Origin of the sequence: Muricoccus harenae, from assembly GCF_009848505.1 — a bacterium.
GTDB classification, from domain to species: Bacteria; Pseudomonadota; Alphaproteobacteria; order Acetobacterales; family Acetobacteraceae; genus Roseomonas; species Roseomonas harenae.
In genome coordinates, this window is record NZ_WWDL01000020.1 from 54,742 (window position 1) to 105,144 (window position 50,403).

The 50,403-nt window shown below is 68.5% G+C and carries 43 protein-coding genes (1 of these 43 only partly in view); 19 read left to right on the forward strand and 24 right to left on the reverse strand.

The window, feature by feature from the left end; all coding sequences use genetic code 11:
- Nucleotides 1-693, forward strand: the 3' portion of a protein-coding gene (locus GSE44_RS15150; RefSeq protein WP_159349672.1) for a Bug family tripartite tricarboxylate transporter substrate binding protein. 276 nt of this gene lie to the left of the window's left edge; only the last 693 of its 969 coding nucleotides appear in the window; its start codon lies off the left edge, out of view; the stop codon is at nucleotides 691-693.
- A 133-nt stretch (nucleotides 694-826) separates the two neighbouring features.
- On the opposite strand, the gene GSE44_RS15155 is transcribed toward GSE44_RS15150, so the two are convergent.
- From GSE44_RS15155 to GSE44_RS15170, 4 genes are all read right to left on the reverse strand, one after another.
- Nucleotides 827-1,225, reverse strand: a complete 399-nt coding sequence (locus tag GSE44_RS15155) for a RidA family protein (protein WP_159349673.1) — start codon at nucleotides 1,223-1,225, stop codon at nucleotides 827-829.
- A 506-nt stretch (nucleotides 1,226-1,731) separates the two neighbouring features.
- Nucleotides 1,732-2,898, reverse strand: coding sequence for an SDR family oxidoreductase (locus tag GSE44_RS15160; RefSeq protein WP_201306083.1), 1,167 nt, complete (start codon nucleotides 2,896-2,898; stop codon nucleotides 1,732-1,734).
- Nucleotides 2,899-3,135: 237 nt separating this feature from the next.
- On the reverse strand, nucleotides 3,136-4,641 hold the full coding sequence (locus GSE44_RS15165) for a GH3 family domain-containing protein (protein WP_159349674.1): 1,506 nt from the start codon (nucleotides 4,639-4,641) through the stop codon (nucleotides 3,136-3,138).
- Nucleotides 4,642-4,656: 15 nt separating this feature from the next.
- Complete coding sequence (locus GSE44_RS15170) at nucleotides 4,657-6,822, reverse strand: penicillin acylase family protein (protein WP_159349675.1); 2,166 nt, start codon at nucleotides 6,820-6,822, stop codon at nucleotides 4,657-4,659.
- A 624-nt stretch (nucleotides 6,823-7,446) separates the two neighbouring features.
- Between GSE44_RS15170 and GSE44_RS15175 the strand changes: the two genes are divergently transcribed.
- The 7 genes from GSE44_RS15175 (at nucleotide 7,447) to GSE44_RS15205 (ending at nucleotide 16,076) form a co-directional block, all read left to right on the forward strand.
- Nucleotides 7,447-9,057 (forward strand): mannitol dehydrogenase family protein, encoded by a 1,611-nt coding sequence (locus GSE44_RS15175; protein WP_159349676.1) that lies wholly within the window; start codon nucleotides 7,447-7,449, stop codon nucleotides 9,055-9,057.
- A gap of 162 nt (nucleotides 9,058-9,219) precedes the next feature.
- Nucleotides 9,220-10,110, forward strand: coding sequence for a hypothetical protein (locus tag GSE44_RS15180; RefSeq protein ID WP_159349677.1), 891 nt, complete (start codon nucleotides 9,220-9,222; stop codon nucleotides 10,108-10,110).
- A gap of 125 nt (nucleotides 10,111-10,235) precedes the next feature.
- Complete coding sequence (locus GSE44_RS15185; protein WP_159349678.1) at nucleotides 10,236-11,411, forward strand: MFS transporter; 1,176 nt, start codon at nucleotides 10,236-10,238, stop codon at nucleotides 11,409-11,411.
- A 142-nt stretch (nucleotides 11,412-11,553) separates the two neighbouring features.
- Entirely contained in the window at nucleotides 11,554-12,285 is a 732-nt protein-coding gene (locus GSE44_RS15190; RefSeq protein ID WP_159349679.1) for an NADPH-dependent F420 reductase, read from the forward strand.
- A 119-nt stretch (nucleotides 12,286-12,404) separates the two neighbouring features.
- Nucleotides 12,405-13,094 carry a winged helix-turn-helix domain-containing protein gene (locus tag GSE44_RS15195; RefSeq protein ID WP_159349680.1) on the forward strand — a complete coding sequence of 230 codons (690 nt, stop codon included), beginning with the start codon at nucleotides 12,405-12,407 and terminating at the stop codon, nucleotides 13,092-13,094.
- A 9-nt stretch (nucleotides 13,095-13,103) separates the two neighbouring features.
- Nucleotides 13,104-14,441 carry a sensor histidine kinase gene (locus tag GSE44_RS26260; RefSeq protein ID WP_159349681.1) on the forward strand — a complete coding sequence of 446 codons (1,338 nt, stop codon included), beginning with the start codon at nucleotides 13,104-13,106 and terminating at the stop codon, nucleotides 14,439-14,441.
- A 102-nt stretch (nucleotides 14,442-14,543) separates the two neighbouring features.
- Entirely contained in the window at nucleotides 14,544-16,076 is a 1,533-nt protein-coding gene (locus GSE44_RS15205) for a Do family serine endopeptidase (RefSeq protein ID WP_159349682.1), read from the forward strand.
- Here the strand turns inward: GSE44_RS15205 and GSE44_RS26785 are convergent.
- The 6 genes from GSE44_RS26785 to GSE44_RS15230 form a co-directional block, all read right to left on the reverse strand.
- Nucleotides 16,073-16,390, reverse strand: a complete 318-nt coding sequence (locus GSE44_RS26785) for an ATP-binding cassette domain-containing protein (RefSeq protein ID WP_328799084.1) — start codon at nucleotides 16,388-16,390, stop codon at nucleotides 16,073-16,075. The two genes, GSE44_RS15205 and GSE44_RS26785, sit on opposite strands and share 4 nt — an antisense overlap.
- The gene (locus GSE44_RS15210; protein WP_328799085.1) at nucleotides 16,369-16,950 is read right to left on the reverse strand and encodes an ABC transporter ATP-binding protein; all 582 of its coding nucleotides are present in this window, start codon (nucleotides 16,948-16,950) and stop codon (nucleotides 16,369-16,371) included. The genes GSE44_RS26785 and GSE44_RS15210 overlap by 22 nt, the downstream gene beginning before the upstream one ends.
- A 13-nt stretch (nucleotides 16,951-16,963) precedes the next feature.
- Complete coding sequence (locus tag GSE44_RS15215; RefSeq protein ID WP_201306084.1) at nucleotides 16,964-17,785, reverse strand: metallophosphoesterase family protein; 822 nt, start codon at nucleotides 17,783-17,785, stop codon at nucleotides 16,964-16,966.
- A gap of 166 nt (nucleotides 17,786-17,951) precedes the next feature.
- Nucleotides 17,952-20,291 carry a xanthine dehydrogenase family protein molybdopterin-binding subunit gene (locus GSE44_RS15220; protein WP_159349684.1) on the reverse strand — a complete coding sequence of 780 codons (2,340 nt, stop codon included), beginning with the start codon at nucleotides 20,289-20,291 and terminating at the stop codon, nucleotides 17,952-17,954.
- Between the two features lie 32 nt (nucleotides 20,292-20,323).
- Nucleotides 20,324-21,298 carry a tripartite tricarboxylate transporter substrate binding protein gene (locus GSE44_RS15225; protein WP_159349685.1) on the reverse strand — a complete coding sequence of 325 codons (975 nt, stop codon included), beginning with the start codon at nucleotides 21,296-21,298 and terminating at the stop codon, nucleotides 20,324-20,326.
- A 97-nt stretch (nucleotides 21,299-21,395) separates the two neighbouring features.
- Entirely contained in the window at nucleotides 21,396-21,809 is a 414-nt protein-coding gene (locus GSE44_RS15230; RefSeq protein ID WP_159349686.1) for a carboxymuconolactone decarboxylase family protein, read from the reverse strand.
- Between the two features lie 166 nt (nucleotides 21,810-21,975).
- Here GSE44_RS15230 and GSE44_RS15235 point away from each other — a divergent pair, with 166 nt between their 5' ends.
- Together GSE44_RS15235 and GSE44_RS15240 are read left to right on the forward strand one after the other, a co-directional pair.
- A complete protein-coding gene (locus GSE44_RS15235; protein WP_235924846.1) occupies nucleotides 21,976-22,704 on the forward strand; it encodes a GntR family transcriptional regulator in 729 nt (242 codons plus the stop codon).
- A 566-nt stretch (nucleotides 22,705-23,270) separates the two neighbouring features.
- Nucleotides 23,271-24,503: a PrpF domain-containing protein gene (locus GSE44_RS15240; RefSeq protein WP_201306085.1), complete on the forward strand. Its 1,233-nt coding sequence runs from the start codon at nucleotides 23,271-23,273 to the stop codon at nucleotides 24,501-24,503.
- A 117-nt stretch (nucleotides 24,504-24,620) separates the two neighbouring features.
- Here the strand turns inward: GSE44_RS15240 and mnhG are convergent, their stop codons facing one another.
- The 9 genes from mnhG to GSE44_RS15285 all read right to left on the reverse strand — a co-directional run bounded on the left by mnhG (nucleotide 24,621) and on the right by GSE44_RS15285 (nucleotide 32,852).
- Nucleotides 24,621-25,031, reverse strand: a complete 411-nt coding sequence (gene mnhG / locus GSE44_RS15245; RefSeq protein WP_159349687.1) for a monovalent cation/H(+) antiporter subunit G — start codon at nucleotides 25,029-25,031, stop codon at nucleotides 24,621-24,623.
- Nucleotides 25,028-25,306, reverse strand: a complete 279-nt coding sequence (locus GSE44_RS15250) for a K+/H+ antiporter subunit F (RefSeq protein ID WP_159349688.1) — start codon at nucleotides 25,304-25,306, stop codon at nucleotides 25,028-25,030. Before GSE44_RS15250 ends, mnhG begins: the two co-directional genes overlap by 4 nt.
- Nucleotides 25,303-25,791: a Na+/H+ antiporter subunit E gene (locus GSE44_RS15255; protein WP_159349689.1), complete on the reverse strand. Its 489-nt coding sequence runs from the start codon at nucleotides 25,789-25,791 to the stop codon at nucleotides 25,303-25,305. The genes GSE44_RS15250 and GSE44_RS15255 overlap by 4 nt, the downstream gene beginning before the upstream one ends.
- The gene (locus GSE44_RS15260) at nucleotides 25,788-27,422 is read right to left on the reverse strand and encodes a monovalent cation/H+ antiporter subunit D (RefSeq protein ID WP_235924847.1); all 1,635 of its coding nucleotides are present in this window, start codon (nucleotides 27,420-27,422) and stop codon (nucleotides 25,788-25,790) included. The genes GSE44_RS15255 and GSE44_RS15260 overlap by 4 nt, the downstream gene beginning before the upstream one ends.
- Nucleotides 27,419-27,763 carry a Na+/H+ antiporter subunit C gene (locus GSE44_RS15265; RefSeq protein WP_159349690.1) on the reverse strand — a complete coding sequence of 115 codons (345 nt, stop codon included), beginning with the start codon at nucleotides 27,761-27,763 and terminating at the stop codon, nucleotides 27,419-27,421. Before GSE44_RS15265 ends, GSE44_RS15260 begins: the two co-directional genes overlap by 4 nt.
- The gene (locus GSE44_RS15270; protein WP_159349691.1) at nucleotides 27,763-30,699 is read right to left on the reverse strand and encodes a monovalent cation/H+ antiporter subunit A; all 2,937 of its coding nucleotides are present in this window, start codon (nucleotides 30,697-30,699) and stop codon (nucleotides 27,763-27,765) included. The genes GSE44_RS15265 and GSE44_RS15270 overlap by 1 nt, the downstream gene beginning before the upstream one ends.
- A 199-nt stretch (nucleotides 30,700-30,898) precedes the next feature.
- Complete coding sequence (locus GSE44_RS15275) at nucleotides 30,899-31,378, reverse strand: PTS sugar transporter subunit IIA (protein ID WP_159349692.1); 480 nt, start codon at nucleotides 31,376-31,378, stop codon at nucleotides 30,899-30,901.
- Between the two features lie 198 nt (nucleotides 31,379-31,576).
- A complete protein-coding gene (locus GSE44_RS15280) occupies nucleotides 31,577-32,236 on the reverse strand; it encodes a GntR family transcriptional regulator (RefSeq protein ID WP_159349693.1) in 660 nt (219 codons plus the stop codon).
- A 28-nt stretch (nucleotides 32,237-32,264) separates the two neighbouring features.
- Complete coding sequence (locus tag GSE44_RS15285; RefSeq protein ID WP_159349694.1) at nucleotides 32,265-32,852, reverse strand: HD domain-containing protein; 588 nt, start codon at nucleotides 32,850-32,852, stop codon at nucleotides 32,265-32,267.
- Nucleotides 32,853-32,917: 65 nt separating this feature from the next.
- Here GSE44_RS15285 and GSE44_RS15290 point away from each other — a divergent pair, with 65 nt between their 5' ends.
- The 4 genes from GSE44_RS15290 (at nucleotide 32,918) to GSE44_RS15305 (ending at nucleotide 37,182) form a co-directional block, all read left to right on the forward strand.
- The gene (locus GSE44_RS15290; RefSeq protein WP_201306086.1) at nucleotides 32,918-33,829 is read left to right on the forward strand and encodes an HpcH/HpaI aldolase/citrate lyase family protein; all 912 of its coding nucleotides are present in this window, start codon (nucleotides 32,918-32,920) and stop codon (nucleotides 33,827-33,829) included.
- Between the two features lie 36 nt (nucleotides 33,830-33,865).
- Nucleotides 33,866-34,855, forward strand: coding sequence for a Bug family tripartite tricarboxylate transporter substrate binding protein (locus GSE44_RS15295; RefSeq protein WP_159349695.1), 990 nt, complete (start codon nucleotides 33,866-33,868; stop codon nucleotides 34,853-34,855).
- A gap of 222 nt (nucleotides 34,856-35,077) precedes the next feature.
- The gene (locus GSE44_RS15300) at nucleotides 35,078-36,313 is read left to right on the forward strand and encodes a CaiB/BaiF CoA transferase family protein (protein WP_159349696.1); all 1,236 of its coding nucleotides are present in this window, start codon (nucleotides 35,078-35,080) and stop codon (nucleotides 36,311-36,313) included.
- A gap of 191 nt (nucleotides 36,314-36,504) precedes the next feature.
- The gene (locus GSE44_RS15305; RefSeq protein WP_159349697.1) at nucleotides 36,505-37,182 is read left to right on the forward strand and encodes a Crp/Fnr family transcriptional regulator; all 678 of its coding nucleotides are present in this window, start codon (nucleotides 36,505-36,507) and stop codon (nucleotides 37,180-37,182) included.
- Nucleotides 37,183-37,608: 426 nt separating this feature from the next.
- Here the strand turns inward: GSE44_RS15305 and GSE44_RS15310 are convergent, their stop codons facing one another.
- Together GSE44_RS15310 and GSE44_RS15315 are read right to left on the reverse strand one after the other, a co-directional pair.
- Nucleotides 37,609-38,940 carry a tetratricopeptide repeat protein gene (locus GSE44_RS15310; RefSeq protein ID WP_159349698.1) on the reverse strand — a complete coding sequence of 444 codons (1,332 nt, stop codon included), beginning with the start codon at nucleotides 38,938-38,940 and terminating at the stop codon, nucleotides 37,609-37,611.
- A 56-nt stretch (nucleotides 38,941-38,996) separates the two neighbouring features.
- Nucleotides 38,997-39,227 carry a DUF1127 domain-containing protein gene (locus GSE44_RS15315; protein WP_159349699.1) on the reverse strand — a complete coding sequence of 77 codons (231 nt, stop codon included), beginning with the start codon at nucleotides 39,225-39,227 and terminating at the stop codon, nucleotides 38,997-38,999.
- Nucleotides 39,228-39,682: 455 nt separating this feature from the next.
- Here GSE44_RS15315 and GSE44_RS15320 point away from each other — a divergent pair, with 455 nt between their 5' ends.
- From GSE44_RS15320 to GSE44_RS15330, 3 genes are all read left to right on the forward strand, one after another.
- Nucleotides 39,683-40,900, forward strand: a complete 1,218-nt coding sequence (locus GSE44_RS15320; protein WP_159349700.1) for an OmpA family protein — start codon at nucleotides 39,683-39,685, stop codon at nucleotides 40,898-40,900.
- Nucleotides 40,894-42,600, forward strand: coding sequence for a caspase family protein (locus GSE44_RS15325; RefSeq protein WP_201306087.1), 1,707 nt, complete (start codon nucleotides 40,894-40,896; stop codon nucleotides 42,598-42,600). The genes GSE44_RS15320 and GSE44_RS15325 overlap by 7 nt, the downstream gene beginning before the upstream one ends.
- Nucleotides 42,601-42,854: 254 nt before the next feature.
- Complete coding sequence (locus tag GSE44_RS15330; RefSeq protein ID WP_159349701.1) at nucleotides 42,855-44,441, forward strand: coiled-coil domain-containing protein; 1,587 nt, start codon at nucleotides 42,855-42,857, stop codon at nucleotides 44,439-44,441.
- A 93-nt stretch (nucleotides 44,442-44,534) separates the two neighbouring features.
- Here the strand turns inward: GSE44_RS15330 and GSE44_RS15335 are convergent, their stop codons facing one another.
- Nucleotides 44,535-46,580 carry a BTAD domain-containing putative transcriptional regulator gene (locus GSE44_RS15335; protein ID WP_159349702.1) on the reverse strand — a complete coding sequence of 682 codons (2,046 nt, stop codon included), beginning with the start codon at nucleotides 46,578-46,580 and terminating at the stop codon, nucleotides 44,535-44,537.
- Nucleotides 46,581-46,791: 211 nt separating this feature from the next.
- On the opposite strand from GSE44_RS15335, the gene GSE44_RS15340 reads away from it, so the two are divergent.
- Nucleotides 46,792-47,031 (forward strand): hypothetical protein, encoded by a 240-nt coding sequence (locus tag GSE44_RS15340; RefSeq protein WP_159349703.1) that lies wholly within the window; start codon nucleotides 46,792-46,794, stop codon nucleotides 47,029-47,031.
- A 17-nt stretch (nucleotides 47,032-47,048) separates the two neighbouring features.
- Here the strand turns inward: GSE44_RS15340 and GSE44_RS15345 are convergent, their stop codons facing one another.
- Together GSE44_RS15345 and GSE44_RS15350 are read right to left on the reverse strand one after the other, a co-directional pair.
- A complete protein-coding gene (locus tag GSE44_RS15345) occupies nucleotides 47,049-47,993 on the reverse strand; it encodes a hypothetical protein (RefSeq protein WP_159349704.1) in 945 nt (314 codons plus the stop codon).
- 161 nt (nucleotides 47,994-48,154) lie between these two features.
- Nucleotides 48,155-48,373: a hypothetical protein gene (locus GSE44_RS15350; RefSeq protein ID WP_159349705.1), complete on the reverse strand. Its 219-nt coding sequence runs from the start codon at nucleotides 48,371-48,373 to the stop codon at nucleotides 48,155-48,157.
- A 901-nt stretch (nucleotides 48,374-49,274) separates the two neighbouring features.
- Between GSE44_RS15350 and GSE44_RS15355 the strand changes: the two genes are divergently transcribed.
- Nucleotides 49,275-49,481, forward strand: a complete 207-nt coding sequence (locus GSE44_RS15355; protein WP_159349706.1) for a cold-shock protein — start codon at nucleotides 49,275-49,277, stop codon at nucleotides 49,479-49,481.
- Nucleotides 49,482-50,403: the final 922 nt, after the last annotated feature.

Consider the following 50,403-nt stretch of genomic DNA (forward strand, 5'->3'; position numbering starts at 1 on the left):
GTCGGCTCGCATGTGATGAACCGCTACGTGCTGGGAAGTCTTCCCTATGATGCGGTCGAGGACTTCACGCCGATCATCCGGCTGTCCCGGACGACACATATCCTCGTCGCATCGCCGAAGTCACCCTTTAGCACCGCAGCGGAACTCGCGCGCCTGGCGCGGGAGAAGCCTGGAACGGTCACCATCGCCGGCTCCGAACCACTCTCGCTCTATGGCGGCCACCTCTTCGCCCGCATCACCGGGAGCGAGATTATCTCCGTGCCCTATCGCGGCAGCGCCGCCATGTCATCCGACGTGATCGCCGGCAATGTGATGGCGTCCTTCATGACCTCCGTCTCGGCCATGCCGCATATCGAGGCCGGGCGGTTGCGCGCCCTCGGCGTCACATCGCGGGAGCGTTCGCGCCTGATGCCGAACATCCCCTCCCTTCATGAGGCGGGGATCGATGGCTTCGTCTATGGCGGCTGGTTCAGCCTGATGGGGCCCGCCAATATTCCGGAGCCGGTCGTCACCCGCATTGCCGATGCTGCCCGCACGACCGTTCTGTCACCATCCCTCCGCCCACGGCTGGAAGGCCTGGGTGCTGAGATCGATATTCTCGAATCCAAGGACTTTGCGGCCCTGATCAAGAGTGACGATGCCACCTGGGCCGCTGCGGCGCGTGACGGCCTCCTGCGCGCGCAAGGCAGCTGAGGCAGATCCGGTCGCGAATGCCGCGACATGGCAGCGGAAGATCGTGACCCCGCATCATGCTGGGCACCGCGCCGGCCGCCAGGCCCCGCTGTCCCCAGCGCGCATTGTGGAAAGCGCCTCCTCACCCATCCGCTTAGCTCTGGATGACGGCGATGGCACTCATCTCGATCAAGGCGTCGGGGGACGTCATCTTCGGCGTCTCGACCATGGTGGAGGCCGGCGGCGCTCCGGTGAAATACTGGCGGCGGACCTTATGGATCGTGTCGAAGTGCTCCATGTTCCGCACGAACACATCGACACGGCAGATGTCGTCCAGCGTGCCGCCGGCTGCCTCAACCGCGGCCTTCACGTTCTCGCAGACCTGAATGGTCTGCTGCTCGATATCCCCGACACCCATGATCTTTCCGTCCGGCCCCTTAGCGAGCATGCCGGAGATGAAGACGATCCGGCCGCTGGCCTCGACCACCGTCGCATGCGCGAAATGCCCGCTGGGCTTGCCGATCCTGTCCGAAACGATCTGCGTCTTGGGCATGCATGCGGCCTTTCCGGATCTTGCTTACGATGTTTTCCCGCCGGTCGGCTCGTCCCCGGCCCGTGCGGGCGGGTCGCGCCGAACGTTAAGAAACCGGAAAAATTATTCACCGATGCCGCGGTCCGCACAAGCAGGGAGCCGCAAACCATGCAGCGGGTCCTCGCCACTGCGCCGTTGGCAGAATGAGGTCGGCTCCATTTTCACCGATCATGGTGACCGCAGCATTCATGTTGCTCGATGGAATGCGCGACAGGATGGCCGTATTGGCAGCGCGCAGCGCCCGCATCCGATCCCATACGGAAGGTTCCGCAGGAGCGCGCGTCGTCCAGCCGGGATTCATCCGTCTCTACCGCCGGGCCTCGAAGCACCTCCTCTGTGGCTGCTTCTGGATGCCCGGATTGGCAAAGGCGTGGCCCGCAGCTTGGGTGCTGACCTATTGGCGCAGCAGCAGTCACCGCAACGCCAAAGGCGCCGATGGCCTGCCCTGCACAAGCTGTCCCTGCGAGTTACTTTGAACTGGGCCCCGGCGGACCGGACGGGATGAAGGCCTCCAGGAAGCGGCAGGCCGAGGTCAGGCCGATATCCGCCATCCTGAAAGGCAGCGCCGCCAAATCAAGTGGCAGCGCCGCCATGGAGGTCATAGCAGCAAGAGGCGCACCGCCGCTCTCGGGGTTGGTGCGCCAGCCCCCGCTCACGCCCCTGCCGTCCCGCACGGGATCGAAGAGCGCGCCGGTCGTGTCCTCGCTCGAACCGGACGAAAGGAAGCCCGTATGCAGGCTCCGGCCGGTGAACCATGTGGTGAAGGTCGGCGCCATCCGCTTCTGCGCGGCGGCAATCTTTCCGAAGCCGCCGACGATCACCTCCGCCTGCGGTTGCTCCGTCAGCCCCACGACCGTCCCTGCCACCTCCTCCGCCGTATAGACCGGTGGCGCGGCACGCACGCTCCGGCCGCTGAAATTGGCGGCATGCTGGAAGAAGGGTGTGTCAACCACCGAAGGCATCACGGTGCAGATATGGATATCGGGCTGGTCGAGCACTTCCTGCCGCAGCGCCTCGGAGAAACCGCGGATCGCGAACTTGCTGGTGGCATAGGGCGTGCCGTCCGGCTTGGCCGTCTCGCCGACAATGGAGGCGTTCTGTACCAGCGTGCCGCGCCCCTGGGCACGGAACTGGCGCATCGCGACCTTCGCGCCATGCACATAGCCGAAAAGATTGATCTCGATGACGCGCCGCCAGGCATCCATGGGGATGGATTCCAGCCGGCCGAAGGCACCGACGCCCGCATTGTTGAACCAGACATCAATGCGGCCGAAGCGCTCGATGGCGCGGCGGCCCAGCACCTCCACCTCCTCCTCGCGGGTCACGTCCGTCGGCACCGCCAGCGCCGTGCCGCCGAGGGCCTCGCATTCCCGCGCCGCCTCCTCCAGCATCTCGGCTCGCCGCGCCGCCAGCACCAGGGAAGCGCCGCGCCGGGCGAAAGCCAGGGCGGTAGCGCGCCCGATACCACTGGATGCACCGGTGATGACGACCACGGGTCGGCCTCCCTTGAGGGACAAGCCCTTCCCGCCGGTTGCCACGGCATCAGCCGTGGCCTGCGGCAGGGATGCTGGCGGCGTCATGCCACTCTCCGGCACAATCTTGCCGCCATTGCTGTCGGACGAATGCTCGCTCATGGGAATTCCGTTCTTCTGATGGCCGCTCAAGCATGCGGGTAAGCCGATAAGCTCACCATTGTTGCGGCGCAGGAGGGCCACTCAGATGGCCCTGACAGCCCCGCAATGCCCTAATCTATGCGAAGCCCAGGACTGATGATCCGCTCACCTCCGCGCGACTGCTGGAGGCAAATGTGACGATCATGCTTCCGTCCCCGCCATCATCTCATGGCGTGCGGCCTGCATCATCGCTGCCACCTAGAAAGAATCCTGGAGCAACTCGTCGAACGGCCGCTCGTCCTGCACCACGCGTGGAACCTTGTGCTGGCCGCCCAGCTTGCCGCGGCCCCTCATCCAGTCCGCGAAACGTCCAGGAGGAACGAGGGTGACGAGCGGAGGTGCAAGCCGGCCATATTGCCGGTCATCCCCGAAATTCGCGTTGCTCCGCCGCAGGGCCTGGTCCAGCAGTTCGCTGAACCGGTCGCGGTCGGCCGCAGCCGCGCATTCGACAGCCAACTGGTGAGAGGGTTGGCGGCCCTCCCGGGGAAAGCGGGGGCCGAACATGAACTCCCCGATTTCCACGCCCATTGCGCTGGCAGCCCCGAGCACGGCCTCCTCGATCTGCTCGCCCGTGAGGTGCTCGCCGAAGGCGTTCAGGAAATAGGAGATCCGGCCAGACACGAGGATGCGCGGCGGCGTGCGGTCCACAAGCCGCACCGTGTCACCCAGGATGTAGGACCAGAGCCCGGCATTCGTCGAGAGGATGAGCGCATAGTCCTGCCCCATCTCGGCATTGCCGAGCCAGTGGCGCGTGGGCCGCGCAGCGTCGATTTCGGCGACGGGGACAAATTCGAAGAAGATGCCATTGTCGAGAAGAAGCCGCAGGCCTTCGCCAGGCCTGCGGTCGGCGATGGCAACGAAGCCCTCGCTTGCCGGGTAGACCTCACGAAGCTCGGCCCGGCTGCCCGCGAGTAGCCGCTCGAACTGCGCACGGAACGGATCGAAGCGCACGCCGCCATGCACCAGCAGTTCAAGCTCGGGGAACAAGGCGCCGAGATGCCGGTCCGCGGTGCCGGCCTTCTCGAACAGCCGCTCGAAGAGCACCAGGAGCCAGGTCGGCGTGCCTCCGATCACGCGGAGGTCTTCCCCGAGCGCAGCCTCCGCGATCCGCTCGGCCTTGCGGTCCCAATCCGGGATCAGGGCGATGTCCGCCGGGGGGAAGAGCCGCGCCCTGGCCCACCACGGCACCTCGCGCTGAGCAATGCCTGACAGGTCCCCCGCCTCCACGCCGGGCGCAAGCGGGGTGAGGTCGGTGCTGCCCCCCAGCATCAGGCTCTTGCCACGCAGCACCCGGCTTTGCGGGCAATGCTGGAGATGATGCGCCAGCAGGTCCAGCGTGGCCCGGCGGTTCGCCCGCGCCATCGCCCGGGTCACCGGGATATGCTTGGTCCGCGCGCCGCTCGTCCCGGAACTGAGTGCGTAATAGGGGATGGTGCCCGGCCAGATCCGGTTGCGGACCACGGGGAAGCTCGGCGCGATCCAGTCGCGCCAGATGTCGTCGTATCGCCGGAGCGGCACGGCGGTCTGGTAATCCGCCACCGTCCGGATGCGCCTGAAGTCATGCGCGCGACCGAAATCGGTTCCTGCTGCCATGCGGATGAGGTGGCGCAATGTCCGCAGCTGCGCCTGCACGGGATCCAGGCGTCTTAGCCTGGTCATCCTTGCAGCGGCGTAGAAGCGGAGGAGCGCCGTCGCGTCAATCATAGAGCATGCCAGGCATCAGGGCAGCAGCGGCGTCTTGTGGTGGAAGCTGCGGGCCACCGCCTCTGGCGAAAGCGGCACCTGCACCGCCTCATGGCGGCGCCAGGGATCGAGCTGATCAAGCATCGTATCGCTTCCCCACCACCCATCCTGCCCACCGAGCAGCGTCAACTGGTTGGCGTCGATGTCGGCCATGTCGAAGGCGTAGCGCGCCATCGAGCCGTAAGCCGCGGCATGACGCCGGGTTGCAGCACCATGTGCCGTCTTCATCACGCTATCCGTGGTGCCTGCCGCCGGGAGATCGGCCAGGCGGAAGCGGCGGCCGAGGACGGGCAGCGCGGCGAAGGGATGCTGCAGTCGCAGCCGGTGCATCCGGCCCCACCGCCCGTATATCCGGAAGCGCCCCGCCGCACGGCGAAGCGCGCGGCGCAGCGCAGCCGCGAAGGTAGCCATCGGCCGACTGCTGAAATCCTGCACCAGCAACTGCCTCTGGCTCCAGACGGCGCCAAAGGCGGCCCGCTGGGACCGCGAATGCAGCAGCAAGCTCAGTTGGCCGAGGAGAAGTTCAAAGGCGAGCGCCCCTTGTGACGCCTCGTCATAATGTCCATCCCATCTGCGCAGGGCATCAGCCAGCATCGTCTCGCCACCCGGCCGCGGGGGCAGCGCATCGATGCGCTCGATCAGGAGATCACGAAGCGGAAGTGCGCCAGGCACATCTACATCCGTCTGGAGCGCCGCTGCATCCGCGAGGCGGAAGCCGGTGCAGCCACGCAGAAGATGATCCAGCCGCTCGGCCCGGTCCGGCGAGGAGAAGAACATCCCGATCGGCACGACGGCATCGCGCGGACGGTCATTGGCCGAAACGACGAAGCCCCGCTCCGGATCGACTTCGCGGGGCAGGTCGGCGCCGGTGACCAACCTCGTCCACGCTTCGAGCCCACCGGCTGGCGCCACCAGGTCCGGAAGCGGGCCCGGCGCTCGCCGGGGCAGATGGGCCGCCGTCACCTTGGCGATCCGTCCGGCCTTATCCGCCAGCACGAAATTCTGCCCGGGTATCGCCATACCGGCGGTCGCATCCATGGCTTCCGACAGGCTACGGGCCGCGTTCAGCCGAAGCAGGGCGGTGACCTCGTCACTCGCGGTATGGCCAACCCAGCGGAACGCATGCGGCCGCCCTCCCAGCGGCATGGCATCCGTCAGCACGGGCCCGTAGTGCGTCTCTCGGAAGGACACAGCCACATCCGCGGCCCCGCGCACGCGGATGATCTCCCGCCGTGCCGGGACGCCCTGCATCTCCTCCGGCTCCAGCGCGAACAGATCGCTGCTCGCCGCGTGCAGGTTGGTGCCGCCCCAGGCGATGTCGGGCGAACGGCCAATGGCCGCCACCGGCAGCCCGGGGAGCATCAGCCCGCAAAGGTGCAAGCGCGGCGAGCGGCAGGCGACGGTGATCCAGGCATTCGGCACGGTGATCGGCAGATGCGGATCCCCGCCGAGAACCGGTGACGCATTGAGGGACTTGCCCGGCCCCACCACCCAGGCATTGCTTCCCGAACGGGCTGTCGCGACGACCCGCACCAGCGCTTCATCCGGCTCCGCGGCAACCGACGCCCCCGTGCCGTGCTGCAGGAGTTGATGCCAGATGGCGGACCAGTCCGGTGCCTCGTGCAAGCCGAGAAGCCGGAAGTAGAGAGCCCAGTTCACATCGGCGGACAACAGCCGCCCCAGCCGGAGCACATCGGCCATGCTCCAGGGCTCGGGCTCCAGCGCAAGCGCACGGCATTCGAACGGGCGCGTGCGGGCATGCGCGAGCACATGGTTCACGCCGGCGACAAAGCCGTCGAGCCAGTCCTGGGTCTCCCGGGGCAGGAGCCGCTCGATGGCGGGCACCGCACGGCCGATATCGAGCCCCCGCAATGCCCGGTCGATGACCACGCCCGCCGGGCCGATCATCTCGGCCACGCGTCCCTGGGATACGCGGCGCAGGATTTCCATCTGGGCGAGGCGCAGATGTGCATGCACCACGCCGAGCCCGACGGCGAGGCCACGGTCGCTGCGGGCTTCGACGAACGGGATCTGCCTGTCGCTCCAGCCAAGTTCGATCCGTTCCCCAGCCGGCACGCCCGTGGTGGGGATCATGGCCAGGCGCTCGCGCAGGCTCAGCGGTCGCGGCTTGCTGCTCCGCAAGATGGCGCCTGCCAGGAGCAGGCCTGAGCGCAGGATGGAAGATGAGATCATCGGCGTAGCGGATGGAACGCCAGCAGCCCTCCACGGGCTTCCCCGGCAGTGCCAATTCCCTTGGGCGATCGCGCGCCCGGTGCGATGTCGCGCGGAAATGGCGCGTGGCTGACACAGGTTAACGCGCGGCTCGGCAAGCTCCCTCAATACCGCCCGCCGGATCGGCAGACTGCTCCGCATGTGGCGGCGCGCTGCTTCACGACATGCTCATTCGAGACACACCCTGCGCCGGCAACCATCCAGATACCCAGCGCAGCCAAACAAGGCTGAAGAGCTGGTGACGGAGCAGCCCGGGTTGGCAGAGCTGGAACATCATGGTCACGCCCGCGCTGATCGGCGGTTGACCCGGCACGGCAGTGCGGGCATCCGGGATGAGTTCAGCCGAAGCAGAAAATCCACATCGGCCTCACTCCGGGATTAACATGCATTATGTTATCATAGGTAAGTAAACTGCGTTGTATTTCCTATGTTACCAAAAATGGCTACATAATATCCAGAAACCGATCCACAGAAAGTGGCGTTCTTATGTTCTAGCTCGGGCGCTGATTCTATCGCCCGAGAGGTGGAACAGACATGGCGAATCTCTCCTCTTCGCGGGCCGCTTCATTCAGCTTCCTCGGTGGCGGCAACATCCAACTCACCGCTGTTCCGCGACTATCCCTGTCAACCCTCAGCCGCCTGCCGCGCTCCATCCGCCGCCCGCGCTTCGACGTGACAGCGGTCCGGCCCGGAATCCTGCATCTCGGATGCGGCGCATTCCACCGCGCGCATCAGGCCGTGTTCACGCAGCGGGCCATGGAAGCGGTTGCGCAATCCGAGGCGCCGTCATGGGGCATCGTCGCGGCGAGCCTGGTGAAGCCCACCACGCGGGACAGGCTGCGCCCGCAGGATGGGCTCTACACCGTCCTTGAACGTGGAACGGACCGCATCCAGGCGGAAGTGGTCGGCGCGTTGCGCGAGGTGGTCTTCGCGGGGGAGGAGCGCGCAGCGCTGCTAGCCCATTTCTCCAATCCGTCCATCCGCGTCGTGACGCTGACGGTGACGGCTTCGGGCTACTGCCTCGATCCAGCCACGGCCCGCCTCTGCACGAGCCATCCCGACATTCAGAGGGACCTGCGCGCAGCCATGCCGAGCAGCGCTCTCGGTATGTTGGTGAGGGGCCTCGCGGAAGCGCGCCGGACGGGACGGCGGCCGCCTGTCGTGATGTCCTGCGACAACCTACCCGCCAATGGCCGCATGCTGCGCCAGGCGGCCATGGACTACGCCGCGCTGTATGATGATTCCCTGGCGAATTGGATCGGCCGCTCCGTGCAGTTCCCATGCTCGATGGTCGACCGGATTGTGCCGGCCACGACGGAGACGGACGCGGCCGACGCTGCGGCCCTGCTCGGCTTGGCCGATACGGCCCCCGTCTCGGCAGAGCCTTTCCGCCAATGGGTGATTGAGGATTTCGAGGGCCCCCGCCCCCGTTGGGAGGCGGTCGGCGCGGAGTTCGTGCCGGATGTGGGGCCCTGGGAAGCCTCGAAGCTGCGGCTCCTGAACGGCACGCATATGGCGATCGCATATCTTGGCGCCCTGGCCGGGCTGGAGACTGTCTCTGACTTCATGGAGGAGCCGGACTTCGCCGCCTATGCGCTGCGCTTCATGCTGCAGGAGCAGATGCCGACCATGCCGCCGAGCGGGCATGACATCCAGGCCTATGCGCATCAGCTGCTGGAGCGTTGGCGCAACCCCGGCATCGCGCATCAGCTCGACCGGGTCGGCAGGAATGGCTCGGAGAAGTTTCAGGCGCGCCTGCTTGCCTCGGTCCACGAGAACCTGCGAGCGGGGCGCCCGGCGCCGTGCACGGTGCTCGCCGTTGCCGCATGGATCTGCTGTGCGTCCGGGCGTGTCGGAATGGGCGCGCCGGTGCAGGTGCAGGATCCGCTTGCCGACCGCATGCGCGCATTGGGCATGGCGGCAGGGGACGATCCCTCGCGCCTCGCCAATCTTGCGCTCGGGCTGGACGACGTCTTCGGCAAGGATCTGCCTCGTCTCGCCCGGTTCAGGGCCGAATTGGCGCATGCCATCGCCGAGCTGCAGCGCAGAGGGCCGCATGGTGCGATCGCGTCGCTGATGACACCGGATCTCTACCGCGATGAAGCCGCAGGCACGCTCCGCGACCACGCCGCGCTGTACGCGTGACGAACACCAGGAAGGCGATGGAGCATTGGGCAGGATCGCCGGAACCCGGGGAGATGAACGGGTGAATTTCGAACCCGCCAGCAACACCGGCTCAGCCTATTCCCAGGATGGCCGGTGGCGAAGGGCGCAACCGGCACCGAAGTTCAGCCGGAGGAGAATCTGATGGGTAGGGACCTGGTGCTGGCCCGCGTCGGGCGGAATTCGCTGCATCGTTCCTGGGTCGATCGGGGCAATCCGCGGAACTGGGACCTGTACCTGTGCCCGTTCCAGGAAATCCCCAGCCAGTCGGATCTGGACTGTATTGAAGGCAAGGTCATTCCCGGGCCCAAATGGACTGGCCTGCGGCAGCTCCTCAACGAGTGGAGCGGCTGGCGCGAGTATGGCCACATCTGGCTGCCGGACGACGACATCCTCGCCAGTCAGGAGACCATCAGCGCCATGTTCGATGCGGCGCGCGCGCTGCGGTTCGACCTCTTCGCGCCCGCCCTCGATGAGAGCTCCCACTACGCGCATTATATCGGCATGCGGAACGAGCGCTTCTTCGCGCGGCGGGTTGGCTTCGTGGAGATTATGGTTCCCGGCTTCAGCAGGTCTGCCCTCGAGCATCTGCTCCCCACCCTGGACCTTTCCACCACGGGTTGGGGCTGGGGCCTCGACTCCCTCTGGCCCAAGCTTCTCGACTACCGGAACCTCGGCATCATCGATGGCACACCCGTCCTCCACACCAGAGCCGTCGGCCAGTTCAGGGATCCCGAACTCGGGCGCCGTGTGAACGAGGAGTCGGACGCCATCCTGAATGGCCATGGATGCCGGCAGCAGATGGTCACCTTCGCTGGCATCGGCCCTGATCTGCGGGACATGCAGCTCAGCCCGGACGAGTTGCTCCTGGAACTGGTCCAGGGTTGGCAGTACCTGTCCGAGCAGAACCCGAAGGTCCTGCGCTGGATCATGGCGCATCAGGAGCCCTTCTTCCGGTGGCCCGAATACTTGGCGGCCGGATGCCCGACGAGCCCTCGCCCAAGGCAGCTGCAGGAGATGAGCCAGTTCCGTTAACGCCGCGGAACGTCCCTCACAAAAACTTGATATTCACGGGAATGTGAGTATTTTTCAGCGGCCGGTACGGCTGCTGAAATCCCTCGCCAGCGCCGATAGCGGTTCTCCCATAAGGATCCGCTATCGTGTCTGGCACCAGCCAATTCCGGCTGCTCACGCTGCATTATGGTTTCTACCAACTGTCCGTCGCGCTCGCGGGCGGCTTTGTCGGCGCCTATCTGATGAAGCTGGGCTTCAGCCTCCCGGCGGCGCTGATCGCCTATGCGGGACTGCTCACCGCCCGCTTCGGGCTTCGCTTCATTGCGCTCGGTGTCGTCCGCCGCCTCGGCTACCGCAGCACCATGGCCATTGGTGCGGCACTCGGCGCCCTGCAGTTCCTGCCCCTGATGCGGGCGGATGAGCCGATCTGGCTCATGGCCTGGCTACTGGTGGTCTCGCTGGCGGAATCCCTCTACTGGCCTGTCTACCACTCGGCCGCCGCCGTCACTGGCGGCGGGGCGTCGCGCGGGCGCGAGCTGGGAGTCAGGACCGCCGTGGGCGCCCTGGTCGGCGTGGTGGGACCGCTGGCGGGCGGCATTCTTCTGGAGCGCTTCGGCCCGGCGCTGGACTTCAGCATCGCCGCCGCCCTCTCCCTCCTGTCGGTCGTGCCGCTGATGCTGATGCGCGGCGTCGATGCGGGCCCGGTTCCGAGCATGCGGGAGTCAATGCGGGGGATCGACCGCTCTGGCATCGCCACCTTCGCCGCCGATGGCTGGATGGCCTCCGGCTTGGCGCTGGCCTGGCCGATGGTGCTCTTCACCTCGCTCGGCTCGCATTACGAGGCCTTCGGCCTCGCCAATGCCGCGGCTGGCCTGGTCGGCGCGGTTGCCGGCCTCACCTGCGGGCGTGCCATCGATCGTGGGCGCCGCGACGGCTATCTCGTCCTCGTCTGCGCGGCGCTGGCGCTGGGCTTCGCCCTGCGCGCCTGCGCGAGCTGGTCGCCGGTGGCCGCCACCATCGCCAATGCAAGCGGCGCCGCGGTCATGGGCCTCTATGTTCCCGTGCTGATGAGCGTGATCTACGACAGGGCCAAGCAGTCCGGGGCTGCCTACCAGTTCCACTTCTCGGCCGAAGCGGGCTGGGACGCCGGGGCTGCCTCCGGCTGCATCGCGGCCGCCCTCGTAGCCTGGGCAACCATGGTGCCCTCGCTGGCCGTCCTGCCGGCAGCCCTCGGGATCTGGGCTATCTACCGCTGCGTCCATGGCCAGTCGGTGCCTGCCATGCCTGGCTTTGGCGTGACGCACCCCGCCCCGGCAAACTGAGCTGTCCTGCTGAGACCCTGGCCGGTGTCCTCCGGGCCCGGCCAGGGCCGGGCCCAGGGGCACTCAGGGTGGAGAATGCTTCATCCCCGGCCTGGCCTGGCCTAACCTGCCTCATCTCGGATGAACCGAGTGGGAGGCTTCCATGCTCCTCCGTACCGCCCAACCCGGGCGCCGCGCCCTACTTCTCGCCGCCGGAACAGCCTTCTTCCTGCCCGGCTGGCGAGCGGCGGCACAGCCGGCGGCGAAATCACCCATCGGCATCATCGGCTCCGGCCGTCTCGGCGGCACGGCGGGAACGCTCTGGGCCCGTGCCGGGCACCCGGTCCTGTTCTCATCGCGCCATCCGGAGAGGCTGAAGGAACTCGTCGAGGCTGCCGGGCCGAATGCCCGGGCCGGCCTGCCCGCCGAGGCAGCGGCTTTCGGGGAAGCTGTGCTCGTCGCCGTGCCCTATGGCGCGCGGCCGGAGGTCGGGCGGGAGCTGAGCGGCGCCCTCCGTGGCAAAGTCGTGCTGGATGCCTGCAATGCGGTCGTGGCGCGGGACGGAGCGGTGGGCCAGGCGGCCATCGAACGCGGAATCGGCCTCGCCTCGGCGGAGCACCTGCCAGGCACGCGCCTCGTCCGGGCCTTCAACACGCTGGGCTCCCGCGTTCTCGCCGAGCAGGCCAATCGCGCGGGCGCGCGGGTCGCGATCCCGATCGCCGGCGACGACCCGGCGGCGCTGGAGGTTGCCTCAGCCCTCGTCCGGGATGCCGGCTTCGATCCGGTCGTGGTCGGGCCCCTGGCGCGCTCCACCGACTTCGCCATGGGGGCGCGCGGCTATGGCCAGGTAGTGCCGGCGCCGGAGCTGCGCCGGATCCTCGGCCTCGCCTCGTAAAGGCAAGCTTCCGACAGGTTCGCGCGTAGCGCCGCCCGACCCGGGCGGCCGGTGGGATCGCCGGGCCGGGCGACTGGGAGTAAAGCCTTCCGGACGATCGACGATGAAGGCCAGGCCGCATGCGCATCCTGCTGATCGAGGATGATGTCGCAACCGCCGATTACGTCGCCAAGGGACTGGCCGAGGAAGGGCAGGTTGTCGATGTGGCGCGCAACGGCAAGGACGGGCTGTTCCTGGCCCTCAACGAGCCCTTCGACGTGATCGTCACCGACCGCATGCTGCCCGGCCCGGATGGCCTGACCATCCTTCGGGCCCTCCGCGCCTCCGGCATTTCCACGCCGGTCCTCGTTCTCACGGCGCTTGGCGAGGTGGATCGCAAGGTCGAGGGGCTCGAAGCCGGGGCGGACGACTACCTGGCCAAGCCCTTCGCCTATGCGGAGCTGCGGGCGCGGATCCGTGCCCTCGCGCGCCGCCCGGCCCCGCAGGCGGAGCTTCGGGAGCTTTCGGTGGGCGATCTGCACATGGACCTGCTCCGGCGAACCGTCAGGCGCGGGGCGCGCAACATCGAGCTCCTGCCGACGGAATTCCGCCTTCTGGAATACATGATGCGCCATCCCGGCGAGGTGCTGACCCGCACGATGGTGTTGGAGAAGGTCTGGGATTTCTCCTTCGATCCCACGACGAATGTCGTCGATGTCCATGTGAGCCGCCTGCGCCGCAAGCTGGAGGCCGGCGGCGACCCGCCCATGATCCGGACGGTGCGCGGTGCTGGCTATGTCCTGTCTTCCCCGACGCCTGACCAGGGCTGAGGCCTGCCAGTGATCCGCCTCCGCAGCTTCGCGCCAAGGGTGGCGCTGACCATCGCCGTCGTTGTGCTGGTCACCTCCTTCCTGGGCGCCGGCTGGGGATGGCTGAGGGCGCAGGATGCCCTCCGGCAACAACTCGACCTCGTTCTGGCCGCCGAGGCGGAAGGGCTGGTGCGCGACTACGAGACCTATGGCCTGCGCGGCCTCTCCGAGGTCGCCGAAATCTACTCGCGCCGCCAGGGACCGCTCTTTGTCCTCCTGCAAACCTCCGACGGCCGGCCGATCTCAGGGCGGCTGCCATCCGCGCCAGCCGCCCTGCGCGGCTTCGCCACCCTTCGGCAGAGCGGCGACAGCGCACCGCTCCGCGCGCTCGGGGCGATGCTGCCGGGTGGCGCGAACCTGATCGTGGCCAGCGACCTGTCCTCCGTGGATCGCGCGGCCTACGCGCTGGCCTGGACACCACCCCTGGCCGGGGCGCTGGCCGCGCTGGTTGCACTGGGCCTCGGCTTCCTGCTGGCCAACGGCCTTGAGCGGCGCCTGGCCGGCGTCAGCGACGCCGCGCGGGCGGTCATGGCCGGAGATCTGACCCGCCGCCTGCCTGAAAGCGGGCGGGGCGACGAGTTCGACCGCCTGTCCGCCACCATCAACGCCATGCTCGCGCGGATCGAGACGCTCGTGGCCGAGGTGCGCCAGGTGACGGACGATGTGGCCCATGACCTGCGCTCCCCCCTGTCGCGGCTCCGGCAGCGCCTGGAGGCGGCGCTGGCCAGGGCGCGTGACCCGGCGGCGGATGGCGAAACGCTGGAGGGCGCTCTCGCCGAGCTCGACCAAATCCTCTCGACCTTCGCCGCACTGCTGCGCATCGCCAGGACCGAAGCGGGTGCGGGGCGGGAGGGCTTTGCCAGCCTGGATCTCTCCGCACTGGCGGCCGAGGTGGTGGATATCTACGTCCCGGTGGCCGAGGACTCGGGACGGCGGATTGAACCCTCCATCGCGCCGGGGCAGAGGGTTTCGGGGAGCGCGCCGTTGTTGCGCCAGGCCCTGGCGAACCTGCTGGACAACGCGCTGAACCATGGGGCGGGCACCATCCAGGTCAGCCTGCGCCCCGGAGCCGTGTTGGAGGTGTCGGACCAAGGCCCGGGCATCCCGCCGGAGGAGCGGGAAAAGGTGATGCGGCGCTTCTACCGGCTGGATCGCAGCCGGGCGACGCCCGGGACCGGCCTCGGCCTCTCCCTCGTGGCGGCGGTCGCCCGGCTGCATGGGGGGGCGCTGACCCTGCGCGAGGCGGTCTCGGGCCGCGGCCTCTCGGCGGTGCTGGAGCTTCCGCAGGCCGGGCCGGCTGAATTCTGAAAACTCCTTCATCTTGGCGTCGGCGAACCTCCACCGGCACCGCCCGACATTCCTGACATGGCGCGGGGTTCTCCCCGCCTTGGAAAGCAGGACAGACGCAGCATGAGCAATTCCTCCAACCGCCGTCGCGGCGCAGCCCTCGGCGCCATCCTCCTGGCCGGAACCGCCTTGTCGGGCGCCGCCGGCTGGCTACCGGTGCCGGCCTTCGCGCAGGGCCAATCCCAGCAGCAGGCCGCCGCCCCCGCCGTTGCCGCGCCGCAGGTATCGCTGCCGGGCTTCGGTGACCTCGTCGCCCGGGTGCGCCCGGCGGTCGTCACCATCACGGCCACCGAGCACGCGCAGACCGGGCAGGCCGGCTCTCCCTTCCCGCAGGGTTCGCAGCAGGACCAGATGTTCCGCCGGTACTTCGGGGGGCAGGAGCGCAGCCAGGGCGCGGCGCGCCCGGTGCAGGCCCTCGGCTCCGGCTTCATCGTCGATGCGGAAGGCCACATCGTCACCAACAACCACGTGGTCGACGGCGCGACCCAGGTGAAGGTGACGCTGGACGACGGGCGCGAGCTCCCGGCCAGCATCGTCGGGCGCGATCCGCGCACCGACCTGGCCCTGCTGAAGGTGAAGGCCGACGCGCCCCTGCCCTTCCTGAACCTCGGCAATTCCGACATGGCGCGGCCCGGCGACTGGGTGGTGGCCGTGGGCAATCCCTATGGGCTTGGCGGCACCGTGACGGCGGGCATCGTCTCGGCGCGCGGCCGCGACATCCACAGCGGCCCCTATGACGACTTCCTGCAGATCGACGCGCCGATCAACCGCGGCAATTCCGGCGGTCCGCTCTTCGGGCTGGATGGCTCGGTGATCGGCGTGAACACCGCGATCTTCAGCCCCTCCGGCGGTTCCATCGGCATCGGCTTCGCCATCCCGTCCAACCTCGTGAGCAGCGTGGTGACGCAGCTGAAGCAGAACGGCCATGTGGAGCGTGGCTTCATCGGCGCCAGCACACAGCCGGTCGACGCGACGATGGCGCGGGCGCTGCACCTGCCGAAGGCCGAGGGTGCGCTGGTCGCCCAGGTGCAGCAGAACAGCCCCGCCGCCCGCGCCGGGCTGAAGCCGGGCGATGTGGTGGTTGCCCTCGGCGACACCCCGGTGCGGAGCCCACGTGACCTGGCCCGCGCCGTCGGCAACCTGCGCACCGGCGCGGAGACGACCCTGACCACCCGCCGCGAAGGCCAGGAGGTGCGGCTGCAGGTGAAGGTCGCGGCCCTGACGGACCAGCAGGACGCCTCGAAGGCGGAGCAGGGCGAGGATGGGCAACGCGGCCGGTTGGGCATCGCCCTGACGACGCTCCAGGATGCGGCGCGCGCCGGGCTTGAGGTGCCGCGCGGCGCCGAGGGCGCCGTCATCGCCGATGTCCAGCCCAACAGCCCGGCGGCGGCCGCGGGGCTGCAGCCGGCCGATGTGATCACCGCGGTCGGCGGCAAGGCGGTGCGCGGGCCGGAGCAGGCCATCTCCGCCATCCGGGATGCGGTCCGGTCCAATGACGGCGCCGTGGCCCTGCAGGTCATCCGGGACGGGCAGCCGGCCTTCGTGGCGGTGCAGGCCCCGAGCCAGGGTCACAGCGGCGGCACGCAACAGGGCTAGCCAAGCCGGACTGCGGGCGAGGCCCTCCTCGCCCGCCCCTGATGATCGGAAGGACCCCGGCCGCCCATGCGGTGGCCGGGGTCATGCCGTGCCGGGAGGAGGTTGATCGCAGGGCTGCCGATGAACTGCGCGACCTTCACATTCGCCGGCCGGGCATAGAGCTCCGCCGGGGTGCCCAGCTGAAGGATGCGGCCGGCATCCATCATCGCCACGCGGTCGGACATCGTCATCGCCTCGACCTGGTCATGGGTCACGTAGATGAAGGTGCTCTTGAGCCGGCGGTGAAGCTCGGTCAGCTCGGAGCGCATCTGCACCCGCAGCTTCGCGTCGAGGTTCGAAAGCGGCTCATCCACAGGAAGACGCTGGGATGCCGCACCATGGCCCGCCCGAGCGCAACGCGCTGCCGCTGCCCGCCCGAAAGCTGTGCCGGGCGGCGGCCGAGCAGCGGCTCGATCTGAAGCTGCGCCGCGACGGACTGCACGTCCTCGCGGATCTTCGGCATGGTCCTGCGGCGGTGTGCCGAGAGCAGCCGCAGCAGCGGGACGCGCTCCCAAAGGGACAGGCGCTGCAAGGTGAGCGGGAGTGCCATGTTTGCGAAGACCGACATGTGCGGATACAGCGCATAGCTCTGGAGCACCATCGCGACGCGCCGCTCATGTGCGCGCAAGTGATCCACGGAGGCACCGTCGATTCGGATGGAACCGCTCGTCTGCGGCTCCAGCCCCGCGATGATGCGGATCAGCGTGGACTTTCCGCAGCCGGAGGGCCCCACCAGGGTCAGGAACTCGCCATCGGCGATGTCGAGGTCGATACCCGACAGCACCGCGGTATCGCCGAAGGACTTGTCGATCGAAGCAAGTTCAACCCGTGCCATCGGCGGCCGCCCGCTATGTCACGGCCGTCGGGTGGGGTGGGTAGACTTCGTGCACGACGTCGTCGATCCAGTAGGTGGCCAACCCTGGCACCTCGGCCCGTTCCACCGTCACCTCCCGGCCCTCGAAGCGATAGATCACCGCGCCGAGCAGGGCTTCGCCCGGCATCGGTGGGGCAAGTGCCGTTCCGACCAGGAAGCCCGAGGAGCCACCCCAAATGTAGCGGCGGCCGCCGGTGACCGTGTCGTGGGAGCGGTGGAGATGGCCGGTCGCGACGAGGGCGACGTCATGGCGGTCGAAGAGGTCGAGCAAGGCCCGGCGGGGGTCCGGCTTCACCGACCAGTAGCCGGTGTCCGGCTCATCCGCATGCTCGATCATGAAGGGGCGGTGGGTGAAGATGGCGAGCCTGCGGCCATCGGCCTCGGCGGCCTCGCGCTGCAGCCAGAGCTGCTGCTCCGCCTCTTCCTCAATGCCGGAACCGAACAGCATCGAATCCAGGCCGATCAGGCGCCAGTCCTCGATATCCTGGCTCCACCAGTCGCGGCCGAAATGGCGGCGCCAGCGTTCGATGCGCGCGCGATTCACCGGCTGATGCGGATGCCCTGGCTCGCCGACATCGTGGTTGCCGGGAACAGCCAGGACCGGGGCGGGAAGCTCGGCGAGGCGTGCGGCACAGAACCGCATGTCCTCCTCCACATCGGCGCCATCGACGGTCACGTCACCCGTATGGATGATCAGATCGGGCTGCTGCGCCTCGACCCAACTTGCGAGGGGTCGCCAGTTCGCCGCAAAATGCGCCTTGGACGGGCTGAGATGCGTGTCCGATATCTGGAGCAAGCGCTTCATCGCGTCACCCGGTCAAGGCCAGCCCAGACTACTACCAGGTGCCGCACACGCGCCTCCCTCCCGGGTCTTCTTCCCGGTTGACGCTACGTTAACATAAGCATTTTTGCTATGACAATTGTATTATGTACGGGAGAGCGACGAACGGACTGGGCTTGCTCTAACTCCCCACGCGTGCCGCCTGGATCGTCCGCCAGATCCGGTCGGGCGTCGCTGGCATGTCGACATGCTCGATCCCTAGCGGCGCCAGCGCATCGCTGATGGCGTTGATCACGGCGGCCAGCGCGCCAACCGTGCCGGCCTCCCCGGCTCCCTTCGCGCCGATCGGGTTGGTCGGCGTGGGGACTTCGTTGCTCTTGCAGATCAGGCTCGGCAGATCGGAGGCACGCGGCATGGCGTAGTCCATGAAGGAGCCCGACATCAGCTGCCCGGCCTCATCGTAACGGATGTCCTCCAGCAGGATCTGGCCGATGCCCTGCGCGACGCCGCCATGGATCTGGCCCTTCACGAGCCGCGGATTGATGACGCGGCCGACATCATCCACCACGCAATAGCCGGTAATGTCGCAACGGCCGGTCTCGGGATCGATCTCGACCTCGCAGACATGGCAGCCATTGGGGAAGGTGGGAGCGGAGGGCGCGACAATGCGCTTCTCCGCCAGGCCCAGCCGCCCACCGATCCGGTCTGGCTCAAGCTGGTAGGAGAGCCGCGCCACCTCCCGCGTGGAAAGCCTGCGATCCGTGCCGGCGACGCCGAAATGCTGCCCGTCGAACTCGATATCGGCCTCGTCCGCTTCCAACTGCGCCGCGGCGATCACCCGGCCGCGCTCGATGATCGCCTGGGCCACGCGGGTGAGCGCGGTGCCGCCGGCGACGACCGAACGGGAGCCGAAGCTGCCCGTGCCGTGCTCGATCTGGTCGGTGTCGCCATAGCGCACCTTCACCTCTTCCACCCGCAGCCCGAGCAGCTCCGCGGCGATCTGGGCAAAGGTGATCTCATGGCCCTGGCCCTGGGAGTGGACGCCCAGGAGAACGGTCGCGCTGCCGGTCGCGTCGAAGCGGATCTCGGCGCTTTCCGTGAAGGGGCCGGTGATCGGCCCGTTGGCGATTTCGATGGCATTGGCCAGGCCGATCCCGGCCAGCCGTCCGCGCGCCCTGGCGGCTTCGCGCCGGGCGGGAAAACCGTCCCAGTCCATCAGCCGGAGCGCATCGTCCATGTTGCGCTCGAACTCGCCGGAATCGTAGGTGAACACGAAGCCGGTCTTATACGGCATCTGGTTGGGCGCGATCATGTTGCGGCGGCGCAGCTCCACGCGGTCGAAGCCGAAGCGGCGCGCGGCGAGGTCGATGGCACGCTCGATGGCGTAGGTCGCCTCCGGCCTTCCTGCGCCACGATAAGGCGAGGTGGGTGGCGTGTTGGTGAAGACGCCGCGGATGCGCGCATGGATCAGCGGCGTGCGGTACAGGCCGGACAGGCCTCCAAGATTGTTGGTCGCGGTATGCACGCCGTTGAAGGACAGGTAGGCGCCGAGATTGGACAGGGATTCGATACGGAGCGCCAGGAAATTACCGTCATGGTCGAGGCCGAGCGTGACCGTGGAATAATGGTCCCGCGCGTGATGGTCGGCGATGAAGCTTTCGGTCCGCTCGCAGACCCAGAGAACGGGGCGCCCGATCCGCCGCGCGCCGACAAGGGCAAGGACATGCTCCGGGAAGGGCGATTCCTTCAGCCCGAAGGCCCCGCCGGTATCGGGCGCGACCACGCGCAGCCGGTTGCCGTCGATGCCCAGCACCTTGCCGGCCAGTTCCTCGCGGATGAAATGCGGATTCTGGAGCCCCGCCCAAAGCGTGTAGCTTTCGGCCGAAGGATCGTAGGTGGCGAGCGCGGTGCGCGTCTCCATCGGAGCCGCGAGGACGCGGTTCACCGGATAGGAGAAGGTGACGACATGCGGCGCTGCGGCGAGCGCCGCCTCCACCTCCGCGGGCTTCCCCGCGTCATAGAGGAAGGAGACGTTGTCGGGCACCTCGTCCCAGACGCGGGGCATGCCGGGATCAGCGGCCCGCCGGGTTTCCGTGATCGCCGGCAGGGGGGACCATTCGATCTGCAGTGCGTCGGCCGCGTCCTTTGCCTGGTCCATCGTGTCGGCGAAGATGGCCGCGACCACATCGCCCACGAAGCGAGCCCTGCCCACGGACAGGGCGCGGTAGTCGGGGACGAAGTTCGGCCGCCCATCCGGTGCCGTGCGCCGCACGCGGGAGGTGAAGCTGCCGAAGCCGGCGATCTCCGCATCATCGGGGCCGATCACCAGCCGCACGCCAGGGCAGGCAGCGGCGGCGGCGATGTCCATGCTCCCGATGAGGGCTGAGGCATGCGGCGAGCGGACGACGTACATCCGGCAGGCATCGGCCGGGGCGAGGTCGGCGGTGTAGCGGCCGCGCCCGCGCAGCAGACGTGCGTCCTCAGTGCGGGGCAGAGACTTTCCGATGAAGCGTGTCGACATCGCTTCCAACTTGGCAGGCTTCGGCACGATGCTCACTCGACGCGCCCGATCCGCTGCACGGCGGCTTCGATGCGGACCGCATCCTGATCCAGGAAGGCACCAAATTCAGGACCATCGCGGTAATCAAGCGGCAGGCCGATGGACTGCATCTGCGCGAGGAACTGCGGGTTGCGCGCGACCTCCCCGATGCCGCGCCGCAGCACCTGCAACGTCTCGGGCGGTGTTCCACGGGGAGCGAAGGAGCCGACCCAGAGGTAGAACTCAACTGCGCGATGGCCGAGCTCCATGGCGGTGGGAACTTCCGGCATCAGCGCCACGCGCCGGGCGCCAGTGCAGGCCAGGGCCTTCAGCGAGCCGTTCTGGACCTGCGGCGCAACCACCGCGGGAGAGCCCACCGTGATGTCGACATGGCCGCCGAGCACGGCGGTGATGGCAGGGCCGCCACCAGCGAAGGGAATGTGCTGGAGCTGCACGCCGCCGGCCTGCGCCAGCATCTCGATCGGCAGGTGCAGCGGACCATAGGCACCGGAGGAGGCGTAGGTGATGCCGCCCGGCTTCGCCTTGGCCGCCGCGAACAGGTCTTCCAGGCTGTTCCAGCGGGCGTCACCCTTGGCGACAAGGATCAGCGGATCGGCGGCGAGCAGCGCCAATGGCTTGAACATCGCGCGTTCCACGGTGACGGGCCGGCCGAACAGGCGATCCGCCGCGGGAATGCTGGAGATGCTCGGATGGCCGAGCATGACCGTATAGCCATCCGGCTTGGAATTCGCCGTGGCGAGCATGCCGATGCCGCCACCGGCGCCGCCGCGGTTCTGGATGACGACGGGCTGCTTCCACAGCTGCTGCAGCGCGGCAGCAAGCGGCCGCCCGACCTGATCCGTGGCGCCGCCGGGCGGGAAGGGAACGATCATCGTGACCGCACGATCCGGAAAGCTGGTGGCCTGGGCCTGGGCCGCTCCGGCCGCGATCAGCCCGGCCGCGCCGGCAAGTACGGTTCTTCTCCGCATCATCGTTTCCTCTTCTTCTTCCTTCAGTCCGGCTTAGGCGGGCCAGGGCGGACAGGCGCGCCGTGCCCGCCCGCCCGCCGTGGCGTGGTGGCCGCGGCTAGTCTCCCGAGGGAGTTGCGGGCTCCCCGGTCAGCGCACCTTCCTTCACCAGCACCTCATGCGCGGCCTTGAAGGCGTCGAGCCCGGCCGGGATTCCGCAATAGACGGTGGCGTGAAGCAGAATCTCCTTGATCTCATCCACGGTCAGGCCGTTGGCGAGGGCGCCCTTCACATGGAGCTTGATCTCGGGTGTCTTGCCCAGCGCGGTGAGCATGGCGAGGTTCAGCATGCTGCGCGTGCGATGATCGAGGCCCGGTCGGGTCCAGGCATAGCCCCAGCACCATTCGGTGGTGATGCGCTGGAAGGCCATCATGAAGTCGTCGGCCTTGGCGATGCCGCCATCGACATATTCGGCGCCGAGCACCTTACGACGCACCTCGAGTCCCTTCTGGAACATCTCGCTCTCGGCCATGACCGTTCTCCTCCGTTGGCCTGAGGATCATCGAGAGTGGCATATTGTCTGTCAATCTGGCATTTTCGCTGGAGAGCGGCTTCCGTGCTAGGCTCGGGCCAAACAACTCCCGCCAAGCGTTCAGCATGGCGGGTGCTCTGGCTCAGTGCCTGATCGGGAGGGGCTGATGGATGGCATGGACAAGGACGAAGGCCTGCGGGTCCTGCCGCGGCCGGTGCGCCGCCAAGTCGAGGATGGCCTGCGCGCCGCGATTATGCGCGGGCGCTTCCTGCCCGGCGAACATCTTCCGGACCGCCTTCTGACCGAACTCTTCGGTGCGAGCCGCAGCGTCGTGCGCGAGGCGGTGCGGTTGCTGGAGGCCGAAGGTCTGGTCGTGGTCGTGCCGAACCGGGGGCCCTTCGTCGCCTTCCTCTCTCCGGAGGAGGCCGCGCAGGTCTATGAGGTGCGCGGTGTCCTGGAAGCGCTGGCGGGTGCCGGCTTTGCCGAGCGCGCCACGCCGGAGGAGCGGGGCATGCTTCGCCGCATCTATGAGGAGCTGGCGGCCGCCGGCCCGGATACGGACCGGGAGGCGCTGCTGGCCCTGAAGCGCCGCTTCTACGACGTGCTGCTGGCGGGCTGCCGCAACGCCTATGTCGCGCGCATGCTTGACCAGCTCCTCAACCGCAATGCCCAGCTCCGCGCGACATCCCTCTCCGATCCCGAGCGCCTGCCGCAGACGGTGACCGAGATTCGGCTTGTGGTGGAGGCCATCGAGCGGCGCGATCCGGATGCCGCCTGGAAGGCCTGCCGCGACCATGTGGAGAGCGCCGCTGCGGTGGCGCTACGCGTCCTGCGCCGCCGCAGCCTTGGGCATGGCGCTGCGGAGGCCGGGGGAGAGGCGAAAGCTTCCCCCTGATCCCTGGCTGGTGGAAAGGCAGCGCCGGCATCACGGCGCCGGTGAACCTCGCCGCCTGGGAAACCCCGCCGGCGCTTTTCGAGACGGCATTCGAAATGGCCGCGAATGAGCAGATGTTGCTGATGCTGGCGCGTTACGATGCCCGCAACCTGGATGCGCTGCGCCGGGTGGTCGCCGGCGGCAGCCAGCTCCGCATCTTCCCCGCCCGGTGCTGGAGGCGGACCACAGGCCTCCTTCGAAACCTCCGAGGAGATCGCCGCGCGCCGAGGATTTCCGGACGCTCTACGATCCCTGGAAGCGCTTTCTGGAAAGCTCCAATCCCTGGTTCCGCGTGGCCGAGTTCAGTCTTGACGGCTTCCGCCTGGGCCGGGACGTGCCCGCCGCACCTTGAGCGGGATAGCCTGCCTCGCTGTCAGGGCAGGCCGCGCACGATGCCTGCTGGCCGCCCTGGCGTCCGGCGCTGCGGCGTCACGGCCCCCTTGCCTTGAGCGGTGGCGCTCAGTGCCTCGCGGAGCCTGCCGGGCTGCCGTATGAATCGGGGACCGCGTCGGCAGCAAGGAACCCCGATGACAGCCCCGATGCTTCCCGAGTTCCCCGAGTTCCGGCCCCGCCTGCGCACTGGCTACCTGGAATTCCCGGTGCACCACATGCGCGGCGGCACATCCACCGGGCTCGTCCTGTGGGAGCGCTTCCTCCCCGATGACGTGACGCTCCGCGAGGAGCTGTTGCGCCACCTGATGGGTGTCCCGCTCACCGGGCGCGGGCCAGGAAACCGGCAGATCACGGGCCTGGGCCGCGGCCCGGCCACCAGCAACAAGGTGTTCCTGGCCGATATGGAAGGCTCCGGGGATACCGCACGCCTCGTCAGCACATTGGCCCAGCTGGCCGGCGAGCATGGCGAGGTGGATTGGAGTGTCAACTGCGGCAACATGTCGGCCGCGCTTCCCCTCTGGGCGCTCGACACCGGCCTTGTGCAGCCGCCGCAAGCGGGGAATTGCGACATCGGCATCCGCAACACCAATACCGGCGTCGTCACCACAGCGCGGATGATCTGTGAGCCTGGGGGCGGCTTTGCCATGGCCGAGATTCCGGGGGTGGACGGCGCATTCCCGAGCGCGGACCTCTTCCTGCACGATCCCGTCGGCGCCAAGACCGGACAGTTGCTGCCAACGGGCGCGGCCGAGGACCAGGTGGCCGGGTACCGTGTCTCCTGCGTGGATGTCGCCGTGCCGATGGTCATCGCCGAGGCCGCGGCCTTCGGGAAAACAGCACATGAGCCGGTGCGCGAATTGGAAGCGGACCGAAGCTTCATGGATGCGCTGCGCCAGGTCTGGGTCGCGGCAGGCCTGCGAATGGGGCTGAAACGCCGGGACGGGCAGCCGATGACGGTGGCGGAGCTGGAGCGGAGCGAGACCATTCCCAAGGTCTGCATCGTCGGCCCGCCGCAAGCGGGCGGCAACATCGGCGTCCGCTACTTCACGCCGCAGACCGGACACGCCTCCATGGCCGTATCCGGAGGATGCTGCCTGGCGGCGGCGGCGCTGATCCCGGGCACGGTCGCGCATCGCGTGGCGCAGGGGCTCGCCAGCCCTGGCTCATCCTTCGCCGAGATCGAGGTCGGCATCGAGAACCCGGCCGGCATCCTGGACGCCACCGTCGTTGTCCGGGACGAGGGCGGCCAACTCGCCATCCGTAGCGCGGCCTATCGACGCAGCACGCAGATCCTGCTCCGCGGCCATGTTCCGCTGTATCGCGCCTCGCGTCCCTTGCTTGACGCCCTGGGGCGGGTGGCCGGCTGAGCCGCACCGGCCGCGGTCAGGGAAACTCGATCACCGTCTCGACGCCAAGCGCGGCGAGCCGGCTGCGCCAGGCCCGAACGAAATGCGGTTGAAGCCGCGGCGCCTCTCGCGGCCCGATCAGCGCTCTTCCACGGCCTCCGCACCGTCTGGCGCAGCCATTTCGGCTTCAGGGCTGCCCGATGGCGTGGAAAGCAGCGGTACCTGGTCACTTTCCTCGGTGCGGTCCCGGTATAGCGCCGCACGCGCCAGCAACATCAGGGTGACCGGGGTGGTGACGATCATGAAGAAGGCGATCAGGAGCTCGTGGAGCACCAAGCGCGTCTGCAAGACCGAAAAGACGATCATCGAGGCCAGCAGAACGCAGGCCATACCCATGCTCGTCGCCAGTGTCGGCGCATGGACACGCTCGTAGAAGCTGCGCAGCCGCAACAGCCCCACGGAGCCGATCAACGCCATGGCTGCGCCCACCACCACGAGCAACGCGGCCGGCAGCGCCGCCCAGATCGGCAGTTGCTCCAGCGGCGTCATTCGATCACCTCGCCGCGCATCAGGAACTTCGCCAGCGCTGTCGTGCTGACGAAGCCGAGCAGGCCGATGACCAGCGCCGCCTCGAAGTAATGCGTGCTGCCGAAGCGCATGCCGAAGGTCAGCATCAGCAGCATGCCATTGACATAGAGTGTGTCGAGCCCGAGCACCCGGTCCTGCGCGCGCGGCCCGCGGAGCACGCGGAAGGTTGCGCAGGCCATGGCCAGCCCCAGCATCAGCTGCGCCACGAGGATGGCGGCGGGCAGGAGCGCAGTCATTGGAAGATCTCCATGAGCGGCCGCTCGTAGCGGTTCTTGACGATGCCGATCCAGCTTTCCTTATCCACCAGGTCGAGGATGTGGAGCAGCAGGGTTCCCTCCGCCGAATCGAAGTCTACCCAGGCCGTTCCCGGCGCGGCGGTCAGGATGCAGGCCAGCACCGCCAGCCCGTTCGGGTCGCGAAGCTCCAGCGAGATGCTCACGAAGCCCGCTCTCCGGCCGTGCTGCTGCGGGCTGAGGATGATGCGGGCCACGGCGATGTTGGAGCGGAAGATATCGGCCAGTACCATGCCGAGAAGCCGCATGGCGACCGCCGGCTGCCGCAGCCGGGATGCCGGCGGCCGGAGCAACGCCAAGCCCCAGCAGGCAAACAGCGCCACTAGCGCACCCAGGAGAAGGCTGCCCGGCGACAGGCTCTCGTTCAGCAGCACCCACAGGAGCAGCAGGCAAGCCCAGATCACCGGATAGGGCAGCAGCCGCCTCATGAGCCGCCTCCCCCGCCCGCCCGCAGCCCCGGCAGGACGCCGCGGACATAGCCCGCCGGCTGGTGCAGCCCCTGGGCCGTGGCTTCCATGTAGCGCATCGCGGGGCCCGCCAGCACCGTCAGTCCCAGGCACAGGGTCAGCAGCAGCGCGACGGGCGCGAACTCAATCACGCGCACCCGCGGCGGCCTTCCTTCGGGCACCACCCAGAAGATGTTGATGCCTGTCCGCGTCATCGCGACCAGAGTCGCCAGGCCGGACAGGATGAGGACGACGGTGAGCACCCAGGCAAGGGTCGGCACCGCCTTTCCTACCTCGGACACGCCGAGCATCGGCGAAAGGATGGCGAACTTCGCCAGGAAGCCGGAGAGCGGGGGCAGCCCGGCCAGCAGTAGCGCGCAGGCCATGAAGCTGATGCCGAGGATAGCCAGGGTGCCGGGGATGGCGATGCCGATCTCCTCGCCCTCCGTCGGCTCCTCCTCGTCCCCCTCGCCAAAGGCTTCCAGCGAGACGGCCAGCACATCGGCGCCGACTTCCCGGTTCCGTTCGGCAAGGTCGATGACGAGGAAGAAGGCCCCGATCGCGAGCACGGAACTGACCATGTACAGCAGCGCCCCGCCCGTGACCCCCACCTGCCCGGTGCCGACAGCCGCCAGCACCGTGCCGGAGGAGACGAGCACGCTCGCCCCCGCCAGCCGCGCCATGTCCTGGGTGGCCAACACGGCAATCGTGCCGAAGCTGATCGTCAGGATGCCACCCACCAGCAGCCATGTGCCGCCGAAGCCGGCCGATTCACCTGCTTCCCCGCCGAACAGCAGCAGCCACAGGCGCAGCACGGCATAGAGGCCCACCTTGCTCAGGATGGAGAGGAGCGCCGCGGCCGGGGGGCTGGCGGCGGCATAGGTCGTCGGCAGCCAGAAGCCGAGCGGCCACATCCCTGCCTTTACCAGGAAGACCGTGCCGAGGATGGCGGCGCCCACCTCCAGCAGCATCCGGTTATGGCCTTCGATGGCCGGGATGCGCGCCGCCAGATCGGCCATGTTCAGCGTGCCGGCCACGCCGTAGATCAGGCTGGCCCCGATCAGGAAAAGCAGCGAGGCGGCGAGGTTGATGGCGATGTAGTGCAGCCCCGCGCGCACCCGTGCAGGCCCTGAGCCGTGCAGCGCCAGCCCGTAGGATGCGGCCAGCAGCACCTCGAAGAAGACGAACAGGTTGAACAGGTCGCCGGTCAGGAAGGCGCCGCTCAACCCCATCAGCTGGAACTGCACCAGCGCATGGAAATGCGAGCCCATCTGGTGCCAGCGCGCGAGGGAAAAGGTCAGCGCGGCGAGCCCCAGGATGGAGGTCAGCAGCAGCATCAGCGCCGCGAGGCGATCCACCACCAGCACGATGCCGAAGGTCGCGGGCCAGTTTCCGAGCCGGTACACGATGGCCGGTGCGCCGCCCGCACCATCGGCCAGATGGAGCAGCATGAGGGCCAGGACGACCATCGCGGCCGCCGAGGCGAAGCCGAGCGCGGCCTTCAGGCTGCGCCTGTGCTCGCCAAGCATGACCATGAGGGCGCCAACCGTCAGCGGCAGCACGATGGGCAGGATGGCCAGATGGCTCATGGCGTGATTCAGGGCGGCGCTCATCGGTCACGCTCCCGCCCGTCCACATGGTCGGTGCCGGTCAGGCCCCGCGAGGCCAGCATCACCACGAGGAAGAGCGCGGTGGTCGCGAAGCCGATGACGATCGCAGTGAGGACCAGGGCCTGCGGCAGCGGGTCGTCGAAGACCGCGAGGCTGCCCGTCCCGCCCTTCTCCAGGATCGGCGCCGCGCCCGTCCGCAGCCGCCCCATGCTGAAGATGAAGAGGTTCACGGCATAGGAGAGCAGCGACAGGCCGACAATCACCTGGAAGGTCCGGGGCCGCAGCAACAGCCAGACGCCGGAGCCACCGAGAACGCCGACGGCGAGGGCAATGAGGATCTCCATCAGTCTTCTCCCGCCAGGCCCATGGCCCGCCCCGGGGATGGGGGCGGTGCGGCGCGGTGGCTGCGGACGGATTGATGCGCGAGCGCAATCAGGATCAGCACCGTCGCGCCGAAGACCAGGGCGAAGACGCCGAGATCGAAGAGCAGGGCGCTCGCCGTCGGGACGGAGCCGAGCACGGGTAGCTCCGTATAGGCGAAATAGGAGGTGAGGAAGGGCTGCCCGAAGGCCCAGGCCGCCGCGCCCGTTCCCCCGGAAAGAAGCAGGCCGACCCCCATCCAGCGCAGCGGGTGGATCCGCAGGTGATCCTCAACCCAGCGCGCCCCGCCAGCCATGTACTGCAGGATGATCGCGACCGACATGGTCAACCCGGCCACGAATCCACCGCCAGGCAGGTCATGCCCGCGCAGCAGCAGATAGACCGCGACCACACCGATGACCGGAAAGAGCAGCCGCATGATCGTGCCGGGCACCAGCAGCCAATCGGCGACGGTGTCCCCGACCTGGCGGTTCGGCTGCGCGTCGTCGAAGCTGCTCTGGTCGCGCTGCTGCTCCGGCACCTCGACGCTGTCGCGGGCGGGGCGGAAGCGGCGCAGCAGCGCATAGACGGTGAGCGCCACCGCCGCGACGACAGTGATCTCGCCCATCGTGTCGAAGCCGCGGAAATCCACCAGGATGACGTTCACCACATTGGTGCCGCCACCCTCGGAATAAGCGCGTTCGAGGAAGTGGCGAGAGATGCTGTCGGGGAAGGGCCGCATCATCACGGCATAGGCGAGGGCCGAGAGCCCACATCCGGCGCCGACGGCGAGAATGAGGTCGCGCAGGCGCCGCACCCGCGGCGCGATACCGGGCCCACCTGCATCCAGCCTTGCATCCACCAGCCTCTTCGGCAGCCAGCGCAGACCGAGCAGGAGGAGAACGGTCGTCACCACCTCGACCAGCAACTGGGTCAGGGCGAGGTCCGGGGAGGAGAACCAGACGAATGTGATGCAGGTGACCAGCCCGGCCCCACCGAGGAGAATGAGCGAGGCCAGCCGGTGAAACTTCGCCTGCCAGGCCGCACCGATGGCGCAGGTGATGCCCACGGCCCAGGCCAGGAGAAGCGGAATGTCGACCGCCGTCGGCTTGGGCAGGGACGGCCCGATTCCGCGCAGGATGAGCGGGCAGATCGCCGCCACCAGGGACACGCCGACGAGCAGCCGAAGCTGCGACTGAAGCCGGCGCGTGCCCAGCAGGCGCTCCAGCGTGCGGGCGAGGCGCCAGGAGACGAAGACCATCGTGCGCTCGAAGATGCGCTGGCCCTTCAGGTCGCGCAGCAGCGGCGGCCCTTCGATCCCCGCCAGCAGGTGTTTCTGCAGCGCCAGGTAGATCGCGACCCCGACGGCCAGGGCCATCAGGCTCAACAGCAGCGGCTGGTTGATCCCGTGCCAGATCGCCAGGCTATAGGCCGGCGTGGCCCCGCCGAGCACGGCACGCACGGCCATGTCCAGATAGGGCCCGATCGTCGCGGCCGGCAGCAGGCCCACCATGATGCAGATGAGAACGAGGATCTCCACCGGGAAGCGCATGAAGCCCGGCGGCTCATGCGGCTTGCGCGGCAGGTCGGTCGGGTCCGGGCCGAAGAATGCGCCGTGGATGAAGCGCAGCGAATAGGCGACGCTGAAGGCGCTCGCCAGCATCGCGGCGGCGGGCAGCAGGATATGCATGGACGGCAGCGGCACCGAGGCATCCAGCGCCTCGGCGAAGAACATCTCCTTGGACAGGAAGCCGTTGAGCAGCGGCACGCCGGCCATGGCGGCCGCGGCGACGACGGCCAGCCGCGCGGTGAATGGCATTGAGCGATTCAGCCCGCTCAACCGCCTGATGTCGCGCGTCCCTGTCTCATGGTCGATGATGCCTGCGGCCATGAAGAGCGAGGCCTTGAAGGTCGCGTGGTTCAGCGTGTGGAAGATGGCCGCCACCAGGGCGAGGTCGCTGTTCAGCCCCAGAAGCAGCGTGATCAGCCCGAGATGGCTGATGGTCGAATAGGCGAGCAGCCCCTTCAGGTCATGCTGGAAGATGGCGACATAGGCACCCAGGATCAGGGTGATCAGCCCTGCCGTTCCGACGATCCAGAACCAGGCATCCGTTCCCGCCATCACCGGCCAGAGCCGTGCCATCAGGAAGATGCCTGCCTTCACCAGCGTGGCGGAGTGCAGATAGGCGGATACCGGCGTGGGCGCCGCCATGGCATGCGGCAACCAGAAATGGAACGGGAACTGCGCGCTCTTGGTCAGGCAGCCGAGCAGGACGAGGATCAGCGCCGGCAGATAAAGGGCGTGCTCGCGGATGCGGTCACCCGAGGCCAGGACGACGTCGAGGTCGTAGCTGCCAACGATATGGCCGAGCAGCAGCATGCCGGCGAAGAGCGCCAGCCCGCCCGTGGCAGTGATGGTCAGCGCCATGCGCGCGCCTTCGCGCGCGGCACCCGTGTGGTGCCAGTAGCCGATCAGCAGGAAGGAGAAGAGGCTCGTCAGCTCCCAGAAGAAGGCAAGCTGGATCAGGTTGCCCGACAGGACGAGCCCGGTCATGGAACCCATGAAGGCGAGAAGGAAGGCGAAGAAGCGCGGAACCGGATCTTCCGAGGACATGTAGTAGCGGGCGTAGAGCACCACGAGGAACCCGATGCCGCTCACCAGCGCCGCAAAGGCCCAGGCGAAGCCATCCAGCCGCACCACGAAGTTGAGGCCGAGGCTCGGCATCCAGGCCAGTTCGTGCCGCAGCACGCCACCGCCGGAGACGGTCTGATAGAACACCCAGAGCAGGAGAAAGCAGGCCAGGGTAACGCCGCTGGCAAGCCAGACTGCTGCGTTGCGGGCCTTGGTGGGCAGCAGCCCGGCAGCGACCGCGCCGGCGAAGGGAATGCCGATGGCGGCCAGGAGAAGGTCGTCCAGCATCACGTCCCTTTTTCGATCCGGCCAGCAGGGCGGCGGCAGGGCGATCCCGGTCGAATCGCGGCAGGGCTCCGGCCGACGGGAGGACCGGACCGGGTCGGAAAGCGCACCCCTCGGCGGCTAGGCCTGGCGGGCGCTGGTCGGAAGGCAGAGGCGCAGATGGGGTGGGGTCCAGGCCGGCCGCGCAGCGCTTCCAGCCTCATCAAGCCGTCCCCGGCGCACCGGTGGAGCCGATCAGCCCAGCCTGCCGCAACACGTCCAGCGCCTCCTCCGGCGATTTCGCCTGGCGGAGCGAGCGCGGCGCCTGCGGCTCGCGCAGCACCCGGCAGATGTTCGACAAGGCCGGGAGGAAGCCTTCCGGTGACTCGGTGGGCCAGACCACGAAGAAGACGAGATCGACCGGCTCGCCATCCTTGGCCTCGAACTCGATCGCGCGGCGCAGGCGCGCGAGCAGGGCGACCGGGGCGTTGATGCCATCGATCCGTGCATGGGGAAGAGCGATCCCGCGGCCGAGAGCTGTGGAGCCGAGCTGCTCGCGGGCCTCGATGGCGGCACGAACCTCCAGTTCCGGCTGGCCCAGCCGCTTGGCGGCCTCAGCCGACAAAGTGTCGAGCAGGCCCGACTTGCTGGTCGGGTTCAGGTCCAGGACACCGTCCGAGTGGAAAAGATTCGCAGTGCCCATCGTGTTCTCCCTGCGCGCCGGCGGCTCTTCTCATGAAGCCGATCCCGTTCGCCGCCTCTCCCTGTGAAGGCCCTTTACCGGGAAAATCTCTTACCGAAGAGATGCCCGCTCGTCTGCATGGAGAGTGCATCCGCTCGGTAACGCATCATCCAGCCCTGGTGCGAACTGCGCCGGAAGGTTCCGCCCTCGGCGCGATCTTCAGCCCTGCTCGCCGCTTCCCGTGGCCAGCGCGGCGGACAGGCCATGCAACACATGCGCATGCATTGCCGCCGCCGCATCCGCGACGCGGTCTTCCGCCAGCAGTGCAATGATTGCGTCATGCTGCTCGGCGGCGCTGCTGCGGCCCAACCTGCGCTGCAGCAGGGCATGGCGCAGCGGCTCGGCCATTTCATTGACCACGTCGAGGCTTCGTTCCAGCGCCGGATTCGGCGCGGCGGCCCGCATCAGCGCGTGGAAGGCGAGATTAGCCTGCAGATAACCATCGATCTCGCCGGCGGCGCGGTGCCGTTTCATCCGCGCATTGGCATCGCGCAGCATGTCCAGGAGGGCGGGCGTGACGCGGCCTTCTAGCCCTTCCGTGGCGTGCTTTTCGAGCAGGGCGCGCAGAACGTAGATCTGGCGGATTTCCTCCACGGCCAGAATACGCACCCGGAATCCATGCCGGGGTGCATGGGTCACGAGGCCCCGCTGGTCCAGCAGGCGCAGGGCCTCCCGTACCGGCCCGCGGGAACAGCCGTATTCCGCTTCCAGCGCCTGCTCGCGCAGCGGCGCACCCGGCGGGTGGCGGCCGGTCACGATGGCGTGCCGGATCCGCTCCGCCAGGTGATAGGGAAGCGGCTTCGGCAGGGGATCGGTCACGGACCCGGCTGCCTGCACGGAAGTGGTCTCAGGCCCAGTGGCGCTGGTAGAAGGGCTTGCCGCCCGTGCTCATCAACGCGTGGTCCGTTGCGAACAGGTCGGCATAGTGCAGCAGCCAGGCTTCGGTGGTGGAGCCATGGAAGGGCGCATTGGTGGCATGTGTCGCGACCGTGCTGACGATTCGGTGCCCGAAGCCCAACTCCCTCAGCAGCATCGCCCCCGGCACGCCATGCGGCAGTTCCTTCGAAAGGGTGGAGCCGCGCACGACCTCGCGCTCGCGCACCATCAGCAACGGCTTGTCGATGTCATGCAGGATCAGGATCGGCACCAGAACATCCGGCTCGGTGGTGCGGCCCCAGTCGCGCGCCGCCCGCTTCGCCAGATCGAGCCCGGCGCGGGTCACCTCGTTCACATGATCCATCAACCGGTAGGACGGGGCGTGGAGCGAATAGGGCATGTCCTCCAGCGTCTCGAAGGGGCTGGAGGTCCAGGTCGTGACCCAGGCCGTGATGATGGCCTCGCGTGTCTCCGGGGAAACCTGATCCAACCCATCCAGCCAGCCGGCCACGCGCTGGCGCCGCGCCGGGTCGCCGCGCTCGATGGTGTAGCAGCTCATGCTCGTCCTTCCCCTTGGATGGGAGGATTGTAGACAAATCACAAACCCTGTTCTAGGCCTCCTGGATGGAAACGACGTCCCTCGCCCTGATGCGCTCCAAGCTCTTCGTGCCGGGAAGCCGGCCGGAGCTCTTCGCCAAGGCCCTGAGCTCCGCAGCCGACGCCCTGTCGCTCGACCTGGAGGACGCCGTCACCAAGGACCGGAAAGCCGAGGCGCGCGAGGCGGTGGCCGGCTTCCTGCGCGGCCTGCCCCCCCGGGAGGCGGGCGCAGGCCGCAGCAAGATCATGATCGTGCGGGTGAACGGGCTCGCCACGCCACTCTTCGAACCGGACCTGCAAACCATCACTGGCCCGGGGCTCGATGTGGTGAACCTCCCCATGGCGGAATCGGCCGAGGATATCCGCGCCGCCGTCGCCGCCCTGGAGCAGGCGGAGCGGAAGGCCGGGCTCACCCACCCCATCGGGCTGCTGGCGAATATTGAAACCCCCCTCGGCCTCCGCCGCGCGGCTGAGATCGCCACCGCCCATCCCCGCCTCTCGGGATTGCAGATCGGCTATGGCGACCTGTTCGAACCAGCGGCCATCGCCCGGGATTGCGAGCCGGCGCTGGACCATGTGCGGCTGCAGGTGCGCTTCGCCGCGGCGGAGGCGGGGATCCCCTGCTTCGACGGTTCGCTGGCGGCCGTCGCATCGCCCGAGCGGTGCCGCGCCGAAGCGGAGGCCGCGCGCCGGCTCGGTTATGCCGGCAAGTCCTGCATCCACCCCAGCCAGGTGGCGATCATGAACACGGTCTTCGCCCCCTCCCCGGCTGAGATTGCCCGCGCCCGCAAGGTGCTGGACGCGGCGCGTGAGCAGATCGGGCGTGGCACCGGGGCCTTCGTCGTGGACGGGCAGATGGTGGACGCCCCCTTCATCGCCAGCGCCCAGGCCGTCCTCGACCTGGCCAGGCGGCTGGGCATGGCGGCGCAGGAACACTGAAGGGCCGCTGTCGGCGGCCTATACGGGAGCGAACGAATGTCGGAACTGAACAACGGGCCAGGGCTTACGCGCCGCGCCATACTGGCCGGAACGGCGGCGCTTTCGCTCCCGATGGCGGCGCGGGCGGCGAGCACCTATCCTGACCGGCCGGTGCGGGTCATCGTGGCCTATGGCGCCGGCGGCGCCGTGGACACAGTGGCGCGGCTGGTCTTCACGGAAGCTGGCAAGCGGCTGGGCCAGAGCTTCGTGATCGAGAACCGGGGCGGCGCCGGCGGCACGCTCGGAGCGGCCGCGGTCGCCCGCTCGGCGCCCGACGGATACACGCTGCTGGATGACGCCAGCGGCTTCTCCATCAATCCCTCGCTGATGCCGCGCCTGTCCTATGATACGCGCAAGGACTTCGCCCCGGTGGCGCGGATCATCACCGTGCCCAACGTGATCGTCGCCGGGCCGTCCTGCCCGGCCAAGAACCTCGCCGAGCTGATCGCCCTGGGCAAGGCGAAGCCGGGCGAGATGGATTGCGCCAGCACCGGCACGGGCTCCGCGCAGCATCTTTCGCTCGAGTTGCTGAACCATCTCGCCGGGCTCCGCATCGGCCATGTGCCCTACCGGGACCTTCCGGCCGCCCTGAACGACCTGTCCGCCGGGCGCATCGCGCTGATGGTCATGACCGCCACCTCGGCCATTCCGCGCCATGGCGAGGGCGGGTTGCGGGTGATCGCGCATCTCGGCCGCGCGCCGGTGCAGGCCCTGCCCGGTGTGGCGGCCGCGATCGACACGTTGCCGGGGCTGGAATGCCTGGAATGGCACGGCGTCTATGCCCCCGCCGGCACGCCCGAGCCGATCGTGCAGGCGCTGAACGCAGCCGTGGCCGAAGCCGTGCGGGAGCCAACGGTGGCGGAGCGGCTCACCGCCCTTGGCGCGGATACGGAACAGCTCACCCCGGCAGGCCTCTCCACCTTCCTGGATGGCGAGCTGAACAAATGGGCCGGCGTGATCCGAGACGCCGGCATCCGGATCCAGTGACCCCCATCTGGTGATCCCCTGGGCAGCATGGCTGCCGCCCCCCTTCTCCGAGGGCACTTCAACCCGGCGGCCGGGCAGGCGAGAACGGAGATGTGCCGGGCGGCGGCCGCGTGCGCTCCCGCCGGCATTACGAAACATGGGCACCACCCCCCGGCAGCCCCTTGGCGCGGTTTCGCGCACAATGGCCATGGCCGGCAGAATCCCGGTGCAGCGAGGCAGAGAATGACGACCAGTTCCCATCCACTTCACCGCAGGCAGTACGATCCCTCGGCGCGCGGCGCGCTGGACGGGGTGCGGGTGGTGGACCTCGCCCGGCTGGTGGCGGGCAATCTTCTCACCAAGGTGCTGGCCGACCACGGCGCCGAGGTGGTGAAGGTCGAGCCGCCGGAGGGCGACACGCTGCGCGCCTGGAAGGTCCAGGGGATCGAGACCTCCTGGAAGACCTGGTGCCGCAACAAGAAGAGCATCTGCCTGGACCTGCGGAACCCGGAGGGGCAGGAGGTGGTCCGGCGCCTGGCCGCCGAGGCGCAGATCCTGGTGGAAAGCTTCCGCCCCGGCGTGCTGGAAGCCATGGGGCTGGCCCCCGAGACCCTGCTGGAGGCCAATCCGGCCCTGGTGATCCTGCGCGTGTCAGGGTGGGGCCAGACGGGCCCCTATCGCCACAAGCCGGGCTTCGGGACGCTGGTCGAGGGCTATTCCGGCTTCGCCGCCATCAACGGCTTCCCCGACCGCGAGCCGGTGCTGCCGCCCATGTTCATGGGCGACGCCTATGCCGGGCTGTACGGCTCCTCGGCCGCCCTGATCGCGCTGCGCCATGCCGAGGCGACCGGACAGGGGCAGGTGATCGACCTGTCGCTCTTCGATCCGATGCTGGCGATCCTTGAGCCGCAGGTGTCGAACTACGCCGTGACCGGCAAGCTGAAGCAGCGGACGGGCAGCCGCTCCACCAACACCGCGCCGCGCAATGCCTACCGCACGCGTGACGATGGCTGGGTATGCCTGTCCTCCTCGACTCAGAGCATGACGGAGAAGCTGTTCCGCTCCATCGGAAGGCCGGAGCTGATCCAGGACCCGCGCTTCCGCACCAATCCCGACCGACTGCGGAACTGGGAGGTGCTGCAGGACATCGTCGCCGGCTTCATCGCCGAGCGCAGCATGGAAGAGAACCTCGCGCATTTCGACGCGGCCGGCGTGACCATCGGCCCGATCAAGGATGCCGCCGGTCTGCTGGACGACCGCTTCGTGGCCGAGCGCGAATCCCTGATCGAAGTGCCCGACGCGGACATGCCGGGCGGCTGGCTGCCGATGCATGGAGAGGTGCCACGCCTGTCCGCCACGCCTGGCATCCTCGCCCGGCCGGCACCGAAGCTGGGCGAGCACAATGATGAAATCCTGTCGCCGCTGCTGGGCGATGCAGAGCTGGCGCGACTTCGCCAGGCAGGGGTGGTGCGAGGCTGAGCAGCGTCTGGCCGCACAGATCCGAGGCCGAAATTCGCCACTGGGTTGTGCGGCCGTGACATGGCGTATGTCGCTGCGGGCATCTGCTGCGATCATCGGCGGCACACGCCAGACGGGAGTGGCGCCAGGATGCTGGTGCCTGCGCGCACCGTGCTTGTTCCGGCCGCTTCACAAGCGCCATCCTCTCCTCCATGGCTGCCCTCGAAGAAACCCGCCGCCTGCTCGACCGGATCGCTTTCCTCGCCCTCACGCCCGCCTCGGCGAAGGATAGCCTCGCCGGAATTGCGCGCCCGGTGCGCTACGCGGCGGGTGAGGTCGTCTTCCGCCGGGGAGATCCCGGAGAAGGCATGCTGATCGTGCTGGACGGGCTGGTGCGCGTGCATCTCTCAACGGCCGCCGGGCGCGAACTCTCCCTGGGACTGGTCGGCGGCGGTGAACCGATCGGCGAGGTGGCGCTGGTGGATGGCGGCCCGCGCAGCGCCGATGCCACCGCGCTCACGCCCGTCTCGGCCCTCCTGCTGCGCCATGCAGATGCCGTCGCCCTCATCGCCGCGGATGCGGCGCTGGCTTCGGCGCTGCTGCGCACCCTGGCCGCGCGCCTGCGCCGGGCCACGGACCAGGTGGAGGCGGTCGGCCTGCGTGGCCTGCCGCAGCGTCTGGCGGCGACACTGCTGCAACTCTCGGCCATGGATCCGAGCGGGCTGGTGCGGCTGCCGCAAGGGCAGATCGCCGCACTGATCGCCGCGACGCGCCCAAAGGTGAATCTGGCACTGCACGAGTTCCGTGCCCGGGGCCTCATCGAACCGGCGCGGGCCGGCCTGCGCCTCATTGACCGGGACGGGTTGCGCGCCGTCGTCGAGGAGCGCTGACGCCGGCTGTGGTCCGGCACCCTGGCCGCCGCCCCTGGGCCGCTTCGAGCTGCGCGACCAGCCGTGCCGCAGGGCCGGTGCTGACCAGATCATCCAGCAGCAGATCCGCCGACGGCGCCAGGATACGGGGGGCGGCGCCCGCGAAGCGTGCCACTGCCTCCCCCGTCACGGTGGAGACTTCTCCGACACGGGCGCGGCCGTCCGGGGCGGCACCTGCCGGCCTGGGTGGCGCGATCAGAAGCAGGGGCAGGAAACGCCGGTGCAGGGCCATGTCGCCCTCATCTCCAGGAAGGATGCCGGGAGCCGATGGGCCCGGAACGCCCCTATGGGATGGCAGGGCGGCGCCCGCGCCGCCTTGCTTCCGTGATCGTCCCGGATCTGCCGCCGGGCCGCCCGCCGGGAACGAAATCCCGCCGAGCCTTCGCATCAGGCGGCCTTCGCCAGCCCCGTCTGCGCCCGCTGCGCAAGATGGAGCACGGACGGGGTATGCGGCTTCAGGTCCAGCCGTTCCGCCGTCAGCGCGGCCGCCAGCGAGGCCTGGCCATCACGCAGCGCCGCTTCCACCAGCGTCAGATCCAGCAGGTCGCGCTGTGCATGGCTGCCGCCGAAGCGATGGGCGATGTTGCGGATCGGGCGGAGCAGATCCACCGCGGCGGCATAGTCTTCCCGCGCGAAGGCCAGGAGGGCGCGCGTCGCAGGGGAGCCGACCTCGCGCGTGAAGACGGCGTTGTCGCCGGTTCCCGCCATGGCGCGTTCCTGCGCGCGGAGCAGCTCCCGCACCGCCCCGTCCCGGCCGGCACCGATGAAGGCCATGGCCGCGTGCAGGTCGTTGAAGGCGTAGATGCCGGCTGTGGCAAAGGGCTCCCACGCATCGGCCACGGCCTCCCAGCGATCCCCCACCGGGATGTTGCGCAGATGCAGGCGCCACAGCATGGCCGAGGCATCCACCATGTCGATGGCGATGTTCGAGCGGTGCCCGTAGATCGGCCCATCGAACAGGCGGAAAACCTCCTCCACCTCGCCGAGGTCGAGATGATACAGCGCCAGGTGCCACCAGTTGTGCACGGCGAAGAAGCTGTCCTTGGACCAGGCATCCGGATTGGCGCGCATCCAGGCGATGCCCTCACGCTCCCGGCCCTGCATCTCCAGCACATGCGCGACGGCGTGCTGCGCCCAGCCGTCGAGCGGCTCCAGCTCGATGGCTCGCCGGCCGGCCGTTTCGGCGCGCCCGTAAAGCCCCGTCTCCTCCAGCCCGAAGGCATGCATGCCGAGCATCGCGTGATAACCGGGCATGCCCTCCGACCAGCGCGGCAGCGCCCTGGCGATGCGGTCCCGCAGCATGCGGGAATCGCCCGTGAAGAAGTCGATCTGGTGCCCGACCTGCAGGGCCAGCATGTCCTGCGGATGCTCGGCGCTGATGTCCTCCAGGCAGCGTCCCGCGCCGCGCCAATCGCCCGCGACGAGCCGCCCGATGGCCGCCAGATGCCCGCGCTCGCGCTCGGTGGCGCGAAGAGGGAGAGCGGCTTCCAACGCCTCCCGCGCCACATCCATCCCGCCCGGCTCCGTGCTCAGCACATGCAGCCAGGCGCGCAGGGCATGGGCCATGACGAAGTCGGGGCTGGCCTGGAGCGCGGCATCCGCTGCGGCCACCGGATCGCCGCGATAGCATCGGAACTGCTGAAGGGCTTGCCCGAAGAGATCGCGTGCGGTGGCATCGGTACCGCTCAGGGCGTTTCCCCATTCGTCCTTCATGGACATGGTCGTCTCCCGCTTTGTTCTGTCGGTCGTATGCCGGCGAGTGGTCCCGCCGACGGTCAGGACAGCCAGAGCCGCTGCTCGGTCTCGAAGCGGAGCTGCTCGCAGCTCACCTCTCGGGTGACCCCGATGTCCTTCAGCATATGACCGTCGAGGCTGGAAAGCTCGTCCCTTGCATGGAGGCCCCCTAACCAGTTGGCGAGATGACTCGCCCAGAGGCTGCCCGTCGCGGCGGAAGCGGCGTCCAGCATCGGAAGGGCCTGCTCTCCGGCGGATGCGATCGTGTTCATGCGCGTGTTCCTGGATTGCGTTCGGTCCTGCCCGACCCGGCGGGCAGCGCGATGCCTTTGCCCCAGTTGCGGGGAGGCGCCTGTTCCCTCGGTGACAGGGCGTGAGCAGCCGGAGGAGTGGGCGGACCGCCGGCTGCGGCGATCGTCCATGCGTCGAAGCAGCCCTACACGCGGCGGCTGATGCACGCCGCGGGTCGCGCCCGCAGCGGCGCCATGGGCTGCCAGATGCCTTTCCAGGCCGAACCGTGCCGCCGCCACAGGGCTCGCGATCTTGTGCGGCCGGGCGGTCGTGCGAGCCGGCCTCTCGGCTTGCACCTTTTCCAGCCATTCCGGGGCTTTGCCCGTGTTTGACGCTTCGGAGCGTGCTGCGGAGGGGAGACCCGCAGGGCCGCAGTTTTGTTGACCCCTCAGGCCAATCGTGCTGCCATCGTAGCGATCCTTGGAGGGCACCCACGATGGCGCGCCTGAGACAAGGTCTGATCCTTCTTCTCACGCTGCTTGTCGCGGCATGTGCCGAGCAAGCGCCGGTGGTCAGCGTGCCCGCCGCCACCGTGGCTGCCGCACCGGCGCCCCCTCCACTGCCCCCTGTGGTGCCTTTCGACCAAGCCGTGCTGAACGCGGGCAACGCGGTGTTCACGGCGGCTGGTTCCGGCAATCGGCGGCGCGCGGTGGTGATCGACCCACTCGTGAACGGCGTCACCGGCGAGCAATCCGCCGGCACGAGGACATTGGCCGTGCGGCTCGAGGAACTGGCGCGGGAGCGCTACCCGCAATTCGATATCCAGCCGTTCAACGCAAGGACCGTCGCCGCCTCCCCGCTCGTGATGGTCGGCACCTTCACGCCGGTGAACGCGCAGAACCAGCCGACGGGAACGCGCGAGGCCTTCCGGTTCTGCCTGGTGCTCGCCGACCTGGGCACCGGCAGGACGGTGGCTAAGAGCGTGGCGCGCGCCGTGCCTGCCGGCGTGGACTCCACCCCGACGCGCGTCTTCGCGGAAAGCCCGGCCTGGACCGAGGATGCGGGCATCAAGGCCTATATCGATACGTGCCAGGCGACGCGCGTGGGTGATCCGATCCCGGCCACCTACCTGAACGGCATCATCGCCGCCGCGACCATCAACCAGGCCATGGAAGCCTATGATGCCGAGCGCTACCGCGAGGCGCTGGAGCTTTACGGCACGGCCCGTTCCACGCCGGGCGGCGAGCAGCTGCGCGTCTATAACGGCCTCTATCTCACCCATGCGCGGCTCGGCCAGCGGGAGCAGGCCGAGACGGCCTTCGGGGATCTCGTCGACTATGGGCTGCGGAACAACCGGCTGGCGGTGAAGCTGCTGTTCCGCGATGCCTCCACTGCTTTCGTCGCCGAGCCGCGGATCAGCGGCGACTACCCGATGTGGCTGCACCAGATCGCCCGGCGCAGCGCGCGTTCGGATGCCTGCCTACAGGTCACCGGCCATACCAGCGCCTCCGGCTCGGCCGCGCTGAACGACCGGCTTTCGGTGCTGCGGGCGGAATATGTGAAGGGGCGGCTGGAGCAGGAGGCGCCGACGCTGCGCGGCCGCGTGCTGGCGACCGGCGTCGCCGGTAGCCAGCCGCTGGTGGGCACCGGGGCAGACAATGCGAGTGACGCGCTGGATCGCCGGGTCGAGTTCAAGGTCATTCCGGCATGCTGATGGCGCGAGCTGCCCTGTTGCTGCTTGCCCTGGTCCTCAGCCCGATCGCCGCCGCTGAGGCAGATACGCAGATCTCGGGACGGCGGGTGGCGCTGGTGATCGGCAATGGCGGATACCGCCATGTCGACCGGTTGGCGAATGCCACGAATGACGCGCGGCTGATCGCCGGTACGCTGCAGAAGCTGGGCTTCACCCTGGTGGGCAATGGCCCTCAGCTCGATCTGGACCGGGCACGCCTGTCGGAACAGGTGCAGCAATTCGGCCGTGCCCTGGCCGGCGCCGATGTGGGGCTTTTCTACTTCTCCGGCCACGGGCTGCAGGTGCGGGGCGTCAACTGGCTGGTGCCCGTGGATGCGAATCCGAGCCGCCCGCAGGACCTGGATTTCCAGATGGTCGATGCGGACCTCGTGCTCCGGCAGATGGATGGCGCGGGGACGAAGCTGAACCTCGTGCTGCTGGACGCCTGCCGGAACAATCCCTTCACCATGCGCGGCCTGCGCTCGATGCAGGGCGGGCTCGCGGAGATGCGGGCTCCTGAGGGAACGCTGATCTCCTACGCCACCCAGCCCGGCAATGTCGCCATGGACGGAACGGGAGCGAACAGCCCCTATACCGCGGCGCTGGCGGAGGGGATGCAGCAACCGGGGCTCGATATCTTCCGGATCTTCAACCGTGTGGGGCTGCAGGTGAAGCGCAGCACGGGCGGCAGCCAGCAGCCCTGGGTGTCCACCTCCCCGATCGACGGCGAATTCTACTTCGCCGGCGTGGCCTCCTCCCCACCGCAGATCGCGCGGCCGGTCCTTCCGGCGGAGCCCATTCCGGCGCCGCAGACCGCGAGGCCTTCCCTTCCAGCAGCACCCATCCTGACGCCGCAGATCGCAATGCCGGTCCCGCCGGCAGAGCCCATCCCGACGCCGCAGCCCGCCGCTTCCGCCATGCCTGCCACCCCGGCCGAACGGCTGCTCGCCATGGCACGGGGGCAGCGTTGTTCCCTGCTGGATGTGAAGGCGACCGGTCCGCAGGTTGATGTGGTGGGGCTGGCACCGGCCGGCGCGGATTGGGACGGCTTCCGGCAGATGGGGGCTACACGTGGCCTCCGGATCGGCACCAGCCGCGTCGAATTGCTGCCGCCCTTCGCCTGCGAGCCCATCGAGGTGCTCGGAGAATCTGTGCGGGCAACGCGAGACGCCACGGGCAACCTCATGACGCTGTCGCCGCGCAAGGTCACGGCCGGCGGCACACTGACGGTGGCGCTGCAGGGTGCCGCAGGCCAGGCCATCGCCCTCGACCTCTTCGGGACCGACGGTATGGTGCAGCATGTGCCGGTTCGCCCCGTGGCGACCGGCAACGGGAATGTCCGTGTCTCGATCCCGCAGCCCGGCGGATCGCCGCCGGGACCGCGCCTGCTGACAGCGCTGGTCAGCCCGACCCCGCTGGAGCTGGGCAACCGGCCTTCCGTGGAACCCGCCAGCAGCTACTTGGCGGCGCTGCGTCCGCTGCTTCAGGCGGAGCTGGCGGTGCGGACGGATGTGGCAACCTATGAATTGCGGGCGGCGGTGACGGCTGTTGCTGCGCCGGCCCGGCCCGCGGCAGTGAGCCCGGCCCGGTCCGCGCGCTGCGCGACCATCCTGGAGAAGGCGCAGCTCGGCGAGACGCTGTCGGATGCGGAGCGCGCCCGGCTGCGGGCGGAATGCCGCTAGGCCGGGTTCCCATCCGGCGTGAGGGCCCCGGGGCGCCTCTCCGCGGAGCGGGTCACCCGGCCAGATCACCGGGTGCATGCCCCCCGCAGGGCGACACCAGCCGCGGTGTCGCCTGCGACGAGGTTGTGACCAAGGATTTTGTGACCGCTCTCATGTCACATCCCGGCAGCAAGCGGCCGGACATAGCTTGACCCGATCGAAGGAGACTGGGCGCAATGATGCGTTCTGAAGGCTGGGACGAGGGGATCTTTCGAATGTTTTTTCCACCGCGCTGGCCCCGTCCGGCCCTGCTGGCCCTGTATCCTGCCCTGCTGGCACCCTTGGCGGGCTGTGGCCTGACCATCGAGCGGACCAGCCGCGTCGCCTCCATCGAGCAGTCCCTGCAGGAATCCCAATCGCGCAGCGGCATTCTCCAGCAACGCGTAGCCGAGCTCGAGGCGACGCTGGAGGCCGAGCGCCGCGCGGCAGGTGATCTGGCCGCCCTTGAGCAGCGCCTGGCGCAGGCCGGGGCGTCGCTCGCGGCATCCCAGCGCGCGCGGACCGTGGCAGACCAGCAGGCGCGCGGCCTGCGCGAGCGCGTCAGGGCGGAGGAACGCGGCTTGGCCGGGCTGCAATCCGAGGCCGGGCAGTTGCAGCAGCTGTCCGAACAGAGAAAGGGCACGCTCTCCGAGACGGAGCGCAGCCTTGCCAGCCTGCAGGAGCAGGCCGGGGCGGCGGAACGGCGGCTCGCCGGGCTCCGCGACCAGTCGGCGGCGCAGGATGGACGGCTGGCCGCGCTGGGCGAGCGCATTGCGGCCGAGGAGCGGCGTCTCGCCGGGCTCCGCGAGGCCGTGGCCACCGAGGAGCGCCGCCTCGCGGACCAGCGCCAGCAGGGCGCCGCGGAGGACCAGCGGCTCGCCGGCCTTCGCGCGACCATCGAACAGGCGCAGCGTTCCTTGAGCGAACGCCAGCAGGCCGGTGCGGAGGCCGAGCGGCGCCTTGCCAGCCTGCGCCAGGACACGGCCAATGCGGAGCGCGACCTCGCTTCGCGCCGTTCGTCCCTGGCCGAGGCGGAGAGCCGCCTGTCCCGCACGAATCAGGCGGCGGAGGAGGCCACCACGCGCGTCCGCGGGCTGGAGACGCGTTCGGCGGAGCTGACCGGTTCCACCGGTGCGGCCGAACGGCGGCTGGGCGAGCTGCGCGGCGCGCTGGCGACGGCCGAGGCAACGCTGGCCGAACGCCAGGCCTCGGTGACGCAGGCGCAGTCGGAACTCACGCGCCTCACCGCGGCGCGCGACGATGCCGCCAACACGCTGCGCGGCCTGGAAGCCCGCAGCGCGGAACTGCGGACCTCCGTCGGCAATGCCGAGCGCCGGCTCGCCGAGCTGCGTGACGGCGCTTCCGCCGAGGAACGCCGCCTCCAGACGGCGCGTGCCCAGGCGCAGGCTGCCGAGGCGGATCTGGCGGCCCGGCGCGCGGCGTTGAGCGAGACCGAGGGTCGGCTCGCGGGTGCAAGCCGCGCGTCGGACGAGGCTGGTGGCCGCGTGCGGACCCTGGAAGCCCAGGCCCAGCAGATCTCCACGACGGTGGAGGATGCGCGGCAGGAACAGGCGCGGCTGCAGGAACAGGCACAGAGCCTGCGCAACGAGGTGAGAGGCCTGGAGCAGCGCCGGCAGGAACTTGGCGGGCAGATTGCCGAGGCGCAGTCCCGGCTCGAGCAGCAACGGCGGGAACTGTCTGAACTGGGAACGCAGCTTACGCGCGACCGGCAAAGCATTCAGCAACGGGTCGTCCCGACCTCCAGCACCAGCGCGGAGCAGCCTGCCTCCGGAAAGGTGCCGGAACCGGCGAGCAACCCGTGAAGAATGGACGACGCCCTCCCGCCGGCGTAGCGGGAGGGCGCCAGATACTCCATTCTGTCCTTCATCATCCGCCACAGCTTCCCGGCGGGCGGGTCACCCCATGGGAACGCCGGCGAGGGCGAGGCCCTCGCCATAGCGATCGCGATCCTCGGTGCGCTTGAACGGGTAGGTCCGCACGAATTCCCGGACCGTGAAGCCCGGCTCGCGGGTGAGGAGGCTCTGCAGGAAGGGCCGGGCTTCACGCCGCTGCCTTCTGTGGCCCATCGCGGCGAGGAGCGCCTTGTAGCCGTTGATGAAGTCCGGTGCCATTTGCACGGCCCGCGTGCCGATCTCGACCGCCCCTTCATAATCACCCGAGAACAGCCGGGTCATCGTGAACATTGGCTCGAAGATCGGCGCATGCGGGTGATGCGGCACCAGGCTGCGGTACTTCATCAGCCGGCGCTGCGCCTCGGCGGGGTCGCCCAGGTAGCAATGCGTTGGCGCGCTCAGGGCCCACATGGATGCCTGGTTCGGATTCATCGCCAGGGAGCGGTCCAGGAAATGAACGGCCGAGCTGAAGTCCTTGTGCAGGAAAGCGCAGACATGGCCGTAGATGCCAAACCCCTCCGCATTGTCGGGGTCCAGCCGCATCGCCAGGATCGCCAGCCGCTCCGCTTCCTTCAGCTCGGCGATCGGATCGCGCGCCCAGCCCTGGCCGGCATGGAACACATGCCACTGCGCTGCCCAGGCAGCGGGAACGGCGTTTTCCGGCTCGGCCACGACGGCCTCGGCCAGCAACTCGCCCGCCAGTTCAACGCGATCACGCCGCATGCTGTAGAGGAGAGGAATGGCCTTGAGGACGGCGGTGGTCGCATCCGTCCGGTTCCGCGTCGTGGGACGGCTGCCGGCAGCCGAAAGGATGGCGGGGTCCAGCCGCGCGACCAGCGCCTCGACGACATTGCCGTCCACGCCGCGCATGTCGACATGAAGGGGCACCCTGTCGCTCCAGACCGGCCGGATGACCTCCGACACGTCGAGGAGCGATGCCACGATGGTGCGGGACTCGATCCCGTCCCTGATGGAGCCATCGATGAGGTAGTCGAGCCCCGGCGCGGCATTCGCGTCGCGGCCGTGCAGGTGCCGCTCCCGCTCCGCCAATGTCATCGGGGAGATGATGTCGAAGCGGCGGAAGCGGGCCAGTTCCAGCGCCACTTCCCGGGCATAGGCAAGCGCGACTTCGGCCGATTCCGGTCCGAGCCCCGCGGCGGTGAACGGTAACACCCCGACTCGCAAAGGACGATCGGAGGGCGTCACGTCACACTCCCGCGGAGGCGCGGTGACGACCCGCAGCGACAAGCCCTGGCTCGCCCGGATACGCTGCGCTAGGTCGCGCGTGGCGGCAGAGGGCTCGACGTCGAGGCCGTTCCGCAGAGCGGCACGGCAGCGCTGATACTCCTGCAGCGCCCGTGTCCGGTCGCCACCATCGGCCAGGAGTTGCATGAGGGAACGCCACGCACCTTCATGCGTGTCGTCGACGGCCAGAAGCCGGCGGGCGGCGCGGATCGCCGCTTCGGACGCGCCAGGATCGGCGAGGCATCGGTCGAGAGCGGCCTCCCGCAGGGCGCGAAGCTGGTCGGCGGCCCTCGTCCGCTCTGTGGCCAGCCACTCGTCCCAGGCTTCGCCGAGTCCCTCCAGGCCTTCCATCAGGATGAGTGGCGAGGCGTCCGCTGTTCCGTCGGACGCCCCGGCATCCGACATTTCGCTTTCGTCGAGACGAAAGAAGTCAACCTCGCACCGGCTCGCATCCAGCCGCAGGTCATCACGGCCCGCGACGAACTGCCCCGCCGGCGCATCCTTGAACCCCACCGCCAGAGCGGAGACCGCCTTGCGAAGGCTCGCCCGCGCCTCGCCCTCGGCCGATCGCTCCCACAGCAAAGCGGCCAGCGCGCTCCGCTGCAGACTGCGGCCACGGGCGAGGGTGAGATAGGCGAGGAGCGCCTTGGCCCGCCGAGTCGGGAGCATTCGCTCCGAGCCATCGGCCGCCCACAGCCGGACCGGTCCCATGAGGGAGATGCGCACACACGCCTCCGTGCCCGGCAGCCGGGTGTCGATCCCGCGGCAGCCGATAAGCCCGCCCAGGTGCTCTTCTGCCTGCATGCCCATCGATCCAGTCTCTTACGTCGGGCTAATATTCTTTCATGCCCGGTTAGGACCACGAGGGGAAGTGGAAAACCTTTGCGCTTCCGGGGAGAGACCCGCTAACCGCTTCTGTACTCGCCTGCGGCGAGCGGATGAGCGAGGATCGTCGTTGAGCAGCCCGCCCCTTAGCGCGCGGGTGAAATGCGATCGGGAGGGGACGGGATGCGTCGTGCTGAGTAAAGTCGAGCGCGATCGCCTCGTCCGGGCCTTCCGACTTGAGATCGAGCGCCGGATCTCTCTCGAACCCGACCCAATCAGCTACCTGCATGCCTGCCGGGACGAGTTCATCGAGTTGGCCGCCGCCCTGATGCACGACGGGGACGACAGGCGCACCGCCCGAATCTTCGCCTCTGAACTCAGCGAGGCTGCCGACGGCCTTGAGGCCTTGGTGCGCCGGAGCCGGTGCTGACCGACGCCGCTCGACCTTCAGCCCCAGAAGCTGCGCGGCCTTGTCGGCCGTGACATCGCCGCGGCCACGAGAGCCCCGGGCATCGTTCGTCCCGCGCCCGCATCGGGCCAGGCTACGGCCTGCTCGGCACGTTCCGCCCATGGGCGGGATCGGTCGCGACTCGAAGCTGTTTCCTGCCGACCGGAACTTGGGGGCGCCGGGCAGGCTGGCGGGGGAGCAAGGATGCGGGCAATTCCGAGAGCAGTCAGCGGCTGACCGCCGGGAAGCTTCAGCTCATCAATTCCATAGTCGGCGCGGGACGGGGGTGCCACCTCGAGGCGCAGAATCGAGTGGGACTCCGGATCCCGCCGCGTCACGCGAACGATCTCGCTGGTCAGGTCGGTGCCATCGCTTCGCAGAAGGCGCAGGTCGGCCAGCCGCAAGCCGGCCGGGCATTGCGCGCCGATCCGGGAATCCGCCTCCCCGGCATGGTCGGCCGGGCGGTTCCGGCTGGTCAGATGCACGGCGCCGCGCACGGTGTTCCAGGGATTGAGCGGGTTGTACGACCCGGCACGGAACATGACGGAGAAGTCGTCAGAGCCGGGTGCGTCGCGGCAGAAGACGTCAGACTTCCAGAACAGGTCATCCGGCGAGACCTCCGGCCTCGCGAGCACATCGCGATAGAGGGAGACCACCGCGTCCGGCGCCTTTTCGGCGAGGGATGCCCAGTCCTCGAGCCGCTCGCAGGTGAAGGTGAGCCGGACGAGGCGGCCACCGGCACGCTGCCCGTGCCATTCGCAGCCGGGTTCCTGCTGCCGAAAGTGGACGGGCAGGCGAATGAATTGGTCCCCCGCCCGCTCATAAAGGCAGCTGAGGCCCAGCGTCTCGGCCAACAGCACGGCATGGTCCGGCGCAGGCGTGTCCAACTCCGCCAGCCGTTCGGAATGTGGGTTGGAACTGGAGGTGGCGACGACGGCCGCCATGCGAGCATCTCGCAGCGGGGCATGAGAAGCCACGCGCTCGCGCATCAGGCGCCTCGGTTTCCCGGGCCTGGAACGGCTTGCCATGGGGCTGAACCTTATGAGTTCGTATGGACCACTTGCGGGGCGATGGCCCGTCTAGCGGGACAGCGCGCTTCCGAAGGTCAACTCTCGGCCCCCTGGGACCGGCCTTTTGCCGCCAGCGCGTCGCGCACGGCATCCAGCAATTCGGCGGCGAGCAGCAGGCCGGTGCCTCTGGCATTGCCAGCCAGACGAATGATGGCAGCCTCTGCCGATGTGCGGCCGTCGAACGGCTCAGTTCCGGTACGGCCGTCTTGAGCCATCGTCCTGTCCTCGTCTGCCATTCCGCTGGAGCCGTCCATGCGGTCATCATGCTTCCGTTGGCATGGTTCCGTCGTTGTAACCGACGACCATGGGGAAGCAGCGCCGGGCCTGTCCGGCCCACCCCGTCAACTCAGAGGCTTTGGTGTCACTCAACTCAGCCTGCCATGCTGGTTCCTTGCGGTGAGCAAGGCGGCAGAGTCTCCGCTCGGTGCAGGTGCGAAACGCGCCCGCCCGACCTCTGGCAGAAGGCTAGATGGAGGCCTTGTAACCACCCGTGTAGACGCGGCCGGCGTCGGCGATCGCGGCAGGGATCGTGCGGACGACGGTCATCGGCGCGGGGGTCTGGGTCTTGGCCATCTCTGTCTCTTCCTGTTCGCTAGGCGGTGCGGCGGGAAGTTCCCGACGCCTTCCGACAGGGGGAAGAGGAGCACATGCTCGGGAAAGCACCGTACCTCTGCCGTTCCCACACCGTGAAATCGGATGGCCCGGGCGCGCGGCCCATCCTCCGGCAGGGGTGCAGCGGCCAGGTCCGGAAGGATTTCCAATGAACCCCACTTCGAGGCGGCTTCACCTACCCATCATGATCCCGGACAGAATTCCGGCATTGGCAGCAGGCATCACGCCCGCCGGCGTAGTGCTCCGATAAGATTTCGGCAGCAAAGCTGCACGTGAAGCCCAACTCAGGACAGGCCGAATTTTCAAGTCCGCCCGGCTGTTCTATTTCACTTCCTTCCAAGCCGAAGACCGACTTTTGGCGCAGGCGATAAAAATAATTGCATCTGAACCAATGACGCCCTATATCAGCGGGGTCAGGTTCGTTGTTTCGGTTTGCCTTCTCTAGCCCATTCATTTGGGTGTCGGGTTTGTTTCCGTTTCAAAGTGAAGATGATCCATTGAGCAATACTGCTCAGCGGCTTTTTGTTTGATCGGATACAAATCATGCCCGTCGGCACCGTTAAGTGGTTTAATGCGACCAAGGGTTTCGGCTTCATCCAGCCCGAGGACGGCTCCAAGGACGTCTTCCTGCACATCTCCGACGTTCAGCGCTCGGGCCTGCAGGAGCCGCGTGAGGGCGACAAGCTCGAGTACGAGATCCTTCAGGGCCAGCAGGGCAAGCAGTCCGCTGGTAACCTTCGCCAGGCTTGAGGGTTGAGCGGCGGCCTCCGCCGCTTCCCTAAACATCGTCGCAGCCCGCGCTGCGATCGGCTTCAAGCCCCGGCCGGAGAAATCCGGCCGGGGCTTTCTGCGTCTGCGCGCCCCTGCCCGTGCACCTCGGAGCAGCCCGACGGCAAGGCGGTGGTGCCGCTCCATCACGGGCACAAGATCCACGGTGGAGGGTCAAGAAAGCTGGGGCCGCGACACATAGTTTAGCGACGCGACCGAGAAAGCGGAGAATGAGGGGGGCCTCTCATCGGAGGCGCCCCATGCTCGACATTGGTGCCCGGCGACGGCGAGCGGCCTTACCAGCGACCCACCCGAGGCACCCGGCATGACCGGCGGTGCCGGTGCATGGCGGCGGCTGATGCCGGCGGAATTTCCTCCCTTGATCCCGCCACCGGTCCCGACCTTCGTCTTCACGCCCGGCTTCACCGATGTCGCTTGGCAGCGCCATCTGGTAGAGGCCTTGAGGTCGGCACGTGCAATGCACACGGCCGAGGTGGCCTCCAGACCGGATCACACCCTAGGCGGCCCAGCAGAGCCCGATCCTTATGCGAGGACGCTTGGCCGTCTCCTCGATGACCAGTTGGCCGAGGCTGGCGCGAGCCTTCCCCAGTCAGAAAAACTTCTTGCCGGCCTATGCCCGAACAAGGGTGCGGCAGAGGCCGAGGCGGCAGCAGGGCGCCAGGTCGAACCCACGCCGGAGGAGTGAGCACCAGGCGGCCGTCAACGGTGCGCAAGCCATCAACACCGCCGCCTGAAGCGCTGCCGCCAGGAGATGTCATACCAACCGCCTCAGGTTTTGACCTGCGCCCAGGGGCGGCGCGTAATGGAGGCGATCTGCTCGGGCGTGCTCATCAGCGTGGACCAGGCGTGACAGCATGCGTCGACAATGGCGTCGTAGCTTTCC

Coding starts and splice junctions, on each gene's coding strand:
- GSE44_RS15155 (WP_159349673.1), bottom strand. CDS start 1,225: ATGCCCAAGACGCAGATCGTTTCGGACAGGATCGGCAAGCCCAGCGGG.
- GSE44_RS15160 (WP_201306083.1), bottom strand. CDS start 2,898: ATGAGCGAGCATTCGTCCGACAGCAATGGCGGCAAGATTGTGCCGGAG.
- GSE44_RS15165 (WP_159349674.1), bottom strand. CDS start 4,641: ATGATTGACGCGACGGCGCTCCTCCGCTTCTACGCCGCTGCAAGGATG.
- GSE44_RS15175 (WP_159349676.1), top strand. CDS start 7,447: ATGGCGAATCTCTCCTCTTCGCGGGCCGCTTCATTCAGCTTCCTCGGT.
- GSE44_RS15180 (WP_159349677.1), top strand. CDS start 9,220: ATGGGTAGGGACCTGGTGCTGGCCCGCGTCGGGCGGAATTCGCTGCAT.
- GSE44_RS15190 (WP_159349679.1), top strand. CDS start 11,554: ATGCTCCTCCGTACCGCCCAACCCGGGCGCCGCGCCCTACTTCTCGCC.
- GSE44_RS15195 (WP_159349680.1), top strand. CDS start 12,405: ATGCGCATCCTGCTGATCGAGGATGATGTCGCAACCGCCGATTACGTC.
- GSE44_RS15205 (WP_159349682.1), top strand. CDS start 14,544: ATGAGCAATTCCTCCAACCGCCGTCGCGGCGCAGCCCTCGGCGCCATC.
- GSE44_RS15210 (WP_328799085.1), bottom strand. CDS start 16,950: ATGGCACGGGTTGAACTTGCTTCGATCGACAAGTCCTTCGGCGATACC.
- GSE44_RS15220 (WP_159349684.1), bottom strand. CDS start 20,291: ATGTCGACACGCTTCATCGGAAAGTCTCTGCCCCGCACTGAGGACGCA.
- GSE44_RS15225 (WP_159349685.1), bottom strand. CDS start 21,298: ATGCGGAGAAGAACCGTACTTGCCGGCGCGGCCGGGCTGATCGCGGCC.
- GSE44_RS15230 (WP_159349686.1), bottom strand. CDS start 21,809: ATGGCCGAGAGCGAGATGTTCCAGAAGGGACTCGAGGTGCGTCGTAAG.
- GSE44_RS15235 (WP_235924846.1), top strand. CDS start 21,976: ATGGATGGCATGGACAAGGACGAAGGCCTGCGGGTCCTGCCGCGGCCG.
- GSE44_RS15240 (WP_201306085.1), top strand. CDS start 23,271: ATGACAGCCCCGATGCTTCCCGAGTTCCCCGAGTTCCGGCCCCGCCTG.
- mnhG (WP_159349687.1), bottom strand. CDS start 25,031: ATGACGCCGCTGGAGCAACTGCCGATCTGGGCGGCGCTGCCGGCCGCG.
- GSE44_RS15250 (WP_159349688.1), bottom strand. CDS start 25,306: ATGACTGCGCTCCTGCCCGCCGCCATCCTCGTGGCGCAGCTGATGCTG.
- GSE44_RS15255 (WP_159349689.1), bottom strand. CDS start 25,791: ATGAGGCGGCTGCTGCCCTATCCGGTGATCTGGGCTTGCCTGCTGCTC.
- GSE44_RS15260 (WP_235924847.1), bottom strand. CDS start 27,422: ATGAGCGCCGCCCTGAATCACGCCATGAGCCATCTGGCCATCCTGCCC.
- GSE44_RS15265 (WP_159349690.1), bottom strand. CDS start 27,763: ATGGAGATCCTCATTGCCCTCGCCGTCGGCGTTCTCGGTGGCTCCGGC.
- GSE44_RS15270 (WP_159349691.1), bottom strand. CDS start 30,699: ATGCTGGACGACCTTCTCCTGGCCGCCATCGGCATTCCCTTCGCCGGC.
- GSE44_RS15275 (WP_159349692.1), bottom strand. CDS start 31,378: ATGGGCACTGCGAATCTTTTCCACTCGGACGGTGTCCTGGACCTGAAC.
- GSE44_RS15285 (WP_159349694.1), bottom strand. CDS start 32,852: ATGAGCTGCTACACCATCGAGCGCGGCGACCCGGCGCGGCGCCAGCGC.
- GSE44_RS15290 (WP_201306086.1), top strand. CDS start 32,918: ATGGAAACGACGTCCCTCGCCCTGATGCGCTCCAAGCTCTTCGTGCCG.
- GSE44_RS15295 (WP_159349695.1), top strand. CDS start 33,866: ATGTCGGAACTGAACAACGGGCCAGGGCTTACGCGCCGCGCCATACTG.
- GSE44_RS15300 (WP_159349696.1), top strand. CDS start 35,078: ATGACGACCAGTTCCCATCCACTTCACCGCAGGCAGTACGATCCCTCG.
- GSE44_RS15305 (WP_159349697.1), top strand. CDS start 36,505: ATGGCTGCCCTCGAAGAAACCCGCCGCCTGCTCGACCGGATCGCTTTC.
- GSE44_RS15310 (WP_159349698.1), bottom strand. CDS start 38,940: ATGTCCATGAAGGACGAATGGGGAAACGCCCTGAGCGGTACCGATGCC.
- GSE44_RS15315 (WP_159349699.1), bottom strand. CDS start 39,227: ATGAACACGATCGCATCCGCCGGAGAGCAGGCCCTTCCGATGCTGGAC.
- GSE44_RS15320 (WP_159349700.1), top strand. CDS start 39,683: ATGGCGCGCCTGAGACAAGGTCTGATCCTTCTTCTCACGCTGCTTGTC.
- GSE44_RS15325 (WP_201306087.1), top strand. CDS start 40,894: ATGCTGATGGCGCGAGCTGCCCTGTTGCTGCTTGCCCTGGTCCTCAGC.
- GSE44_RS15330 (WP_159349701.1), top strand. CDS start 42,855: ATGTTTTTTCCACCGCGCTGGCCCCGTCCGGCCCTGCTGGCCCTGTAT.
- GSE44_RS15335 (WP_159349702.1), bottom strand. CDS start 46,580: ATGCAGGCAGAAGAGCACCTGGGCGGGCTTATCGGCTGCCGCGGGATC.
- GSE44_RS15345 (WP_159349704.1), bottom strand. CDS start 47,993: ATGGCGGCCGTCGTCGCCACCTCCAGTTCCAACCCACATTCCGAACGG.
- GSE44_RS15350 (WP_159349705.1), bottom strand. CDS start 48,373: ATGGACGGCTCCAGCGGAATGGCAGACGAGGACAGGACGATGGCTCAA.
- GSE44_RS15355 (WP_159349706.1), top strand. CDS start 49,275: ATGCCCGTCGGCACCGTTAAGTGGTTTAATGCGACCAAGGGTTTCGGC.